The organism is Kitasatospora sp. NPDC008115 (assembly GCF_042957205.1).
GTDB lineage: Bacteria > Actinomycetota > Actinomycetes > Streptomycetales > Streptomycetaceae > Kitasatospora.
In genome coordinates this window covers 170,962-215,199 of the sequence record NZ_JBIBHU010000015.1, presented here as the reverse complement: position 1 = coordinate 215,199, position 44,238 = coordinate 170,962, and the positions used below count along the sequence as shown (strand labels likewise).

42 protein-coding genes and 4 pseudogenes (1 of these 46 only partly in view) are annotated in these 44,238 nt (G+C 71.4%); 24 read left to right on the top strand and 22 right to left on the bottom strand.

The genetic code is table 11. From position 1 onward, the window contains the following. From ACFZBX_RS20730 to ACFZBX_RS20715, 4 genes and pseudogenes are all read left to right on the top strand, one after another. Positions 1–179: pirin-like C-terminal cupin domain-containing protein (locus ACFZBX_RS20730; protein ID WP_391535222.1), on the top strand; the 179-nt coding region annotated here is incomplete at its 5' end. A 1,512-nt stretch (positions 180–1,691) separates the two neighbouring features. Next, on the top strand, positions 1,692–1,895 hold the full coding sequence (locus ACFZBX_RS20725) for a hypothetical protein (protein ID WP_391535214.1): 204 nt from the start codon (positions 1,692–1,694) through the stop codon (positions 1,893–1,895). A 548-nt stretch (positions 1,896–2,443) separates the two neighbouring features. Continuing rightward, positions 2,444–2,659, top strand: a pseudogene (locus ACFZBX_RS20720) (DUF6479 family protein); the annotation flags it as partial. A 1,468-nt stretch (positions 2,660–4,127) separates the two neighbouring features. Further along, a pseudogene (locus ACFZBX_RS20715) lies at positions 4,128–4,773 on the top strand (PHP domain-containing protein); the annotation flags it as partial. Between the two features lie 523 nt (positions 4,774–5,296). On the opposite strand, the gene ACFZBX_RS20710 reads toward ACFZBX_RS20715, so the two are convergent. Continuing rightward, a complete protein-coding gene (locus tag ACFZBX_RS20710) occupies positions 5,297–7,573 on the bottom strand; it encodes a catalase (protein WP_391535213.1) in 2,277 nt (758 codons plus the stop codon). Positions 7,574–7,930: 357 nt separating this feature from the next. Between ACFZBX_RS20710 and ACFZBX_RS20705 the strand changes: the two genes are divergently transcribed. The 3 genes and pseudogenes from ACFZBX_RS20705 to ACFZBX_RS20695 all read left to right on the top strand — a co-directional run. Further along, positions 7,931–8,350 (top strand): hypothetical protein, encoded by a 420-nt coding sequence (locus tag ACFZBX_RS20705; RefSeq protein WP_391535212.1) that lies wholly within the window; start codon positions 7,931–7,933, stop codon positions 8,348–8,350. An 81-nt stretch (positions 8,351–8,431) separates the two neighbouring features. Next, positions 8,432–9,115 (top strand): DUF6766 family protein, encoded by a 684-nt coding sequence (locus ACFZBX_RS20700; protein ID WP_391535211.1) that lies wholly within the window; start codon positions 8,432–8,434, stop codon positions 9,113–9,115. Between the two features lie 508 nt (positions 9,116–9,623). After that, positions 9,624–10,136 (top strand): annotated as a pseudogene (locus tag ACFZBX_RS20695) (flavodoxin family protein); the annotation flags it as partial. Positions 10,137–10,418: 282 nt separating this feature from the next. Here ACFZBX_RS20695 and ddaH read toward each other — a convergent pair. After that, positions 10,419–11,258, bottom strand: coding sequence for a dimethylargininase (ddaH, locus tag ACFZBX_RS20690; RefSeq protein WP_391535210.1), 840 nt, complete (start codon positions 11,256–11,258; stop codon positions 10,419–10,421). Between the two features lie 627 nt (positions 11,259–11,885). On the opposite strand from ddaH, the gene ACFZBX_RS20685 reads away from it, so the two are divergent. Continuing rightward, on the top strand, positions 11,886–12,056 hold the full coding sequence (locus ACFZBX_RS20685) for a hydrophobic protein (protein WP_391535209.1): 171 nt from the start codon (positions 11,886–11,888) through the stop codon (positions 12,054–12,056). 625 nt (positions 12,057–12,681) lie between these two features. Here the strand turns inward: ACFZBX_RS20685 and ACFZBX_RS20680 are convergent. The 11 genes from ACFZBX_RS20680 to ACFZBX_RS20630 all read right to left on the bottom strand — a co-directional run bounded on the left by ACFZBX_RS20680 (position 12,682) and on the right by ACFZBX_RS20630 (position 18,621). After that, the gene (locus tag ACFZBX_RS20680; RefSeq protein WP_391535208.1) at positions 12,682–12,867 is read right to left on the bottom strand and encodes a CsbD family protein; all 186 of its coding nucleotides are present in this window, start codon (positions 12,865–12,867) and stop codon (positions 12,682–12,684) included. A gap of 29 nt (positions 12,868–12,896) precedes the next feature. After that, complete coding sequence (locus ACFZBX_RS20675) at positions 12,897–13,232, bottom strand: gas vesicle protein K (RefSeq protein ID WP_391535207.1); 336 nt, start codon at positions 13,230–13,232, stop codon at positions 12,897–12,899. A gap of 71 nt (positions 13,233–13,303) precedes the next feature. Then, complete coding sequence (locus ACFZBX_RS20670; protein ID WP_391535206.1) at positions 13,304–13,552, bottom strand: gas vesicle protein; 249 nt, start codon at positions 13,550–13,552, stop codon at positions 13,304–13,306. Beyond that, positions 13,549–14,349, bottom strand: a complete 801-nt coding sequence (locus ACFZBX_RS20665) for a GvpL/GvpF family gas vesicle protein (protein WP_391535205.1) — start codon at positions 14,347–14,349, stop codon at positions 13,549–13,551. The genes ACFZBX_RS20670 and ACFZBX_RS20665 overlap by 4 nt, the downstream gene beginning before the upstream one ends. After that, complete coding sequence (gvpJ, locus tag ACFZBX_RS20660; protein ID WP_391535204.1) at positions 14,346–14,798, bottom strand: gas vesicle protein GvpJ; 453 nt, start codon at positions 14,796–14,798, stop codon at positions 14,346–14,348. The genes ACFZBX_RS20665 and gvpJ (ACFZBX_RS20660) overlap by 4 nt, the downstream gene beginning before the upstream one ends. 9 nt (positions 14,799–14,807) lie before the next feature. After that, positions 14,808–15,269 (bottom strand): gas vesicle protein GvpO, encoded by a 462-nt coding sequence (gene gvpO, locus ACFZBX_RS20655; protein WP_391535203.1) that lies wholly within the window; start codon positions 15,267–15,269, stop codon positions 14,808–14,810. Positions 15,270–15,273: 4 nt separating this feature from the next. Next, positions 15,274–15,525, bottom strand: coding sequence for a gas vesicle protein GvpG (locus ACFZBX_RS20650; protein ID WP_391535202.1), 252 nt, complete (start codon positions 15,523–15,525; stop codon positions 15,274–15,276). Beyond that, a complete protein-coding gene (locus ACFZBX_RS20645; RefSeq protein ID WP_391535201.1) occupies positions 15,516–16,328 on the bottom strand; it encodes a GvpL/GvpF family gas vesicle protein in 813 nt (270 codons plus the stop codon). Before ACFZBX_RS20645 ends, ACFZBX_RS20650 begins: the two co-directional genes overlap by 10 nt. Then, positions 16,325–16,753: a gas vesicle protein GvpJ gene (gene gvpJ / locus ACFZBX_RS20640; protein ID WP_391535200.1), complete on the bottom strand. Its 429-nt coding sequence runs from the start codon at positions 16,751–16,753 to the stop codon at positions 16,325–16,327. The genes ACFZBX_RS20645 and gvpJ (ACFZBX_RS20640) overlap by 4 nt, the downstream gene beginning before the upstream one ends. 6 nt (positions 16,754–16,759) lie before the next feature. Continuing rightward, positions 16,760–17,899 carry an SRPBCC family protein gene (locus tag ACFZBX_RS20635; protein ID WP_391535199.1) on the bottom strand — a complete coding sequence of 380 codons (1,140 nt, stop codon included), beginning with the start codon at positions 17,897–17,899 and terminating at the stop codon, positions 16,760–16,762. Positions 17,900–17,904: 5 nt separating this feature from the next. Continuing rightward, a complete protein-coding gene (locus ACFZBX_RS20630; RefSeq protein WP_391535198.1) occupies positions 17,905–18,621 on the bottom strand; it encodes a hypothetical protein in 717 nt (238 codons plus the stop codon). Positions 18,622–19,202: 581 nt separating this feature from the next. On the opposite strand from ACFZBX_RS20630, the gene ACFZBX_RS20625 reads away from it, so the two are divergent. Then, entirely contained in the window at positions 19,203–19,592 is a 390-nt protein-coding gene (locus tag ACFZBX_RS20625; RefSeq protein WP_391535197.1) for an STAS domain-containing protein, read from the top strand. 23 nt (positions 19,593–19,615) lie between these two features. On the opposite strand, the gene ACFZBX_RS20620 is transcribed toward ACFZBX_RS20625, so the two are convergent. After that, positions 19,616–19,846, bottom strand: coding sequence for a DUF6296 family protein (locus ACFZBX_RS20620; RefSeq protein ID WP_391535196.1), 231 nt, complete (start codon positions 19,844–19,846; stop codon positions 19,616–19,618). A 331-nt stretch (positions 19,847–20,177) separates the two neighbouring features. Here ACFZBX_RS20620 and ACFZBX_RS20615 point away from each other — a divergent pair, with 331 nt between their 5' ends. The 3 genes from ACFZBX_RS20615 (at position 20,178) to ACFZBX_RS20605 (ending at position 20,981) form a co-directional block, all read left to right on the top strand. After that, a complete protein-coding gene (locus ACFZBX_RS20615; protein WP_391535195.1) occupies positions 20,178–20,441 on the top strand; it encodes a hypothetical protein in 264 nt (87 codons plus the stop codon). After that, positions 20,438–20,677 (top strand): hypothetical protein, encoded by a 240-nt coding sequence (locus ACFZBX_RS20610; protein ID WP_391535194.1) that lies wholly within the window; start codon positions 20,438–20,440, stop codon positions 20,675–20,677. Before ACFZBX_RS20615 ends, ACFZBX_RS20610 begins: the two co-directional genes overlap by 4 nt. Before the next feature lie 94 nt (positions 20,678–20,771). Continuing rightward, the gene (locus tag ACFZBX_RS20605) at positions 20,772–20,981 is read left to right on the top strand and encodes a hypothetical protein (RefSeq protein WP_391535193.1); all 210 of its coding nucleotides are present in this window, start codon (positions 20,772–20,774) and stop codon (positions 20,979–20,981) included. Between the two features lie 134 nt (positions 20,982–21,115). On the opposite strand, the gene ACFZBX_RS20600 is transcribed toward ACFZBX_RS20605, so the two are convergent. After that, a complete protein-coding gene (locus ACFZBX_RS20600) occupies positions 21,116–21,631 on the bottom strand; it encodes a hypothetical protein (protein WP_391535223.1) in 516 nt (171 codons plus the stop codon). A gap of 186 nt (positions 21,632–21,817) precedes the next feature. Here ACFZBX_RS20600 and ACFZBX_RS20595 point away from each other — a divergent pair. Next, positions 21,818–21,975 (top strand): annotated as a pseudogene (locus ACFZBX_RS20595) (pirin family protein); the annotation flags it as partial. Between the two features lie 255 nt (positions 21,976–22,230). Here the strand turns inward: ACFZBX_RS20595 and ACFZBX_RS20590 are convergent. From ACFZBX_RS20590 to ACFZBX_RS20580, 3 genes are all read right to left on the bottom strand, one after another. Beyond that, positions 22,231–23,196, bottom strand: coding sequence for a carbohydrate kinase (locus ACFZBX_RS20590; protein WP_391535192.1), 966 nt, complete (start codon positions 23,194–23,196; stop codon positions 22,231–22,233). Between the two features lie 44 nt (positions 23,197–23,240). Continuing rightward, positions 23,241–24,473, bottom strand: coding sequence for an AGE family epimerase/isomerase (locus ACFZBX_RS20585; RefSeq protein ID WP_391535191.1), 1,233 nt, complete (start codon positions 24,471–24,473; stop codon positions 23,241–23,243). A 157-nt stretch (positions 24,474–24,630) separates the two neighbouring features. Further along, entirely contained in the window at positions 24,631–25,665 is a 1,035-nt protein-coding gene (locus ACFZBX_RS20580; RefSeq protein ID WP_391535190.1) for a LacI family DNA-binding transcriptional regulator, read from the bottom strand. Between the two features lie 443 nt (positions 25,666–26,108). Between ACFZBX_RS20580 and ACFZBX_RS20575 the strand changes: the two genes are divergently transcribed. The 5 genes from ACFZBX_RS20575 to ACFZBX_RS20555 all read left to right on the top strand — a co-directional run bounded on the left by ACFZBX_RS20575 (position 26,109) and on the right by ACFZBX_RS20555 (position 31,398). Beyond that, positions 26,109–27,356 carry an aminotransferase class V-fold PLP-dependent enzyme gene (locus ACFZBX_RS20575; RefSeq protein ID WP_391535189.1) on the top strand — a complete coding sequence of 416 codons (1,248 nt, stop codon included), beginning with the start codon at positions 26,109–26,111 and terminating at the stop codon, positions 27,354–27,356. A gap of 99 nt (positions 27,357–27,455) precedes the next feature. Continuing rightward, entirely contained in the window at positions 27,456–28,775 is a 1,320-nt protein-coding gene (locus tag ACFZBX_RS20570) for an ABC transporter substrate-binding protein (RefSeq protein WP_391535188.1), read from the top strand. A gap of 29 nt (positions 28,776–28,804) precedes the next feature. Continuing rightward, positions 28,805–29,791, top strand: a complete 987-nt coding sequence (locus ACFZBX_RS20565; RefSeq protein WP_391535187.1) for a carbohydrate ABC transporter permease — start codon at positions 28,805–28,807, stop codon at positions 29,789–29,791. Further along, positions 29,788–30,624, top strand: coding sequence for a carbohydrate ABC transporter permease (locus tag ACFZBX_RS20560; protein ID WP_391535186.1), 837 nt, complete (start codon positions 29,788–29,790; stop codon positions 30,622–30,624). Before ACFZBX_RS20565 ends, ACFZBX_RS20560 begins: the two co-directional genes overlap by 4 nt. A gap of 225 nt (positions 30,625–30,849) precedes the next feature. After that, a complete protein-coding gene (locus tag ACFZBX_RS20555) occupies positions 30,850–31,398 on the top strand; it encodes a GNAT family N-acetyltransferase (protein ID WP_391535185.1) in 549 nt (182 codons plus the stop codon). Positions 31,399–31,590: 192 nt separating this feature from the next. Here ACFZBX_RS20555 and ACFZBX_RS20550 read toward each other — a convergent pair whose 3' ends face one another. Then, positions 31,591–32,055: a DUF6326 family protein gene (locus ACFZBX_RS20550; protein ID WP_391535184.1), complete on the bottom strand. Its 465-nt coding sequence runs from the start codon at positions 32,053–32,055 to the stop codon at positions 31,591–31,593. Between the two features lie 159 nt (positions 32,056–32,214). Here ACFZBX_RS20550 and ACFZBX_RS20545 point away from each other — a divergent pair, with 159 nt between their 5' ends. From ACFZBX_RS20545 to ACFZBX_RS20535, 3 genes are all read left to right on the top strand, one after another. Continuing rightward, positions 32,215–33,354 (top strand): sensor histidine kinase, encoded by a 1,140-nt coding sequence (locus ACFZBX_RS20545; RefSeq protein WP_391535183.1) that lies wholly within the window; start codon positions 32,215–32,217, stop codon positions 33,352–33,354. After that, positions 33,351–34,007, top strand: coding sequence for a response regulator (locus ACFZBX_RS20540; RefSeq protein ID WP_391535182.1), 657 nt, complete (start codon positions 33,351–33,353; stop codon positions 34,005–34,007). The genes ACFZBX_RS20545 and ACFZBX_RS20540 overlap by 4 nt, the downstream gene beginning before the upstream one ends. A 685-nt stretch (positions 34,008–34,692) precedes the next feature. After that, positions 34,693–35,514, top strand: coding sequence for an SDR family NAD(P)-dependent oxidoreductase (locus tag ACFZBX_RS20535; RefSeq protein ID WP_391535181.1), 822 nt, complete (start codon positions 34,693–34,695; stop codon positions 35,512–35,514). 707 nt (positions 35,515–36,221) lie between these two features. Here the strand turns inward: ACFZBX_RS20535 and ACFZBX_RS20530 are convergent. Then, positions 36,222–36,803, bottom strand: coding sequence for a snapalysin family zinc-dependent metalloprotease (locus ACFZBX_RS20530; RefSeq protein WP_391535180.1), 582 nt, complete (start codon positions 36,801–36,803; stop codon positions 36,222–36,224). Positions 36,804–37,100: 297 nt separating this feature from the next. On the opposite strand from ACFZBX_RS20530, the gene ACFZBX_RS20525 reads away from it, so the two are divergent. Both ACFZBX_RS20525 and ACFZBX_RS20520 read left to right on the top strand, forming a co-directional pair. Then, positions 37,101–37,823, top strand: a complete 723-nt coding sequence (locus tag ACFZBX_RS20525) for an LURP-one-related/scramblase family protein (RefSeq protein WP_391535179.1) — start codon at positions 37,101–37,103, stop codon at positions 37,821–37,823. Positions 37,824–38,046: 223 nt separating this feature from the next. Beyond that, positions 38,047–38,676 carry a DJ-1/PfpI family protein gene (locus ACFZBX_RS20520; protein WP_391535178.1) on the top strand — a complete coding sequence of 210 codons (630 nt, stop codon included), beginning with the start codon at positions 38,047–38,049 and terminating at the stop codon, positions 38,674–38,676. A gap of 229 nt (positions 38,677–38,905) precedes the next feature. On the opposite strand, the gene ACFZBX_RS20515 is transcribed toward ACFZBX_RS20520, so the two are convergent. Next, on the bottom strand, positions 38,906–39,556 hold the full coding sequence (locus ACFZBX_RS20515) for an HD domain-containing protein (RefSeq protein ID WP_391535177.1): 651 nt from the start codon (positions 39,554–39,556) through the stop codon (positions 38,906–38,908). A 103-nt stretch (positions 39,557–39,659) separates the two neighbouring features. Between ACFZBX_RS20515 and ACFZBX_RS20510 the strand changes: the two genes are divergently transcribed. Next, entirely contained in the window at positions 39,660–40,625 is a 966-nt protein-coding gene (locus ACFZBX_RS20510) for a GlxA family transcriptional regulator (protein ID WP_391535176.1), read from the top strand. Between the two features lie 203 nt (positions 40,626–40,828). Here ACFZBX_RS20510 and dnaE read toward each other — a convergent pair whose 3' ends face one another. Continuing rightward, on the bottom strand, positions 40,829–44,238 hold the 3' portion of the coding sequence (gene dnaE, locus ACFZBX_RS20505; RefSeq protein WP_391535175.1) for a DNA polymerase III subunit alpha. Its footprint extends 157 nt past the window's final position; the window shows 3,410 of its 3,567 coding nt (coding positions 158–3,567); its start codon lies beyond the right edge, outside the window; the stop codon is at positions 40,829–40,831.

Below are 44,238 nucleotides of genomic sequence, written 5' to 3'. Positions count from 1 at the left end.
CCGAGAAACTCGTCATGTGGTGGAACTTCATCGCCCGCACCGGCGACGAGATCCTCCAGGCCCGCAACGACTGGGAAACCGGCACCCGCTTCGGCGAAGTCCACGGCTACGACGGCCCCCGCCTCCACGCCCCCACCCTCCCCGACATCCCCCTCAAGGCCCGAGGCCGAGTGCGTTGACCTGCGGATATGTATCCGCTCGGGCCTGCGGGAGGCTGGTCGTCTCCGGTGCTGCGACGACTTGCCGACGGATGCCCTGCGTCAGTGGTCGAGTGGCGTGGAGTGTGGGTCTCGGCGCCTCGGACGGAGGACTCTGAATTCTCTGGTGTGAGCGCCTGTAACAGCGTTTGGTCGGATCAATGCTGACCAATTGCTGACTTTCCTGACGCATCGTCACCTCATTGGTTTAACCATTGCACTGCTGGCCGGCTCCTCAGAGATGGTGCGTCGGAGGCCGTGGCGGCTCGGCGGGCAATCCGCACCACCGGGTGGTCCGAAGTGCTCACGTTCACGCCCGCGAGCCCGCGGGCTCCTCTTCGGGACGGGAGCATGATGCCTTCGGAGACCAGCGACACCCGGCTGCTCGACGCCCTCGCCGAGCAGTTCGGGAATCGGAGCGGCGACGCGCAGCAGATCACACTCAACGCACCGCCCGGTGTCCGGGTGCCTCCTCCCGCGCCGGGTCCGTCGAGTCACCGCGCATGCGCGGGAACGTCAGTCCGACGGACGGGAGTTCGCGCGCCCACGGCCACGGCGGGAGAGGCGAACCCGGCGATGCTGCCGACGGTGCGCGTCGGCCCTGAACCTGGGCGGGGCGACCCGCGCCAGCCCGGACGGCGACCTGCGGGACGCCGGTCGACGCGCCTCCTGCCACGTGCGCCGGTGAGGCCACGGCCGCAACTGCGCCCACCCTGACGGCCCGCTCCGGCGGTAGGCGCTCCGGCTCCACCACACCTCGAGCGGTGCCTCGAGGCCCGCCTGCTGGTCGGCGGACGGGAACCGCGCCGGAGATCCCACGGCAGTCGGCTACTCCGATGCAGAACCTGGGGCGCCTACCCGGCCGTCCGCACCATGCGCCGTCTGACCGCGCTGTGTGCCGCCGCCGAAGCCGTCGGCGGCGCAGGCAAACCCTCCGGCGCCAGGGGCGGCGACTGCGGCATCGAGACCGCTGTACGGGCCTCCGGCCGATAGTCGCCGGCCCACCCGAGGCCCTGCGCGTCCGTCTTGTACAAGCGGCACAGCAGGTCGATCGTTCCGGCTCTCGGCGTCCTGCCCTTCTCCCAAGTCCCCAATTGGTCCTCGTTCACGGCCGGTCTCGCCAGATGCAGGTGGTCACACTGCTGAACCAACTCGGTCACCGCCCGGCGCAGCGTCCACCCCCGGCCGAGACGATGTGCTCGGAGCCGGCTCACGCCACAGCAGGACATGAACTCCGCCACCGTGGCCTCGATTGTCCATGTACATGCCTCGGCCCGAGCTCTGATGCGTGCTGCGCAGGAGGGTCCGTGCGTCACAACTCACCTTCCCCACCTGGTCTACGAAATCGTGGCTGCGTGGTCACTCACTGCAATTACTGGAACCGCAGGCCGTCGGAGGCGGGGCGGTCAGGACGGTTTCGCCGTGGCTGCGCGGGTATGCGCCGGGCACGCGGTCCGGGGGCCGCCGGACCGCGCGAACGCTGGAGGAGGAATCGTGGAGGACGTTCCGCAGGGCGGAGCGGGTGGTGTTCCGCTCGACGACAGCGACCAGAAGCAACCCGTCCGCCCGCCCGGGGGTGACGGTGAACCGGACACCGGTGAGGAGGGCGATGCCACCACGGCAGAGCCGGGCAGGAGTCGGCATCTCGACCCGGACGAGACCACGGAGGAGAGCGGCGAGCAGCCGGCCGGCAGCTGAGGGCAGCCGCCGCGCACGCGGCGGCGCGGAGACAACGGAGGGTGTGGGGACATGCGTGACGAAGGCATGGGTGACGACGTCTACCAGCCGACCGGGGACATCGAGGAGTAGACGGATGCCGCGCCGCTGGACGTGGCGGACGCTGCCGACGAGCGCGATGACAACGACGTGCCTCGACGAGGGCTACTCGCCGCCGGAGCGGCCGTTGGGCATCGGGCAAGGTCGGGGTGACGGCGGCCGAGCAGCGGGCGGGCGAGACGCTGGACGAGCGCCTCGCCCAGGAGGAGCCCGACGTCCGGGCTCAGGAGACGGTGGTGCCCGACGCCCTGACGGGGCCGCGGGGCGGACGTGAACCTCGGGACGGTTGAGTCCGGCCGGAGCGGACAGCCGCGTGTCGGGAGCGCGGTAGGGCCTGCTCGGTGGTTCCCGTTCTCCCGCCAGGCTCCGGGACCCGGGATCGGCGGTGTCGTTCCCCTCCCGCCTGGTCCGTTGTCGATCGGAAGGAAAGTGCGCATGACTGACCCGGAGGTCCGAATCGCAGCGTCCCTGTCGGCGCCGCCCTCGTGATTCCGGCCGTGCTGGTCGTGGCCCTCCTCATCGGGGCGTTCATCTGGGGCAGCCGCTGCCAGGCCCGCACCCGGAGGCCTGCCTACCGTCCCGGGGGCGCCCGCGCTCCGCGTTCCGGCTCGCACAGCAGCCCCGAGGAGCGCGCCACGGGCCGTCGGGGTACCGACGGGCACGGCGGTCGCACGCCCCCCGACTGATGTCCGGTCCACGGCACCCGCCGGCTCCGCCGTGCCCTGCTCGACTGCAAGCGTCGAGAAGCCGATCGAAAACGTGCGCCACCACGCCGACGCGGCGTGTGCCGCCAGAGTTCGCGCTGCGGGCGCCAGCGCCGCAGGAGGAAACAAATGGTCTCCGGACGAAAGAGTGCGCGCCGCCAGGCGCCGGACACGTCGGCGAAGTCCCATGCCGGCCAGGACGCTGCCGCAGGGGACCGGTCCTACGGGGACCGCGCCGCCCGGAGCGGAGCAGAGGGGGAACGTCCCGATCCCGCGGCGGAGCAGGAGCCGGCGGTGCGCGAACGCTACGACGCCACCGCCGAAACCGCCCGCGCCGACGGGCCGCCGCCGACGGACGACGCTGGTTCGGGTGATCGGGAGGGGCCGACGGACCGGTCCTGAGAGGCGGCGGGCTCCGGCGTCATCGTTGGGGACGACAGGCGGAGGACGAAGCGCCGGGCCGGGATTCCGGCATGGGGGACCCTCGGTGCGTGGACGGGCTCGTGCGGGCGCTCGTGAGGCGGCAGGAGCGCCGGGACGACATCTGCGCCCCGCACATCGCCGGGTGAACAGCGCCCGGGGCAGGGGGCGCAGTCGTGACGCACCGGAACCCGTCCCCACAACCCCGGAAACGCACCCGCGCCCTCCCAGCCAACCCACAGGCGAAAGCCGAACTCCCGACAATCGCCGGGAAGGGCGACCGGCACGCGACAGTCCCGTGCAGCAGGGGGCGGAGGGGGAGAGGGCGGACGTCGAGACGTCCGTCGAGGGGTCTCCGGAGGAGCCGGGCCACACGCCGGTACGACGCTCCCCGAGCAGCGGGCCGATGGCCTGAGCGGGACCTCGACCGGGTCGCGACACAGGACCCGGCAGGTCGTCCCGAGTGAACTCCGCCCGGACTGGTAGCCGCCGGGGCGTCCACCGCCGATGACCGCACCGACCGCACCCGGCCGGCCCGAGGAGGGCACCATGGGCCAGGAGACCGCGACGGACCGTCGCGCCGACCATCCCCGCAGGCCCGGACCATGGCCGAGGACTGGCCGCTCGGTCCGGCCGCGGAGCTGCCGCTCGACCGCACACAGGCGATCCTGGAGGCGGCCAAGCGGATCGGTTCGCTGCTCAAGGCCAAGCACCACCCCGTCGCCCTCGCCGGCGGCGTGGCCGCCCAAGCTCTCCTTCACTCGACCCCACCCGTACCTGCGGCTACCCGAATCCCCCCGAGCGGAACAGGCGCGGTGAGCAGCGAGTCGTCGGAGGCGCGAGTACGGTACCCCGGCCCGGCGTTGCCGGGCCCCGGCCCGTGGCGTTTCTGCCTGAGGCCGTCGCGATGCCCCGCGACGACGCGCCACCGGTGCCGCGAGCGACCCGGGCCGGGGAGCCGAGGCAGCGCAGGTGGGCGGCCGACCCCGGGCCCTCCGAGTGCTCGGGCCCCACGGACGCACTCCGGCGGATCGCCTTCCTGCTCGAGTGGCGCGGCGCGTCCCCCTACCGCGTGCGGGCCTTCCACACCGCCGGCCGACGCCGCCCACGACCTGCCACCGGGCCCTGTGCGGGCGGACCAGGCCCGCCGCCTGCACGGGGTGGGGCCCGTCACCGCTGAGGTGATCGCGCAGGCCTCGCAAGGCCGCCCTCCGGCCTACCTCGCCACCCTGGAGGCGGAGACCGGTGAAGTGGCGCGTACCGGCTGGGCCCTGGCGCGAGCGAGCGAGGGGGACTGCCATCTGCACTCCGACTGGTCGGACGGCGGCCACCCGATCGAGGAGATGGCCGCAGCGGCCCACTCCGTGGGGCACCGCTGGGCCGTTCTGACCGACCACTCGCCGCGGCTCACCATCGCCCACGGCCTCACCCCCGACCGGCTGGACCACCAACTGGACGAGATGGCCGCCCTGAACGCCCGTACCGCCGATTTTCGCCTGCTGACCGGCATCGAGTGCGACATTTTGGAGGACTGCTGCCTGGACCAGGAGAACGAGCTCCTCCGACGTCTCGACCTCGTCGTCGCCTCGGTCCACTCCAAGCTCCGCTCTGACCCCGAACTCATGACTGCCCGCATGGTGGCGGCCGTCCGCAACCCGCACACCGACGCCCAGGGCGGACCACCCGGGCTGCGGCTGGCACCGGTCTACGATTGGAGGCTTTGTCGGGTGTCTTCCGGCGCGTGCTCCGTCTGCCCAAGACTTCCGATGCCTCGCTGGACCGCCAGGGTCCCGATGATGCCTGCCGTCCATGTCGAGCCCGGTGGGAGGGGTATCAGGGAGCGAAGGCCAGGCACCGATCCGCAAGCGCCGCGCCGGCGCAGGACCGGGCACCGGCGACACGCCGACGGGCCCGACCGAGCCTGGCGCTCCCGAACCAGGGCGCCCGGTTGGAGCACGTCCGCTGGAGGACATCCGCAAGCTGCCGGAAGCTGGAAACGGACCGGCCGCGGGAGGGGTACGCCCGTACGGCGGACATCCCGCCGGCCGTGCCAGGTCGAGGCCTTCATCGTCACTCCTTACGGGGCCGTACCAACACTCGCCTTCCTGCGTCTGTCCACCGCGGGCTGGCTGCTGGACCGGAGCCACCGCTTCGGTCCAGCAGCCAGCCCTGACCTGCGGGGCCAGGAGGGCGGGAGGTTCAGTTCGCCGTTGTCGGGAAGCGTTCCCAGACCCGGTGCGTGCCGAGCTGCTCCACCAAAGCGAAGACGGCCTGCGCAGGGTCGGTGGCGGTGAACACGCCGGGGGCCTGCGGGTCGACTCCCGCCGCCGCCCACAGGCCGCGCGCGTCCGCGAGGCCGGCGAGAGGCTTGGCGTGCCGGTAGGCCTCGTTGACGAGGAGGACAGCGCGGGAGTCGAGGGCGGGCTGGCCGCCGGCGACGGCGCCGGACTTGGCATCCCGGGAACCGTGGTCGTCGGTGCCGCGCGCGGGCGCGTCGGCCACCAGGAGGGCGTCGAATTCGACGGACCGCGCCGCGGCGTAGGTCCGCTGCACCGCGAGGCCGTCCGCCAGCGGGCCCCCAGTCGGCGCGATGAGCAACGGCAGCAGCCCGGCGTCGAGCGCGGTTTCCCTCAGCTGCCGCACCACGTCGGCGTCGCCGGTGGCGGCGGTGATGATGCCGAGCACCCGGCCGGTGGCTGGCCACCGCTGCCCGACCTGGGACAGGGCCGGGCTCGGCGCCACCTCGACCAGGCCGCCGGCGGCCGCTTCGGGAGTGGGCAGGCCGAGCCCGTGGGCGACCTCGCGGCACAGTACCTCGTCGATCCGCGCCAGGACCGTCAGCACCCGCTCCTTGATCGCCTGCTCGTACACCTTCGACAGCTCGAAGGTGTACGCGGAGATCACGTGCTCGCGCTCGACCGGGCTGAGGCTCAGCCAGAACTGGCGCGGCTGGCTGAAGTGGTCGGCGAAGGACGCGGGAGCTTCGCGGACCTTGGCCGCGGCGGCAATCGGGACGGGGTGTTCGATGTAGGCGTGTTCCCCTGAGCCGGCGAAGAACGGGCAGCCGCCGTCCAGCGAGTTCGGCTTGTAGGGGGCGACGCCGCTGTGTACGGCGTCCTGGTGGAACCCGTCGCGGAGCATGTCGTTGATCGGCGCATGCGGGCGGTTGACCGGGATCTGCGCGAAGTTCGGGCCGCCGAGCCGGGTGATCTGGGTGTCCAGGTAGGAAAACAACCGGCCCGCGAGGAGCGCGTCGTCGGTGACGTCGATGCCCGGCACCAGGTGCCCGGGGTGGAAGGCGACCTGCTCGGTCTCGGCGAAGAAGTTCGTCGGATTGGCGTTCAGGGTGAGTAGCCCGACCGGCTGCACCGGCGCGAGCTCCTCCGGAACGATCTTTGTCGGGTCGAGCAGGTCGATGCCCGCGAACGTCTGCTCCGGCGTGTCGGGGAAGGTCTGGATACCGAGTTCCCACTCGGGGAAGTTCCCCGCCTCGATCGCGTCCGCGAGGTCGCGACGGTGGAAGTCCGGATCCGTGCCACCCAGTAGCTGGGCTTCCTCCCACACGAGGGAGTGCACACCGGCCTTCGGCTTCCAGTGCCACTTCACCAGCGTGCTCGCGCCCTCGGCGTCGACCAGGCGGAAGGTGTGGACGCCGAAGCCCTCCATCATCCGGTAGGAGCGGGGGATGCCCCGGTCGGACATGTTCCACAGCGTGTGGTGGGTGGCCTCGGTGTGCAGCGAGACGAAGTCCCAGAAGGTGTCGTGCGCGGACTGCGCCTGCGGGATCTCCCGGTCCGGGTGCGGCTTCGCGGCGTGCACGACGTCGGGGAACTTGATGGCGTCCTGGATGAAGAACACCGGGATGTTGTTGCCGACCAGGTCGAACACGCCGTCGCTGGTGTAGAACTTCGTCGCGAAACCTCGGGTGTCACGCACCGTGTCGGCGGACCCGCGCGAGCCGAGTACCGTGGAGAACCGCACGAACACCGGCGTCTCGACTCCCTCGGCCAGGAACGCCGCTTTGCTGACACCGACCGCCGTGCCATACCCGCGGAAGACGCCGTGGGCGGCCGCGCCGCGGGCGTGCACCACCCGCTCGGGGATCCGCTCGTGGTCGAAGTGCATGATCTTCTCGCGCAGGTGGTGGTCCTGCAGCAGCACCGGACCGCGCGGCCCGACCTTCAGTGAGTGGTCCGAGTCCGGCAGCCGGGTGCCCTGCGCGGTCGTCAGATAGCCGCCGTTCTGCGCCGCGGCGTCCGCAGGCGCCCCGGCGTCCCGTCCGGTCGGCGACAGCGGGACGGGTGCCTGCTGGTCCGGCTTCGGGGGCAACGGCGCCCTCGGTTCGGTGGGTTCCGCCACCTGCGGCGGTTCGCTGCCGGGCGCGCCGGGAACCTCCGGCCGCTGCCCGGGAGCGATCCCTGCCGCGGCCTCCACCACCTTGTCCACGATCTTCTTCACCGGTCCCGGCTCTGCCACGACGTCCTCCTTGGGGCTCCTGCAACCCCTATCGGGTAACCCGGGGTTGTTGCGGGCAAACGAATCGCCGCGCAAACGAGTGGAAGACCGGGCCGGGCGCGGAACGACGCCACGCCGCCCCGATCGCCGGAGCACAGCGCCGCCGCTGGGCTCCTCTGCTCACCGCATCCACCGAAGACTTGTCGCACGCCCCTTGGACGGACTACCCGTGCGGGTTTGAGAGCGGCTGCCTACCGGTTCGGCTCCCGACCGAACCCTGGTGTGGCGTCACGCGGCCACGCCGGGTGACGTCCTCATTCGGCGGCCCTACCGCCATGCCTCCTTGGTCACACACGGGCGGCGTGGTGGGCTGGTCTGATGAAGTCCGAGGGCCGAAGAGTCCTGCACTGGGCGGCCGGCGCGGCGGCGGCCGTCACCCTGGTGACCGGTTGCTCGTCACTGACCGGTCGTCAGGATGCGGCGGCAGCCGCCGCGCAGCAGTTCGAGAGCGCCGTCCAGCAGCAGGACAGCGGCGCCCTGTGCCAAGCCCTCGCCCCGGGCACCCGCCAGGACCTGGAGGAGAGCGCCAAGAGCGGATGCGAACAGGCGATTTCCGACAGCGACCTGCCCCGGGCCTCGGGCGTCTCCCGCGTCGATGTCTACGGACAGCAGGCCCGCGTGGTGTTCGATCAGGACACTCTCTTCCTGTCGGCGTTCCCCGACGGGTGGAAGATCACCGCTGCGGGCTGCCGGCCCGAGCCGCGCAAGCCCTACCGCTGCGAACTCAAGGGAAGCTGACGTGCGTACTCTCTTCACGCTCCTCGTCACCGGCGTCGTCGGAGGGCTCGTCTACTTCACCGCGATCGGGGCGTTGCACCGGTGAGCCGGGCGGCCCGGTTCCTGCGGGACAACAGTCTGACCCTGGCCTTCGGCGCCGCGTTCCTGCTGACCCTCGTCGGGCAGGCCGCCTCCGGGATCGCCGAGGTCAACAACCAGCTGGTCGCCGCCGACCTCCAGCCCGTCAGTGTCGCCGACTACCTGACCGGCTCCGACTTCGCCGTCGACGTCACCGAGAACTGGCAATCCGAGTACCTGCAGTTCTTCCTGTACATCTTCGGCACCGTGTGGCTGCTGCAGCGCGGATCCCCGGAATCCAAGAGCCTGGACCGCGCCGGCACCGAGTCCGACCGCGAACAGAAAATCGGCGTGCACGCCAACCCCGACTCTCCTGCCTGGGCCCGCGCGAGCGGGATGCGCACCATACTGTATTCGCGGTCGCTCGGCATCGTGATGGCACTGTTCTTCATCGGCTCGTGGCTCGCCCAGTCGATCAGTGGTGTCTCCGCGTTCAACGCGGAGCGGCTGCGCGACCGGCAGGCGCCGTTCACCTGGTCCGACTATGTTCTGTCCGCGGACTTCTGGAACCGAACCCTTCAGAACTGGCAGTCCGAACTCCTGGCCGTCGCGTCGATGGCGATCCTCTCGGTCTACCTGCGCCAGCGGGGATCTCCGGAGTCCAAGCCGGTCGGCGCCGCCCACTCCTCGACCGGCGTCGAAGGCTGACCATCGGACCGCACCACGGCTTTCGGACGCGGGCACGGAGCCCTCGGCCAATCGCCCGCATCCCTGACACAGCTTCGAAATCGGGGCCTGCGGATTCTGAGTCGGTCCCCCGCCTTGTCGTGCGGCGATCGGGCCCGCTCTGGAAGGGCCTCTCAGACTGGTTCGATGGCGAAGCCGCTACGCGGGCGGGCGATCACCCGGCCGAGTGGGATGGTGAGGTCCTGATCGGGGACCGCGTAGTCGAGGCGGGCCAGCTCAGGCGCCAGGGATTCCAGCAGGGCGATTACGACGCCTTCGCCCGGGCAGCGGTGGCCGGTGGCGGCGTCGCCGCCACCCTGGGGGATCAGTTTCTGCGGGTCGGCAGCTGTGTGGAGGAAGCGCTGGGGGCGGAAGCTGTACGGGTCGTCCCAGAGCGCGGGGTCGTGCTGGCGGCAGGGGCCCGGGCGCGCCCGGCGCTGCCGTGGTGTGCGCGTCCGGGCCGGCGACGCGGCGAGAGGGTGAGTACGCCCACGGGGTGGAAGTCGATGGGGGGCGGGCGGTCGACCTGGATCTGTTTCCCGGGGTGAAAACCGACATGGGCGCAGGCGACCAGTGGCCCGATGTGCACCGCAAGGCCGTTGCCGCCGACATCCTCGTCGTCGCGTCGCCGACCTGGGTCGGCCGTCCTTCCTCCGTCGCGCAGCGGGTGCTGGAGCGGATGGATGCCATGATCTCCCGAGACGAACGAGGAAGGCCGGCCGGTCGGCTACGGGAAGGTTGCCGGCGTCGTGGTGACCGGCAACGAGGACGGCGCCCACCACGTGATCAGTGAGATCAGCGGCGCCTTGGTCGACATCGGCTACACCATCCCCGCCCAGGCGTGGACGTACTGGCACCTGGGCCCCGGCCCCGGGCCGGACTACCTGGACGAGGAGAAGGGCCACGAGTGGGCCCCCACACCACCGGCCGCACGATGGCAGCCAACCTGCACCACGTCGCCACCGCGCTGGCCGGCCCTTCCTGGCCCGCCCCCGCCCAGTAGCCGAACACCGTCGCGCTGCCGTCGAAGCCGCCCGGCCGCGACGGCGGCCCGGTGACCGTCGGCCCGCGAGGAGCGAAGCCGCGCGGTTGCAGGCGTAGAGGGCGAGTTGCGCGTCATCGCCCCAGGCATCGTGGACCGGCCCGTGGGTGATCGCGGTGGTGGGGTCGGGGGCGGTGCGAAGAGCGGTGATGAGTGCGGCGCTGACCGGTCCGCGCGGGCTCGGCAACGCGGGCGGCGCGCCGGCGGCGGAGTGCCGGGCGAGACCGATCGCGGGGGTGGGGGTCACGCTCCCTCCTTCGGTGCCGGGTGCAGTTCCAGGACGCAGCATTTCGGCCCTCCTCCGCCCTTGAGCAGTTCGGGCAGGTGCACGGGGACGGGGACGAAGCCATCGGCGTGCAGTTGGGCGGCGAGGCCGTGGGCGGCCTCGGTGAGCAGGACGTGGCGGCCGTCGCTGATCGCGTTGAGGCCGAGCACGGCGGCGTCCTGGTCGGTGGCAAGGACCGCGCGGGGGAAGAGCGTGCGCAGGGTGCGGTTGCTCTTGGGGGTGAAGGCCTGCGGGTAGTACATGATCTGGTCCTCGCTCAGGACCGCCAGCGCGGTGTCCAGGTGGTAGAAGCGCGGATCGACGAGCTGCAGGCTGACGATGCGTCGGCCAAGCGCCAGCTCGGCCTCGCGGTGGGCGGCGGGGCTCGTGCGCAGGCCCGAGCCGGCCAGGACCAGGTCACCGACGGGCAGGAAGTCGCCTTGGCCTTCGTTCGGCAGCTCGGCGATGGTGGGCCGGTATCCGGCCCGGCGGAACCAGGCCTGGTGGGCGGCTGCTTCCGGCGCCCGCTGAGGGTGCCGGAACCGGGCGACCAGCACCCGGCCGTCCACCACCGAGGCCCCGTTCGCCGCGAACACCATGTCGGGCAGCCGCGGCCGGGGAGGAAGCTCCTCCACCCCGTGCCCGAGCCGGAGCAGGGTGTCGCGGAGCATCTGCCACTGCCGTAGCGCGGCTCCGGTGTCCACCGGGCGGCTCGGGTCCATCCACGGGTTGATCGCGTACTCGACCGCGAAGTAGGTCGGCGGGCAGGCCAGGAAGCGCCGACGGGTCGCGATCCGGGACGGCACGGTGGTGGTCATCAGCTGTTCCTGAGGTCGGAGGTTCGCTAAAGGGTAGGAACCCGCAGAAGTTGAGCCAGCCCAGGCCGCGCTCCTCCGGTATGCGCCGGATTTCGGCGGTGGCCCGTTCCATTGCGCACCCCAGCCGGCCGTCGCGGTGGGCCGGCGAGGTGGTGAGCCGGTCCGCGGAGTGGGTGGTCTGCCGTGCGAACAGGCCCTTCGGATCCGGCCGGCCCGGTTCACCCGGTCCTCGGCACAGCCGCGGACGCCGCCGGTCCGGCTGGCCGCGACCGCGATGTCCATCGCGTCGCCGATGAAGCGAGACACGGACGCGGTTCGCCCTCACCGCTCCGCGTCCGGCGCCGTGCCGGACGCGGGGGTAGAGCCGACCTGGGCGGGCCAGGGACCGCTCCTGCCGTTTGGGGTGCAGGCACCCCAGGGGTTCGCGGTGCAGTCGCTCCTGATCTCCATGCTCACCTCGATGGATTACGGCCGCAACCGCGCCTACCCGGCGCCCCGGCCGCCACACGCGGGCCACCGCGCTGCGGGGGCGTGCCGCGCGAGATCCGCCCGCAGCCCGTGTGAACAGACATACGAACGCCCGGACCGGGCAGGCGAGCCGTGAACTCGACTCCAAGGAGGCATACCGTGGTACCGCTTCTTCTGGTCCTGCTGCTCGCCCTGCTGCTTTTCGGGCTGGGCTTCGCAGTGAAGGTCCTCTGGTGGGTGGCGATCTTCGTGCTGGTGGTGTGGCTGATCGGCTTCGTTGCCCGGAGCACGAGCTCAGCGGGTAGCCGTGGCCGTTGGTACCGCTGGTAGCCGTGCCCAGCGCGGGGCTCCACCGACACCCGGTGGAGCCCCGCCCGATGCCAGCCCAGCGAGGCGTGGCCGTACGCGCCGGCTGACGAGCACAGCCGACGATCCTGCCGACCACGCTCCGCCGCCGGAGCCCGCGGCATGCGTCCGCCAGCGGCCGCCCTGCCGCCGTCGCGAAGCCGGTCAGTGACGGCACCGAGGCGCGCACCCGAGACGACGAAGCCCCGGGCGGCTGGACGCGTACTCCAGCGCCAGTGCCTCCGCCGGGCGCCCCGGCACGGGGGTCGGCTTCCGCAGCATCGCCACCTCCAGGCCAGTCACCGTCACCGGTGCCGCAGTCGGCCGCTTCGGCGGGGTGGTCGGCGGCTGTGCCGGCGCGTCCGTGGCCCAGATCCTCGCTGTGGGGACCGGACCGGCCAGGGCGGGTTGTTCGGCCGAGGCCGCCGTTCTGCTGCGCCGGCCAGACCGGCTCGAGGCCGCCGCCGTGTGGCGCCGAGCTGCTCGGCGTCGAGGGCGCCGCAGCAGGCTCCGGCCCGAGCACCTGCGATGCTCCGTCCGCCCCGGCGCAACGACATCCGCCCGCCGGTGTGAATCAGCGACGGGCGGACGGCTCTTCAAGGGTGGGTTGTCAGTGGCCGGTGAGGTCCTTCACCGCGTCCTTGGTCTTTCGGCCGGCCTGAGCGGTGGCGCCCTTGACCTGCTCTGCCTTGCCCTTGGCGATGAGTCGCTCGTTGCCGACCGACTTGCCGGTGGCTTCCTTGATCTTGCCCTTCGCCGCGGTTGCGGTGTGCTTGGCCTTCTTGCCTGCGCTCATGGGTTTTCGCTCCTTCGTGGAGGCGGGGTTCAATGGGGCGTGTGCCCCGGGCCGGCGGGTCCACGCGTGTAGCGGGTGGTTCCTGCGGGGTTGGCGGCGGGCTGGTCAGGGGCCAGGAGGGGACCGAGCGGGCCGAGGTCGATGTTGAGGTCGTCCGGGGTGAGGTCGAAGTGTTCGCGCAACTCGTCGATGCGTTGTTCCAGGGCCATCAGGGTGAGGCCGAGCGATTCGATACGTTCATCGTCGAGGTCTCCCTGGTCGATGCGGCGCAGGGCCTGGCGTTCCATGAGCTGGTGGACGAGTTCGACCAGGGCCAGGACCAGGCAGGTGAGGTCCCGGGCGACGGTTTCGGGCTCCAGTGGCACGCGGCGGGCGCCGGCCTGCCGCCGCGTGTGAGCAGGGGGGCGGTCGGCGGGTGACGTGTTCGGTCGTCGGCTCACCCCGGCCCCCCGTTCTCCTGGGCATCCTTGACGGCGGGGTCGAGGGCGGCGCGCACGGAGGCGATCATGGCGCGCAGGCTGATGCGGACCAGGTCGACGTCGGCGATGGACAGGGTGATCTCGCCGGCGATCACGACGCCGCCGGCCAGCAGGCGGTCGAGCAGGTCGACCAGGGCCACGTGCCTCTCGGGCACGGCGGGCGCGAGTGCGGGGCCGGCTGGGACGAGCGGGGGGTCGGTGGTCATGGCGGGCCGCTCCCGAAGTCGGAGACCGCGGTGAAGGAGTAGGGCGGCCAGGGCCCGGTCGTTTCCAGACGCAGGCCGGGGAAGCGGGTGGCCAGCGCGCTGACGGCCTCGTGGAACGCGGCGGTGAGGGCCTGTTCGACGAGGTAGGCGCCGTTGAGGAGCATCGGCTCGGCGGGGCCCGTCGCCCCGGCTTGCTGCAGGGGGTGGCACACGGCCGAGGCGGCCGATCGGGCGAGCGCGGTGTGGACCCTGAGGGCGTCGTCCGCGGCCTGCTGGTGGGCCTGTTCCTGCCGGTGGTGATGGGCTTGGCGGCGCAGGAGGTAGGCCGTGCCGGGACGGGCGGACGGATCCTGCCGCGGATCGCCGCCTTGGACGTCGTGCGGCGGGTCGGTGGGTGAGAGGTAGACCTTGACGCCCCATTCGATGCGGCCGGCGATGCGTCGCAGCGCGGTGGTCAGCTCGTCGCGGTGCTCCGTGAGCATGGCGGCGGCCCGTTGGTCGTCGCGGTAGAGGACGGCGAACCGCAGGGGCAGCACCGGGGCGGTGCGGGCGAGGTGGGAGACCACGTGGTGGTGCGCGCGTACGGCGTGCTCCAGCCAGAGGGCGTCCTCCAGGTGTGCGCGGACGGGTTCCTCGTCGAAGTCCGACCGGGGCACCGCGCCCGCCAGTGCGGTCAGGCCCGGTCCGGCGATGGCGTGCAGTGGCTCGCCGGCCACACCGGTCAGACCGGGCGGTGCGCTACGGCCGGCGCCGGTGATCGCGTAGAGCCAGGTGTTGGTGGGCGGGTGAGCGCTCATGGGAGACCGGTCCGGGGAGAACGCCGGGTGCGCGGCGTCGTGCGGGCGGGCGGGGTGTCGTGGTCCGGCGGCTCCGCCGGGTCGTCGTACCCCTCGGACGCCTCCGGGGCGGCGGGCGCGCTGCGGGCGGCTTCGAGGCGGCCGATCCGTTCCCGCAGACGCCGGTTCTCCAGGGCGAGGTCGCGCCGGCCCGAGGAGAGGCTCGGGTCGTGTTCCCACCAGTCGATGCCCATGTCACGAGCCCGGTCGACGGAGGCGATGAGCAACCGGATCCTGATCGTGAGCAGCTCGATGTCCAGGAGGTTGATCCGGATGTCGCCGGCGATGACGATCCCCTTGTCGAGCACGCGCTCGAGCAGGTCGGCCAGATTGGCGGGCTGCGGCGCCGCGGACGTCCTCGGCAGGTGCGAGACAGGACCGGAGCCGCCGTAGCCGCTCAGCTCACTCATGGCGAGTCCTCATGACAACTCCTCGTTCGCCCGCCCCCGGTGGTAGCGGCGCTCCCTGCGGTAGGAGACGAGTTCGCCCTCCGGGTCCAGCACCACCTGGTAGACGGCCAGGATGTCGGTCGAATCGGGGATCCGGCGGGTCTCCAGCACCTCCACTCCCACCCGCCAGCCGTCCGCTTCGCGGGTGAGTGAGGTGATCCCCTCCGCGCTGCGGCCTGTCATCTCCTGGACGCAGACGGCCGCCTTCGCCGCGGCGGTCTGCGCGTCGGGCCGGTCGGGCTCGGCACGGTGCGTGGCGGAGGGCCGGCGGTCGGCGGCGGTGTGCGACTGCGGGTCGGACGATCGGCGCCGTGCGGCCGGAGCCTTGCTCTCGGGACCGGACGGCGTCCGTGGACGCCGCCGGGCCGGCTCGGGGTCCTCCGTACGGCGGGCCGGTGCGGCACGGCGCGGGCGCGGCTCGTTCTCGGGCACGGATCTACACCTCCAGACCGCCGTCGGCGTCCTCGGTCCGCCACAGGAGCCGTACGAGTTCATCCTCCTGCGCGGTGGCTTCCTCCTCGCTGATCGCGCCACTCGCGCGTGCCGCCTCCACTTCCGCCAGCCGGGCGCGGATGGCCGTGGCATCGGTCAGTTCCCGGCGGGCCTGCGCGTAGAGCTGCTCGGCCACCCAGACGACCCCGCGCGCGGGGGCCAGGGGAAGGGTCAGCAGGCCGGTGATCAGCCCCATGGCCGGTCCGCCCCCTCGTCGGTGCGCCGGGCTTCCACGGCGTCCCCGGCGAAGTCGTACGGGGCGATCGGGCCGAGCAGCCGCAGTGCGACGCGACCGGACCATTGGCGGGCGAGGCCTTCCGCCGCCTTCTCGAACGCGTCCCAGTCGTCCTTCCTGACGAGGAACGACGCGCTCACCGCCCGGTCGCCCGGTGCGTCGGCGCTGGGAGACGCCTTGACGGCCACCGCGAGCGGCGCCAGGCGTTCCAGCGTCTCCAGGGTGTCGGCCTCCCGGAGGGAGGCGATCTCTCGCGCGATCATCTCGCCGAGCCGCACCCGCTCGTAGTAGGTCGCCTCCTGCGGGAGGGCGGCGACATCCATGTGCAGCCGCGCGATGTCCTCCCGGTCGGCAAGCACCTCCCGCAGGACGTGTTCCTCCTGGTAGGTGCCCAGCAGCGTGAACTGCGCGGTGCCGCGCAGGTCTTCCAGCGCGCGCAGGAACGCGTCCTCGTGGGGGGCGAGCAGTTCGTCGATCACGGCTCCGAGGTCGCGGACCACCCCGCCGAACCGCATCGGCAGCACCGGGCCGTGGGCGGCCAGGGTGTCCAGGACACGGGCGTGGGCCTTCAGGTCGGCCGCGGTGCCCAGCGGGCCGTCGACCACCACGGCGCTGACCAGTGCGGCGAGGCCCCGGTGCGGCACCAGCCCCACCCGGGCGGGCGGGTCGCCTATCCCTTCCAGCCCCGAGGAGTCGACACCTTTCGGTACGATCCCGTACACGTAGCAGGCCCGTTCCTCGGCCGGGGTGCCACGGCCGTTCATGACTCACGCTCCTTGTGCTGGGTGCGTGAGCGGGACCGGGGCCGCTCCTGGCGCTCGGGCTCCTCCTCCTTGTCGCCCTTGACCCGGTCGATCACTTCGCCGACCGACTCCTTGACGCCTTCGAGCGCCCCTCTGGTCTTGCTCCGGGCTCCGCCCCGGCCCATGTCCTCCACCAGTTCGGGCAGCCCCTTGGTGTTGTCCTCCCGCAGGTCCAGGCGGTTCACCGCCTCGGCGAACCGCAGGTACGTGTCGACACTGGCGACCACGATCCGCGCGTCGACGGTCAGCAGCTCGATACCGACCAGCGAGACCCGGATGTAGATGTCGATGACCAGACCCTTGTCGAGGATCAGGTCGATGACGTCGACCAGACCGCTCGAGGAGGGCCGGTCAAGGTAGTGACTGGGGCGCTGGGCGACGGTCATGGCGGCTCACCTCGCCCGCGCCGGCGCGCGCCTGCGGGATCGTGAGGCGGCACGTCCGCCGGAGTCCGACTCCTCGTCCTCCTCGTCCCCCTCATCGTTCTCGTCGTCTCCGTAGTCGTCCTCCTCGTCGTAGTCCTCGGGCTCCGCCTCGTCGTCGTAGTGCTCCGGCTCGTCTTCCGAGCCTTCCTCGGGCTCCTCCTCGTCGTCCCCTGCCTCCGGAGACTCGTCCTCCCAGTCCTCGCCCGCGGCGTCCTCGCCCTCGCCCTCGCCCTCGTCGTAGTCGTCCTCGGCGCCTTCCTCCTCCATGGCGTCCTCATGGGAACGCACGACGTCACCGTCGCGGATCTCACCGCGCCAGCCCTCGACCGAATCCGGGTCGAGGATCGTGCGGGTCATCACATGGCGGCGGAAGTGCTTGAGCTCCAGACGCGTCCGCCGGCCCGGCGCCCGCCACAGGTTGCCCATACGCTCGACCAGGCCCTGCGGGTGGTACTCCAGCACCAGCAGGATCTTGGTCAGATTCGGTGTCAGCTCATGGAAGGTGACCGTGCCGTCGACATAGCCCTTGTCCCCCTTGGACCGCCAGACGATCAACTCGTCCGGGACCTGCTCGATGATCGACGACTCCCAACTGCGGTGGGAGAGGAAGATCCCGGCCTTCCAGGCGATCTTCTCGTCGGACTGCTGCTCCACGCTCTCGAGCCGCTTGGTGAAGCGGGGGAAGTCCTGGAACTGCGTCCACTGGTTGTAGGCCACCCGCACGGGGACCCCGACCTCGGTCTCCTCGACGATGTTCGTCACCTTGAGCTTGCCGCCCTTGCCGCCTCCTCCGCCACCGCCTCCGGTGAGTTTGTTGCCGACCAGCTGCTTCACGCCGGCGGCACCGGCCGCCAGCATCAACCGCATCGACGACGTCCCGCCGCCCTCTCCGTCGCCGTGGCCGCCCAATCGGCCGCCGCCGCGTTCCGCGTAGTCGGCGAGCCGGCTGGTGGTGCCGGCGATCTTGTCGCTCGCCGCCGCCACGGCCCGTTCCCCTGCAGCTGCTGCCAGATTGCGCGCCTGCTGCATCAACGCGTCGGTCGGCAGGGCCTCCATCACTTGACCCAGCCCCAGCGGGCCCTGGTCCTTCTTGGTCTGCTCGGCCATTGTCGTCACCCCTGCTTGCGCGCCGACGAGGCACGCGTGCTCGTGGTCCTGCGCGCCGCACCGGCGTTCTTCGCCGAGGTCGCGGCACTCTTGCGAGCGGAGCCCGCGGATGCCGCGGCCTTGCGGGGCGCGGTCGAAGCCGTCTTCTTCGCGGATGCCGTCCTACTCGGGGAGGCCTTCTTCGCCGGGGCCTTCGACCCACCCGACCTGTCCGCCGACCGCCCGGAGGAGGCCGTCGAGCGGGAGCCGCTCTGCCGGGAGCGGGCCGGACGCTTCCCGTCACCGTCGCCGCCATCCTCCTGTTCCTGGTCCTGTCCCTCGGGGCGCTCCTCTTCGGGGTGCTCCTCCTCGGGCGTTTCCTCCTCGGTCTCCTCTACGGCGTCCGTGTCCTGCGCTTTCTCCGGGTCCTCGTCACGACGGGGGATTCCCGCGCGCAGGCCTTCGGCCCGCCGCTGCAGCTGGTCGGTCAGCGCGCTGACCCGGTTGCTCGCCGCCGCGGTGGCCGCCTTCGTCCCCGCCTTGGCGAGTTCCCCGCGCACGTTCCCGGCCAGCTGGCGGAGCTGGGGCGATGATTCCAGCGCCTGCCCAAGGAGCACCCCGGGGTTGGCACTCAGACGTTTGCCCGCCGCCATGCCTGCGAGAGCCAACGCCCAACGGGCCTTGTGCATACGCCCGAGGAGGTAGCCCGTACCCACAGCGACGGCAAGCTTGGCATTGTTCATGATCGATGTCCCTGGAAGAGTGCCTGGACGGCCCCCGCCTCTCCACTCGGGAAAGCCACTCCACGGCCCGGCTGTCTACCCTCGCCCACCCTGGGCAAACAACGGAGTGTCACGAACTTTGTGTTCGGTCCCGCCAACGCCTGGGAATCACTTGAGGTCAGGTAGTGTCCGCAGTCGCATTTGATGGGCGTAGCAGGCCATTCTGTAGCAGAAAGTCATCACCTTGTCGCCCTTCGGTGAAGCCCTTCGCACTGCGGCGAAGGGACCGACATGGTCGAGGGCGGTGCAGAGAAGCGACCGGCCATGGTCGGCGACCCGGAGGGCGCTGTCGACCGCTCGGCCCCGCTCCCGCGGTGTGGCCGCGCACGCGCTGCCATCCGGCGAGAGTGTTGGCCTCGGCCGCGAAGACGTCCGGCGTCGGCGTGCCGGTCGGCGGGGCGCGCGGGCGGGTCGGACGCGAAGATGTCGTCGGGCCCGGGCTGAGCGGCCGGTCCCGGTGGCGCCGCACCCGCTGGCGCGGGAACGCCGCGCGGCGGCAGGCTCGAGAGCGGACAGCTTCCCGCGCCGAAGGAGGCCCGCTCATGTCCCCCCGGCACCCCTTGCGCGCCGCCGCCGCCGTGCCCGGCCCGCTGCTGCGGATCACCACCGCCCACTTCCCTGATGGGGCCGAGGTCGTGCGTCTGGACGGCACCGTGGACTACGACCAGCGCGCCCGCCTGCACGACGCCCTCGACCGGGCCCTGGACGGGCGGCCGCACCTACTGGTCGTCGACCTGTCCCACCTGCTGTTCTGCGACTCCACCTGCCTCAACGAACTGCTGCGCCTTCGCCTTGCGGCCCAGGCTGGCGGAACCGGGCTGGTCCTGGCCGCCGTCCCGGCGCAGGCCCGTCGGCTGCTGGATGCGACCGGCACCAATGAGGTGTTCACGGTTCGGCCCAGCGTCCGCGCGGCCCTCGCGAGCACCAGCTGACGGCACAGGCGGCCAGAGCGCGGTCAGGGCATCGGCACGGCCTCCAGGCACGGGAGCCGGCCGTCGTAGTCCGCAGGCGCGGACAGCACCGTCGCCACCTCGCCCTCGATCCGCAGCCGCCACTGGCCGGTGCCATCCGCCTGTCCGCCACCCGGCGCGATGCCGTCACTCAGGTGCACCGGGAGCACCGTCGGCCGCTCGTGCGCGCCCGGACGCCCGGGCAGGGTCACCGCATACCGCTGGTGTACAGGCACGTCCACCGCCTCCTCACCGGCACGGCCACCGGGACACTGGTCGGCGCCCCGGGAGCGGTCGGCCGGTCCAGGCCCGGGCCGCGCGCCCGTTCACCACGCTCACCTCACCGAGCGGCCCACCCAACCCCGCCCGCACACCTCACGCGGGCGGCGGGACCTCGGGTGCACGACGCGGCGCGCGGCTGCCCCTACCCCCCACCGAACGCCGCACGCCCTGCGCGGGAACGCGCTCACCGGCCACCGACGAGCCCCGGGGCGGTGCCGGCGGCCGACGTGGGCCGACCGGCCGACCCCGGGTGTCACCACCGCCCCGGTGCCCGATCCTCGGACCATGGCCTCGATCGTCGTCCTCTTCGAACTGCACCCCGGCCAGGTGCTGGACCCCGACCGGGCCGAGCCCGCGGTCATCGCCGTGCACGCCGCCGGGGCGGACCCCGACGTGCCGGAGGACCCGCAGGCGAGCACCCTGTGTGGGCGCGACACCGCGGCCATGGAAAACGCCCACTACCAGGGCGGCTACGGCGAACCGTGGTATCCGCCCGCGCTGGCCGACTTCCGGTGCCGGGAATGCGATCGCGCGCTGCGGGCCTCGTGAGCGCGGCCCGCGACCGCTCGAAGCCGGAGAAGTCGGCGCCGCAGGGCAGCGACGAGACCGGCGACGAGCTGTTCGTCCTGGCACCCGACGCGTTCACCAAGGCGAGGGACGAGGGCTCGGCCCGCGCCCGCGCGGCCGGCGACCGCGCGGGCACCACCCGCATCAAGGCCCTGCACCGCCCTACCGCGGCGGCTTCGCCGTCAACCGCCTCGCCCGCACCCACCCCGACGAGGTAGCGCCGCTGCTGGACCTCGGCCAGCGCTGCGCCAGGCCCAGGAGCAACTGGCTGGCGCGGAGCTCCGGGAGCTGCCCGCCCAATGGCACCGGCTGGTGGCCGCGCTCACCGCCCGGGCCCGCGCCACGGCGGCCGAGGCCGGGGTTCGGCTCAGCGAGGCGCAGCAGCGCGAGGTCGAGCAGACGCTGCGCGCCGCGCTGGCCTCGGCGGAGGCGGCGGCCGAGGTTGCGGGCGGGCGGTTGTCGGCCGCGATCGAGGGCGCGGCCGCCGTCAGCGGCGTGGTGTGGTGGCTGAGCCATCGATGAAGGCCGTAGCGGGCCCCTGGCGGCCATCTCTCGGGCCTTCCCGCCACTCGTCTGCTCGAGCGGTGGGAAGGGTCTCGGAGAGGGGTCAGGACGTTTCCGGGCCGCTCAACGGAGGGCGCAGAGGGGCCGCACAGCTACCGGGCTTGCTGAAGGCCTTGAGTGAAGGCACCGTCCACCGCCTCCAGATCCGTGCCTCGGGCGATGACCTCGACGGGGCCTCGCAGTCTGAGGCGCAGCTCCACCGACAGGTCGGCTGCCTGGTCGGTGAACAGATCCCGTTCGAACTCCCAGGCCTGGGAAGTGGTGAGCGGCAGTTGGTACAGAACGGCGCCGGTCTGTCGATGGAGTGCGGCGACGAGGAGGTGAATGGTCCGATGCCGGGGGAGGCGCTCCCACAGCCGTCCCTCACCGTTCCACGGCACTGGCTCGGCCGGCACTTCCACGGGCGGTAGGTCGGCGGTTGGGACGTCGTGCCGCAGCTCGGTCTTCCACTCCGCGACGAGGGCGACTGCCGTCTCCCTCGTGGCCGTGGCGACCGGCAAGCCGCCCAGGTGCAGCACGAAGGCGTGCACGGTGGCGGTACGCCGGTTCGTGATCGGCACCAGGGCTGTGGCCTTCTCCGCGTTCTCGCGGTCGAGGGACGGCAGCACCGAGGTGTAGGTGTCGGCGGTCAGGGCGATCGTGGAGTGGCCCAGGACCTCCTGGACGACCTTGAAGTCGGCGCCCGCGCCGAGCAGCAGGGTGGCCGTCAGGTGCCGCAGGGTCGTGCAGTCGTACGGGTGGCAGGCCGAGCCGAAGGCACAGCAGCTCGAATCGGTCGGTGATGAAGTCGGGGGTGGAACCTCATCGCCCGCACCGGCGACGAGATCCTCCAGCCCGCAACGACTGGGAAACCGGCACCCGCTTCGGCCAGGTCCACGGCTACGACGGCCCCCGCCTCCACGCCCCCACCTTCCCCGACACCCCCCTCAAGGCGCGAGGGCGCCAGCGCTGACCTGCGAGGACGATGCCGAAGCGGCCTGCCCGGCCAAAGCCGTCGGAGGGGGGTGGGTGTTCGCGGGCCTCGGCGGGAGCGGCCACTCCCCGGTCCGGTCGACCCGGGGATGCGGTGTGTCGGTCATGGTGGCCGACACCGCCGGCGCCGTCGTTTCCGGGTGACGCTACCGGGCGAACTGTCGGGCGGTCGGGAACGCCGAAGGTCCGGCAGTTCCGGCGCAGGGAGGGCCGCGGGTCACTCGGGGTGGTGTGGTCAGATCCCGGAGTGGCTTCCTCCGGAAGTGCTGCTTCGGACGCTCGCCCGGTAGGCGGCCAGTTCCTCGGCGGTTGGCGGGTTGGCGCCCGGCCGGGTGCAGGTGAAGGCGGATACCAGGGACGCCGTGTCCAGCAGTTCGGCGAGGGTGGCGGTGTCGATCCCGTGCAGGCGGCCCGCGTTGTCCGGGCCGAGCAGGTCATGGCGGTGCAGCGCGTCGAGCAGGCCGGCCATGAACGCGTCGCCCGCGCCCACGGTGTCGGCGACCGTGACCCTCCGGGCCCGCTGCTCCACCGTTCCCGCGCGGCAGACCCCGACGGCGCCGGCCGCACCTCGGGTGACCACGACCAGCGACGGGCCCAGCGCCAGCCACTGCCGGGCGACGTCGACGACGTCCTGCCCGGGCCGTAGCCACGCGAGGTCCTCGTCGCTGGCCTTGACCACGTCGGCCGAGGCGACCAGCGACTCGATCCGGGCGCGCGCCTGCTCGGGGTCGCCCATCAGCGACGGGCGGCAGTTGGGGTCGTACGAGACGGTCCGGCGGCCGCGGGCCCGCTCGACCAGGCGGCGGACGGTGCTCGCGCCGGGCTCCAGCGTGGCCGCGATCGAACCGGTGTGCAGGCAGGCGCTCCCCGCGAGCAGCTCGTCCGGCTCCAGGTCCGGGAGCTGCCAGGTGATGGCGAACTCGTAGGTCGCGGAGCCCGACTCGTCGGTGCGGGCGATCGCGGTGCTGGTGGGGTGCTCGTCCACGGCCCCCGCCGCGAGGGCGACGCCGCTGCCGACCAGGTGGCGGGCGAGTCGGGTGCCGTGGGCGTCGGGACCGAGACGGGTGAGCAGCGCGACGTCGTTGCCCAGGCGGCCGAGGCCGACCGCGACGTTGGCCGGGCTGCCGCCCGGGTGCGCGGTGGTCCGGCCCTGGTCGGACCGCACCAGGTCCATGACGGCTTCGCCGACGACTGTGATCACGTTCGGTCCTTCCCGGGTCGGGGCAATCTGGGTCTGACGGGACTTCAGGCGAGCTTGCGGCGCAGCGCCTCGGCCAGCGCGGGTGCGGCGGGAAGCCGCGGGATCAGGGTGGCCTGCACGGCGTGGTAGGCGTCCGGCTTGCCGGGCCAGACGGTCGCGGCGGGGGAGTTCTGCGGGTTCAGCTCGTGGTGCCAGCTGCCACGGGCGCGGTCGAGGAACACCTCCTCGGTGTACTGCCACCAGGTGCGGTACCAGCGTTCGTACGCGGCCTTGCCGGTGACCCGGTGCAGGACGGCGGCGGCGGCGATCGCCTCGGCGGCGACCCAGTGCATGCGGGCGCGGACGGCCGGAGCGCCGTCCCAGCCCACCGTGTAGACGAAGCCCGGCGAGCCGTCCGCGTGCCAGCCGTCCCGGATGCCGGCGGCGAACAGCGCCTCGGCGTCGTCGAGCAGCCAGCCGGGCGGGTCGGGCAGGCTCGCGCGCAGCCCGAGCATCAGCCGCGCCCACTCGAACCAGTGGCCGACGGTGGCGCCGTACGGGCGGAACGGGTCGTCGGGCCGCTCCTGGTTGTAGTCGTACTGCGGGGTCCACTCGGTGTCGAAGTGCTCGATCACGCGCCAGTCGGCAGCGCGGGCGTGGACGTGCACGATGCGCCGGGCGATCCACAGCGCCCGCCGGTGCCAGATCGGGTCGCCGGTGACGTCGCCGGCCGCGAGGAACGCCTCGACGGCGTGCATGTTGCTGTTGGCGCCGCGGTAGGGCTCGCAGGCCTCCCAGGGCAGGTCCCAGGACTCGACCAGCAGGCCCTGCTCCTCGTCCAGGAAGCGGCGTTCGATCACGTCGAGCGCCTCGGTCAGCAACTCGCGGGCGCCGGGGCGTCCGGCGGCGGTGGCGCCGGAGGCGGCCAGCACCACGAAGGCATGGGCGTAGGCGGACTTCTCGGCGGTGAGCGGGGTGCCGTCGCGGTCCACGCCGGTGTACCAGCCGCCGTGCTCGCGGTCGCGCAGCAGCCCGGTCAGGGCGGCGAGGCCGTGGTCGACGAGGGCCGCCGCGTCCGGGTCCCCGAGCAGGTGCGCGAGGGCGAAGACATGGGTCATCCGGCAGGTGATCCAGGTGTGGACGGCTCCGTCCTGCTGCACGGCTCCGTGTTCGTCGAGCCACCCGAAGCCACCTTCGGGCAGCCGGGCACCGCGGGCGAAGCCCAGCAGCCGGTCCTGCTCGGCCACCAGCCATGCCTCGTCGCCCGGTTGGGGGAGGCTCTCGGCCTGGGGGGACATCGTTCTCCTCGGTGGGCTGGGACTTGCTTTAGACAACGTTGTCAGAACGCTGCGTGGGTAGCATCACCCGCCGTTCCGCGACCTGTCAACAACGCGATGAGGCCGCTTGAGCCGGCCATCGAGAGGCCGGGACGCGGCTCGGGCCGGGACCCGGGGGTCAACGTGGCAGTTCGCCCGAGCCGCGCGGGACCAAGCGGGTGGGGATCTCCAGGCGCTGGACCTGGGCCTGCTCGCCGCGCAGGCGCCGGAAGAGGAGTTCGGCGGCCATCCGGCCCATCAGTGCGGGGTCCTGGGCGACCACGGTGACCGGCACGGGCAGCATGTCGGCGAGTTCGAAGTCGTCGAAGCCGACCAGGGCAGGCCTCTCTGGGCGAGTGGCCAGATTGCGGAGCACGGCGACCGTGGTCCGGTTGTTGCCGCACATCAGCGCGGTCACCGGATCCGGTCCGGACAGCATGCGGTCAAGGGCGAGGTGGATTCCCACCGGCTCGGGCTTGCCCATGGCGACCCAGGACATGGCGACCTCGTAGCCTTCGTGTGCCATCGCCTGCCGGTAGCCGGCGAGGCGTTCGGCCGCGGTGAAGATCGCGGGGTTGTCGCCGAGGTAGCCGATTCGCTGGTGGCCCTGCCGGATCAGGTGGCCGACCCCCTCCGCGACACCTCGGCGGTTGGCGGTCAGGACGGTGTCCACGGTGAGGCCGGTCACCGGGCGGTCGACGCTGACCACGGCGGTGCCCGCAGCCAGTTCGGGGGCGAGGAAGCCGTGGTCGAGCGCGGTCGGAACCACGATCAGGCCGTCCACCCGGCGGGCGCAGAAGTCGAGGGCCAGTTCCCGTTCGCGGGCCGGGTCCTCGGCGGAGGAGCCGGTGAGCAGCAGTGACCCGTGGGAGCGGGCCACGTCCTCGACCGCCCGGCTGAGCTGCGAGTAGAACGGGTCGGCGAGATCCTCCAGGATCAGCCCCACGCTGCTGGTGCGGCTGCCCTGGCGGAGCAGTCGGGCACCGTCGTTGCGGCGGAAGCCCAGTTCCTCGATCGCGCCGCGAACCCGGGCGGCGGTGGCCTCGCTCACGCCGGACTCACCGTTGACAACGCGCGACACCGTCTTGAGTCCTACACCCGCGGCAGCGGCCACGTCCTTCATGGTCGGCCGTGCGGGGACCTCGAGGCCTCGCTGCTCCGCGTTGTCCGGCATCACTTCAACCGCCCCTTCTGGCGCTTCGCCTGTCCTGTGATTCTACGGACTGCGTTGACATGTAGATAACGTTGTCAAAACGGTGCCGCATCATCCTGGGGCATGGCAAGCGGGGGTCTCGGGCACGGCTCCGGCATGACTCCCAGTCCTTCGCCGGCGTCAAGGTGCCCGATGAACTGCTGCTTTGCCGTTTCGGGACGCGGATTCCCTGGCATGAGGGGCACGGTCGGATGGCGCCGTTGCACGGGGGGAATGACTAGCCACCCCTTGACATGAGGTTCCGTGAGTGAGTTCAATCCCCCAACGCCGACAACGTTATCTAGCCGAAGTGGTCGGCCGGCCCGGGTCGGTCGCAGGCGCGGTGATGTGTCCGGCACCGAACCGGGAGGCCGGCCGCTCGGGGCTCGCGGTGCCATCGGTCCCGCGAAGTGGGCCGGCCTCCGATGATTGATGATTTCGAACTGGAGACCCTCGTGAACCGCGCGCCGCGCCCTCTGCTTCTCCCCGACGGCCGTCCCGCCGCGCAGGCATGGACGCTGGACCCGGCGATGAAGCACCTCAACCACGGATCCTTCGGGGCCGTCCCGCTGGCGGCTCAGCAGGAACAGCAGCGGCTCCGTGCCGAGATGGACCGGGCGCCGGTGGTGTGGTTCCCGGCGCTGCCGGGCCGGGTGGCCGGGGCGCGGGCGGCCATCGCCGAATTCCTCCGGGTCGACGTGCGCAACCTGGCGCTGGTCCCCAACGCCAGCGGCGGGGCCAGCGTCGTCTACGGCAGCCTCCCGGCACGGCGCGGCGGCGAAGTCGTGGTGACCGACCACGGTTACGGCGCGGTGACCATGGGCGCCGAACGGCTGGCGCGCCGCTGGGGCGGCAGCGTCCGCACCGCCCGGGTGCCGCTGGACGCCACCGCCGAGCAGGCCGCCGAGGCGGTGCTCGCGGAACTCACCGATCGGACCGGGCTGATAGTCCTGGACCACATCACCTCCTCCACCGCGCGCTGGATGCCGGTGAAGGAGATCGGCGCGGCCGCCAGGGAGCGCGGCATCCCGCTGCTGATCGACGGGGCGCATGTGCCCGGACTCGCCGAAGACCCCCTGGCCGGGCTGGAGTTCGACGTCTGGATCGGAAACCTGCACAAGTTCGGATGCGCCCCGCGAGGCGCCGCCGCGCTGGTGGCCGGCAGCGGGCTGCGCGACGAGCTCTACCCGCTGATCGATTCCTGGGCCGCCCGGGAGCCGTTCCCGCAGCGCTTCGACAACCAGGGCACCGTCGACGTCACCGGCTACCTGGCGGCGCCCACCGCGCTGGACTTCATCCGGCGGACCTGGGGCTGGGAGGCCGCTCGCGGCTATCTGCGCGAGCTGGCCGACTACGCCGAGGAGACCATCGGAGCGGCGATGGCGCAGCTCACCGGCGAGCGCGCCGCCGTCGACGTCGGGATGCCGGTGAACGCCCTGCGGCTGGTGCGGCTCCCCGCCGGGCTGGCGGCCACCCGTGAGGATGCCGACGTCCTGCGCGACAGGGTCGCGGCCGAGTTGGGCGTCGAGGCGGCGTTCACCAGCTTCGACGGCATCGGCTACTTCCGCCTGTCGACCCACGTGTACAACACGCCCGCAGATTTCGAGTACTTCGCCGAGCGCTGCGTCCCGGTGCTCGGCGATTGGGCTCTCAAGGCCCGATCAGCACGCTAGCGCGTCCCGATGAAATCCCCACGAAATCCCCACGGGAGTCCCTCCCGGAAGTCCCCCCGGATGCGCCCGGCGCATCGACCCCCACGAAAGAGGACAGCGATGAGAACCAGGAAGGCAGTCATCCTTGCCATCGCCTCGGCACTGGCGCTGAGCGCCTGCGTCAGCGGCGGCTCGACGAGCGGCAAGGACGGCAAGGACGGCAAGGTGCGCATCTCGATGGTCGAGAGCCTGACCAACCCGAGCCGCACCGCCGTGCTCAAGAAGCTGATCGGCGAGTTCGAGGCGCAGAACCCGACGATCAAGGTCGACCTGATCTCGCCGCCGACCGATCAGGCGGACCAGAAGATCCAGCAGATGCTGCAGTCCGGCACCGGCATCGACGCCCTCGAAGTCCGCGACACCACCGTCGGCGCGTTCGCCACCAACGGCTGGCTGCACGACATGGGGCCGGCACTCAAGGACTGGAGCGGCTGGGCCGGCCTGACGGACAACGCCACGAGGTACTCCAAGGACGCCAAGGGCCGTACCTTCTACATCCCGTACGGCTTCTACGGCCTGACCCTCTACTACCGCACCGACCTGACGGCCAAGGCCGGCTTCAGCACGCCGCCCGTGAGCTGGGACGACCTGCTCGCCCAGGCCACGGCCGTCCAGAAGCCCGACCAGCACCAGTACGGCTACGCGTTCCGGGGCGGCAAGGGCGGCAGCAACCTCGCCGTGCTGCAGATCGAGGCGTACGTGGCCGACAGGATCGACCGGGGCGACGCCTACAAGCTGACCGACGGGCGCACCATCTTCGCGGCGCCCGAGGCGCTGGACGCCCTGAACGCCTATCTCAAGCTGTTCCAGCAGGCCGCGCCGCCTTCCTCGGTCTCCTGGGGCTTCCCGGAAATGGTGCAGGGCTTCTCCAACGGCTCCACCGCCTTCCTGCTCCAGGACCCGGAGGTGATCGCCACCGTGGCCCAGTCGAAGGCGATCAACACGGGCCAGTGGAACACGGCTCCCCTGCTGACCGGCCCGGGCGGGAAGGCCTGTCAGCCGGTCGGGAGCGCGGGCTGGGGAACGGCGGCGAGCAGCAAGCACAAGGACGAGACCGCCAAGCTCGTCAAGTTCCTCGCCGAGGGCGAGGCGTCCGCCACGTTCACCAAGGAGAACGGCCTGGTGCCGGTCGTCAAGAGCGCCGCCGACGACCCCTTCTACAAGACCGGGCCCTGGGCGAGCTACCTGGCGATGAACCAGAGCCCGGACAAGTACCTCACCGTCGTCCAGCCGCGCTCGGTGGCCTGGTGGTCGGAGTGGAGCCAGAAGGCCGACGCCGACGTCCAGCGGATGCTGCTCGGCAAGGTCGGCACCAAGGACCTGCTCGCCGACTGGGACGCGTACTGGACCGCGAAGTGGAAGAACCAGCCGAGCCAGTAGCAGCCCGAATCACATCAGGAAGGCGGGAAATGACACTGTCAACTCCCGAGCAGACGGAGCGCCCCGCCACGACGGGGGGCGCTCCGCGCGCCACACGCACCGCCCCCGGCGGCCCCACCTCGCGCAAGCGGGTGTTCAACGTCCGCCGTGGACTCACCATCGCAGGCTTCCTCGCGCCGGCCGTACTGGCCGTCTCGGTCTTCGTCTACTACCCGATGATCACCGGCAGCCAGATGGCCTTCCGGAACTGGAACCTCAACGACCTGACCGACACCGCGTGGATCGGCCTGGGCAACTTCCGGGACATCTTCGCCGACCCGGCCTGGGGCACCGTACTGAACAACACGGTCTTCTGGGTCGTCGCCTCGATCGTGCCGCAGTTCCTGATCGGCTTCGCGATCGCGCTGTGGCTCAGGCGCCGGTTCCGCCTGCGCGGGCTGTACCAGGCGCTGGTCTTCTTCCCGTGGGCGATCTCCGGCTTCCTGATCGGCGTCCTGTTCCGCTGGATGTTCAACGGCGAGTTCGGTGTCGTCAACGACCTGCTGCAGAAGGCGGGCCTGATCAGCCGGCCGATCCCGTGGTTGGCCGACCCGGAGACGGCGATGACCGCCGTGGTCGTCGCCAACGTCTGGTACGGCGTCACGTTCTTCGCGATCATGATCCTGGCCGCCCTGCAGTCCATCCCGGACGAACTCTACGAGGCGGCGGCCCTCGACGGGGCCGGCCGGGTCCGCACGCTGTTCAGCGTCACCATCCCGTCGATCCGCGGGACGCTCAGCCTCACCGTGCTGCTCCGCGTCATCTGGATCTTCAACTTCCCGGACCTGATCTTCGGCATGACCGGCGGCGGGCCCGCGGACCAGACCCACATCGTCACGACGTGGATGATCTCCATCGCCCAGCAGGGCAACTACGGCAAGGCCTCCGCGCTCGGCCTCATCGTGATGGCGACGCTGTTCGTCTTCTCGCTCTTCTACCTCATGGCCACGCGCGAGCGGAAAGGATCCACCTCATGATCAACAAGCCCTCCGCCGCCGGCCGCGCCGCCCGCGTCGCCTTCCTGGGGACCTGGCTGGTGATCACGTTGTTCCCGCTCTACTGGATCATCGTGACCTCGCTGAAGAGCCCCGGGGCGATCTTCAGCTTCCCGATCTCCTACTGGCCGGACCAGATCTCCTTCGAGAACTACACCGGCCTGTTCTCCCACGCCCGGTTCGGCACGTACCTGGTCAACAGCCTGATCTGCGCCGCCGCCGCCGGTGTGACGGCTACCGGCATCGCGATGCTCTCGGCCTACGTGCTGGCACGCTTCGAGTTCCGCGGCAAGGGGGCGACGGTCATGGCGGCCCTGGTCACGCAGATGATCCCGTCCTTCATCGCGCTCGGCCCGCTCTACCTGCTGATGACCGACCTCGGCCTGGTCGACAACCGTCTCGGGCTCACCCTGGTCTACACGGCGATCTGCATCCCCTTCTGCACGGTGATGCTCCGAGGCTTCTTCGAGAACATCCCGGACACCCTGGAGGAGGCGGCCATGATCGACGGCTGCTCGCGGTTCGGGGCGCTGTTCCGGGTCCTGCTCCCGGTGATGCGGCCAGGCATCATCGCCGCGTTCATCTTCAACTTCGTGAACTGCTGGAACGAGCTGTTCCTGTCCGTCACCTTGATGAACAGCGATGCCAGGAAGACCGTCCCCACCGGGCTGAACGACTTCATCTCCAGCTTCAACATCGACTGGGGTTCGATGTCCGCCGCCGCCGTGCTGACGATCGCGCCGACCATGGTGCTGTTCGCGTTCGCGAGCCGGTACATCGTGCAGGGACTCACGTCAGGAGCGGTCAAGGGTTGACGGGCCCGCCTTGTGGATGTGAACGCGAGTACCGGCTGATGGCCGTCGCCCTGACGGCGACGGCCATCGGTGGCGCACCGGCGTGCGCGAGGTCGTCCTCGCCGAACATCCGGTGGCTGCCGATGTCCTGGTGCGGCAGGTGCCAAGAGTTGTGGATCGGGAGCGTCCACGATCGGCAGGACCGGGCCGCGCACCCTGTGCCACGACAGGGCGTTCGCCCGTGAGATGGTTGCTGTCATGACAGGTGGCGCGACTCCGGGCAGCGAGGTTGTACTCGAGACGACTCGTCTGCTCCTCAGACCTTGGCGGGTAGCCGAGGCTGTCGTCCAGCGTGAGCTGTGGACCGAACGTGATCCACGAGTGCCGAAGCACCGCCGCATCGACGCGGACGGACACCCCACGGTCGCGGAGATCGAGGATTCGATCCGCACCAACCAGCTTTGGTCGAGCGGGTTGCTGGCGGTCGAGCGGAAGGCCTCTCGTGACGTCATCGGCTACTGCGGGTTGGTCGACAGCGGGCGAGCGGCGCCAGGGGAACCGGAGCTGGCGTTCGAGCTGCTACGCCGAACTTGGCGTCAGGGGTACGCGACCGAGGCATCGTTGGCGGTTCTGGAATGGGCGAGGTCAGCGGGGTACGAACGCCTGTGGGCCACGGTCTGGGACTGGAACACCGCTTCTCGCCGTGTGCTGGCCAAGGTCGGGTTCACCGAGACCGAGCGGAAGGAAGTGGACGCGGAGTACGGGACCACCCTGTTCACCACGAGACGGCTCTGACACACCCGATGGTTGGCTTCGCGGACCGCTCCGAGCGGCCCGGCCCTGGCCCGTGCTGCCCTGGTAGAGGACCTCGGCGACGGCGAAGCCGTGACCGACGAAGAACCGGGTGGTTGGTGTCCCACCTCCAGGAGGCCCGCACCGCGGTACCGAGGCAGGTGGCTCGGAGCAGGGCGGGGACTGTTGTCGGGCTCACGCTTGTGGCCGGGCGTGAACGGTCGTCGACGGTGCGGTGCGGGGCCAGGTCCACGCGAACCGCATGACGAGGGCGAGAAGGAGCAGCTCCAGTACGACGCCGAGGCCGTAGAAGTACAGCCAGGACGCGCCCACCACGTTGAACGCCGTGACGGGGACGTAGAGCGAGGCCACGATGAGGTTCGCGATGCGGTTCACCCTGGCGGGCAGCGTCATCGACAGCACGACCATGAGGATCGGGACGGCCACGAGTATCAGCGCCGTGGTCGAGAAGGTCTGGGAGAGGTCGAACTTGAAGACCTTGCCGTTGAGGATGTCTTCGACGACGCCGGGCGTGAAGAAGTTGAGAATGTCCACGTAGGCGTACAGGAACATGAAGCTCGTCCATGTTGCGGCGAGCTTGGCTCGTACCGGCATCCGCTGGTCTTCCAGGGTGGCGGTGGTGGGTTGACGCATTCTCATCATGGGCTCCGTTGCGGTGGGAATCGGTAGGTCCACGATCGCTGAGCCCGCCGGCGGGCGCCTCGGCCCGGAGGCCGGGGTTCGCCTGGCCGATGGAATGGTCCGTCTCTCGTTCTTTCGGCGGGTACACCGAGGCGCGCCGGTCCCTAGGCTGGAGCCGTGTTCACTTTCCGGCGCTCCATCTGGCACGAGCCGCGGCCTGCTGACGCCCCACCCATCGGTCGGCCCGACCGGCTGCTGGTGGGCGTGCTCGCGGCCGCCGTCTTGGTCGAGGGCATCGCTCGGCCGGGCCTGGCCTGGCGACCCCTTGTGACGGTGCTCGCCCTGGCGCTGATGCCTGCCCTGCTCTGGCGGCGGGGCCACCCCCTGATGGCCGCCCTGGCCGGGTGGGGCTTCGCCGGGCTGCTCTCGGTCCTGCAGCTGACTGCGCACACCGGGGACCTCGACCTCTACTCCATGATGGCCGTCCTGATCCTGCTCTACTCCCTGGTGCGATGGGGCTCGGGACGGGAGATCGTCGTGGGGACGGCGTTCGTGACAGCCGTCGTCGCGCTGGGGATGTACGCCTCCTCCGCGGGCTGGGCCGACGTTTTCGGCGGGAGCGTCCTCCTGCTGTTGTTCGTCGCCCTCGCGGCAGTGTTCCGCTACCGCGCGGACCTCTGGCATCGCCAACAGCGCGAGATCCGCAATCAGGAGCGGGTGGCGCTGGCGCGAGAGCTGCACGACACCGTGGCCCACCACGTCTCGGCCATCGCGGTGCAGGCGCAGGCCGGTGGCGTGGTCGCCGGAATCCAGCCCGAGAAGGCTGTCGAGGTCCTGGCCGCGATCGAGTGTGAAGCGTCGCGAACCCTGGCGGAGATGAGATCCCTGGTGCGGGTCCTGCGTGAGGAGGACGCCGTCGCCTACTCACCGCAGCCGGGTGTCGCGGACCTGCCTGCTCTGGCGCGAGCCGACGCGACGCCCACAGTCGAGGTCTCGCTGAACGGTTCGTTGGCCCGGCTGGCACGATCCGTGGACGCCGCGCTCTACCGGCTCGCGCAGGAGTCGCTGACCAACGTCGTACGACACGCCCGGAGCGCGACCCGCGTCGCGATCGACGTGCGCCGGGAGGGCGACGCCGTCAGGCTGCGTGTCAGCGACGATGGACGGACCGAGCCGGGGCCGGCCCCGGAGCCCGGGTTCGGCCTGCTGGGCATGGCCGAACGCGCCCGGCTCCTCGGCGGATCGCTCTCCGCAGGGCCGGGGCCCGAGGGTGGCTGGGTGGTCGAGGCCGTGCTGCCGGTGGAGGCGCTGGCATGAGCATCCGTGTTGTCGTCGCCGACGACCAGGACTTGGTCCGGACCGGGCTGGTGATGATCCTCGGCGTGCAATCCGACATCGAGGTCGTGGGGGAGGCGGCAGACGGGCTCGCAGCGCTCGACCTGGCGACCCGGCTGCGTCCCGATGTCCTCCTCGTCGACATCCGGATGCCCGGGCTCGACGGCGTCGAGGTGACGCGGCGCCTGGCCGGGCCGGACGTGAGGGACCCGATGGCGGTCGTCGTGATCACCACCTTCGACCTCGATGAGTACGTCCTCGGCGCCCTGCGCGCCGGCGCCCGCGGCTTCCTGCTCAAGGACGCCGGGCCGGAGCTCCTCGTGCAGGCCATCCACGCGGCGGCCAACGGGGACGCGCTGATCGCCCCGAACGTCACCCGCCGGCTGCTGGCGACCTTCGCCGACCAGGTGCCGGTGGCACCGGTCCAGCCGATCGACCCGCTCACCGAGCGCGAGGAGGAGGTGCTCGCGCTGGTGGCACGGGGCCGGACCAACGCCGAGATCGCCACCGAGCTCTTCATCGGTCTGAGCACGGTCAAGACCCACGTCGCATCGTTGATGACCAAGCTCGACGCACGCAACCGCGTCGAGATCGCGATGTGGGCACACGACACCAGACGTGTGAGAGCCGGTTAGCGGGTACAGATCGCGGCGTAGGCACGTGGGGTTCGGTAGCGGACCAGAACAGGTGGGTGTCGAGGCGTTCGTCGTGCAGGCGACCGTTGAAGGACTCGATGGAAGGGCACTCGTCCCGGACCTGGGCGGGGGAGGGGATGGCGGCGCGCCTGGGGTCGTGCGCGGGGGCTTGACGCCGTCGAGCGGGTTGCGTCGTAGAGGCCGAGCCGGTGGGCGTCCAGCAGGATCGACTTGAGGTTGTCGGAGGCGCCCATTCGGCGACACCGCGTGCGTCGGCGGCGGCCTCCTGGTGCTCGTACTGGGCCGATCCGGCGAGCTGTTACTTCGGCTGGTCACGGATGTCAAAGGCCCGTCAGGGAGTCGTCAGGGGACCGTCAGAGCGGCGGGGCCGGGCTTGCCCGGGCGGCCGTCGAGGACGTTGGATGAGGGCATGAACCGCTCGACACGCCATCACGACCGCCCGCCGCATCCGCGGCCGCGGGTTGTCGCGGTCGCGGTCGCCATCGTCCGGTAGGTTCCGGCCTCCGGCGTGTGCCGCTCAAGGACGTCCGCCTCCCGGCCGTTGTATGCGGGGAGGCGGACGCTTCTCCCCCCGTTCCACCCTCTTCGCATCGCCGGCCCCCGGGGGCGTGATCCGTCACGCCCGCCGGCACCCCGGCGGTGCCCGTTCACCCTTGGATGGGTCATGTCCGACGCTGTTCTGTCCGCCCGCACCGCCCTCGTCACCGGAGCCTCCTCCGGGATCGGCTGGGAGAGCGCCCGCCTGTTGGCCGGGCTCGGGGCCACCGTGCTGGTCCACGCCCGTACCACCGCCGAGGCCGAGGACGCCGTCGACCGCCTGGTGGCCGCCGGTGCCCGCCGGGACCAACTCGTCGAACTGGCAGCCGACTTCACACGGCTGTCGGAGGTTGCCGTGCTGGCCGGAACGGTGGTGAAGCACTACCCGGCGCTGGACCTGCTGGTCAACAACGCCGCCGCGATGGCGCCCGAGCGCTGCACCCTCACCGACGACGGCAACGAGGTCTCGCTCCAGGTCAACTTCCTCGCCGCGCACCTGCTCGCCAAGCTCCTGCGGGCCCCGCTGTCCGCGGCCGGGGACGCCCGGATCGTCAACGTGTCCTCCTCGCTGCACCGCACGGCCTCGATGAACTGGACCGACCCGCACCGGGTGAAGAAGTACTCCCGGGTCGCCGCGTACGCGCAGTCGCAGCTCGCCCTGACCATGGCGACCGCCGACATGGCCCCGGCCGGCTCCGGCATCACCGCCGTCAGCCTCAACCCGGGGCTGTGCGACACCGCGCTGCTCCCGCTGTACGGGCGGGTCGGCGCACCGGCGGCCGAGGGCGCGGCGGCCGTGGTCCGGCTCTGCCTGCCCTCCACCGGGCTGATCAACGGCGAGTACTACGACGGGGGCGAGCTCGCCCCGACGGCCGCGGCCGTGCAGGAGGAGCGCTCGCAGAAGCGCCTCGCCAAGCTGGCCGACCAGCTGGTCCACCGGGCCGCCTGAACCACCCGTCCCGCGAGGAGGGAACGGCATGTCCAAGCGCGCCCGCAAGAAGAAGGCCCGGCGGAAGAAGAAGGCCAACCACGGCCGCAAGGCGGGAGGGCGGTAGCCCGACAGCCCGATGACTCACCCGGTGCCGCGTGCCACCGGCACCGGGTGACACCCCGACGGCCCCCCGAGGCCCTCGTTCGTGACCGTGCGGACGGCCGGCCCCGGGGGCCGCGGCATGCGCGGCGCCGCCCAGGTGCCGTCAAGCAGACGGATGCCGGTCCGGACGCAGCACAGCGCGGTGGCCGGCAGCAGGAGCCCCGGCTGTCGTCGGTCATCGTCGGAGATTCCGCCCCGGCCCGATGTCAACGACCCGGCCATCTATGACCGGTGCCGGCTCATGCGGGACGAGCGCCCGGCCCTTTGGGGTCCGGTCGCCGGTCGGTGAGCCGTCCACCGCTACGCCGACGCGTGGCACGTCCTGACCCGTCCGGAGGTGTTCTCCTCGGAGACGCACCGGATGGGCCGCCCGGAGTCGAGGGCGGGACGCGGGGCGGTCGGTGGGTGGTTCGCGGCGGGCCGGGAGTCCGTCGTCGCGTGAGGCGGCCGACACCGGTTTCGTCCGGTGCCGGCCGCTGTCACGTCCGAGGCAGGTGTCCCGCGGCTTCAGGCGGTCGGCCGGTCGTGCGGGATGTCGTGGTTCGCCGTTGGCTGCCCCGGGGTCAGGGCGCGTCGACGAGGAGGCGGCCGTCCGCCGGGGCCGGGGTGGCGGTGAGGCCGGCGTAGGCGGAGTCGACCCGGGCCCGCTCGGTGGCGTTGGGGACGGCGTTCTTGCAGCTGATGCCGGCGCTGGAGCCGGACATCAGCTGGGAGCAGGGCCCGGGCTTGGTGTCCGGCAGGCCGAGGGTGTGGCCGATCTCGTGGGCCGCGATGCGGGTCTTGTCGTGGCCTTCGGTGACGGCCTGGCTTCCGAGTTCGACCCTGGCCAGGCCGCCCGGGCGGACCGGGCCCAGCGTCGCCTGCGGCCAGCCGCTGGTGGCGATGATCTGGATCTCGGCCCGGGTGCCGGGCTGAGCCGGTATCAGCCTGACGTTGCGGACGTTCGAGTTCCAGGAGGCGACCCCGGCCGAGACGGCGGCCTCCCAGCCGGGGGCCCGGGTGGCGTCGTAGCGGAGGGTGGTCACGGCGGCGACGCCTGTCTGCGTGACGGCTTCCTGTGCGGGCACGGCCTGCGCCGTGGGTGCCATGAGCAGGGCGACGGCCGCGGCGGTCCCGGCTGCTGCGAACCACTTCGAGTGGAGCATGGCTGTCCTTTCGTGGGGGTCGTGTTTCCCGAGGGGGGAGGGGAGGGGCGGTGGCGCGGACTGGGCATCGCCGTCTGCGCGGCGAGGGCGAGGCCCTGGAATGACGGTGAACCGTCAAGTCAATCGAGGGGAGCCGCACCGGCGTTACGTCCGTTTCCGTCAACGGCGCCGGGTCGCGATGACCGCAGACGGACCCGGCGCTCCGGCCAGGGCGGATCGTCCCGGGCCCGAGGGCCCGTCACCGGCCGGCAAGGGTGAAGTGGCCGTGAGGCGGGGTCAGGGCCTAACCTGCCCGCCATGTCTCAGAACACGAACACCCCCGGCATCCCCGGGCAGCCGGCCGATCCGGCCGGCAACTCCGCCAAGGTGCAGCGTCAGGTGCAGCGGCAGGCAGGCGTCGGACCGGTCTCCGGTGGCGGCGGTACCCTCTTCTCCGAGCCGGTCCTGGTGGTAAACCAGAAGGCGAAGCTGGTCGAACTGACCAACGAGTACGCGGTCTTCGACCAGCAGGGCGCCACGCTGGGCTCGGTGGTCCAGGTCGGCCAGAGCGGCCTGCGCAAGGCGATACGGCTGCTCACCTCCCTCGACCAGTACCTGACCCACAAACTGGAGATCCGGGACCCGCGGGGCGTCCCGGTGCTGCTGCTGACCCGCCCGGCGAAGTTCGTCAAGTCGCGGGTGATCGTGCAGCGTCCGACCGGCGAGGAGGTCGGCCAGATCGTTCAGCAGAACGCCATCGGGAGGATCAACTTCGCGCTGGAGGTCGGCGGGCAGAAGGTCGGCGCCGTCAAGGCGGAGAACTGGCGGGCCTGGAACTTCTCCATCGTCGACGGGACGGACACCGAGGTCGCCCGGATCACCAAGACCTGGGAAGGCCTGGCGAAGACGATGTTCACCACGGCCGACAACTACGTGCTCCAGATCCACCGCCCGCTCGCCGACCCGATGCTCAGCCTCGTCGTGGCGACCGCGCTGACCGTGGACACCGCGCTGAAGCAGGACGCCCGCGGCTTCGGCTAGCCACCACGCGTGCCCCGCCTGGAGGCTCTCTGCGTCCGTCCGTCCGCCCGCGCGGCGAGTTCCCGGCCCCCGCGATGCCGAGCGGGGTCGGCAGGTCCCGCTGGTCCTGGCCGACCCGGGCCCGGGCGGCCCGGCATCCGTTCTCGTGAACCTGCCGCGCGTGCCCGGGCGTGTCCGCAGATGCGTCCTCGGGCAACGCGGACGCCTGCATAGGCTCCCCGGCATGGACATTGTGATTCCGCTCTTCAAGCACTTCGAGCCGCTCGACGCCATCGGCCCGTACGAACTCCTGGCGAACGTGCCCGACGCCCGGGTGCGCTTCGTCGCGCCCGAACCGGGGCGGATCGTCGATGTGCTGGGCGCTCTGCGGGTCGACGTGCCCACCCGCTTCTCGGAGGTCGACTCCTGCGACGTGCTGCTCGTCCCGGGCGGTGCGGGGGCGCGGCAGATGCTGGACAACACGGAGTTCGTCGACTGGGTGCGCCGGATGCACGAGACGACCCGCTTCACCGCCTCGGTCTGCACCGGGGCGCTCATCCTCGGGAAGGCGGGACTGCTCAAGGGGCTGACCGTGACAACCCACTGGCTGGCGATGGACGATCTGGAGACGTTCGGCGCCACCTACACCGCGGAACGCGTCGTCCGGAACGGCAAGGTCTTCACCTCGGCCGGGGTCTCCGCCGGTATCGACCTGGCCCTGGGGCTGTGCGCGTTGCTGAGCGACGAACTCACCGCCCGGGCCATCCAGCTCTACACCGAGTACGACCCCCACCCGCCATACGACAGCGGCTCCCTGGCCACGGCGACGCCCGAGGTCGTGGCCAGGGCCCGGGAGCTCGCCGGCCGCGGCTGAGCCCGCTCGGCCGATCGGGCCGCTGATGAGCAGGGCGGGGGTCGCCCCTCGGGCCGGGTTCCGGATGGTGGCGCCGAGGAAGGACCGCTTGTCCGGTCTCCGTGGCGCCGGCGGCGTAGACGCGCTCGCCGGTCAGCCGGCCGTCCTCGGCGTACGGCCGTGCCGTCGTGTGGCGGCACCGGGTCGGGTAGGAGGCGTCGGGATCGTCGCTCAGGGCCGGATCGGTGCCTCACTCGGCCCAGTCGGACCCGAGGATCGTCTCCACGAAGTCGCCACGCCGGAAGCCCGGCACGAAGTGGGCGAGCACGTCCGCCTTGACGTTGCCGAAGGTGGTGTCCGGGCGGTTCCTGATGCCGTCGGTGAAGGCGGCCAGGATGCGGTTCTTGAAGTCGGGGCGCGGGTGGGCGGCGACCACGGCGGCGCGCTGCTCCTCGGTGACGGCGTGGTAGCCGATGCCCAGCACGTCCAGCTCCACCCCCCGGGTGACCAGGGCGATCTCGGGAGCCATGTGCAGCGGGATCTCCGGGGTGGTGTGCAGGGCGATCGCCGTCCAGACCCGCTGCGCCGGTTCGCCGGAGATGCCGTGGGCGTGCAGGAAGCGGCGGGCCTCGTCGGCGCCGTCGATCTCGAACCTCTGGTCGGTGCGGCCGAAGCGGTCGGTGAGGCCGAGGTCGTGGAACATCGCGCCCACGTACAGCAGCTCCGGATCGAACTCCAGCCCCTGCTCGGCGCCGCGCAGCGCCCCGAACAGGAACACCCGGCGCGAGTGGTCGAACAACAGCGGCGAGGCCGTGTCCCGCACCAGCTCCGTCGCCTCGCGGGCCAGGGCGCTGTCCGGGATGCGCACCCCCGCGATCGTTTCCGCCTTCACGTTCGTCATGGCTTCCTCCGCTTTCGCAGCTGTTGAACCGGCTCCTCCACCTTCACCCACGACGGTAGGCTGTCACCATGTCCGAACAGACATGCATACCTCGGATTCAGACATGAGGCGCCGGCTCGCCTTCCTCGTCTTCGACGGAGTGACGCTGCTCGACGCCAGTGGTCCGCTGGAGGTCTTCCACCAGGCCGGGCGGCTCGGCCACCCGTACGAGTCCGTCCTGGTCTCCCCGGATGGCGGCACCGTCACCGCCTCCAACGGCGTCTCCCTGGCGGGCACCACCGCACCGCAGGACATCGGGGGACCCCTGGACACCGTGATCGTCGCCGGAGCCGACCTGCTGGTCTCCGAAGGCCCCGCCGAGTCGCTGCTCGCCGCCGCGGACGGCCTCGCCGTGCGATCGCGGCGGGTCGCCTCGGTGTGCAGCGGCGCCTTCGTGCTCGCCGCGCTCGGACTGCTCGACGGCCGCCGGGCCACCACCCACTGGCGCCACGCCCCCGCCCTCGCACTGCGCCACCCCCGGGTGCGGGTCGAACCCGACGCCCTGCACATCCAGGACGGCCGCTACCACACCAGTGCCGGCATCAGCGCGGGCATCGACCTCGCCCTCGCCCTGGTCGAGCACGACCACGGCGCCGACGCCGCCCGCGCCGTCGCCCGAGAGCTGGTCGTCTTCATGCAGCGCCCCGGCGGCCAGTCGCAGTTCTCCACCGCCCTGGCCACCCCGCCCGCCCGCAGCGAACTGCTGCGCACCCTCACCGACGCCGTCCTCGCCGACCCCGCCGCCGACCACAGCCTGCCCGTGATGGCCGCCGGCGCCGCCGTCAGCACCCGCCACCTCACCCGGCTCTTCCAGGCCGAGCTGCACACCACCCCGGCCCGCTGGGTGGAGAGCGTCCGCCTCGACCTGGCCAGGCAACTGCTCCTGGACGGCCACAGCGTCACCGCCGCCGCCCGGCACAGCGGCCTGGGCAGCGACGAGACCCTGCGCCGCGTCTTCGCCCGCCACCTGGGCACCACACCGACCGAGTACCGCAGCCGCTTCACCACCACCCACGGCGCCACCGCCTGACGCCCGACGGTCACCGCCGCCGACGGGCAACGCCTGCCCCGCCACCGAATCCGGACTCCAGGTACCGGCGCAGGGCCTCCCGCCCTCCCGTAACGAAGACCCGTTCACTCGCGGAGGCACGATCCCAGCTCCCACTGACAGCCCTGCCCGCGGCGAACGGGTTCACCCGGCCGGCCGGCGGGGCGGTGCCCGCCGGCCGGGGTTCAGGAGCGCACGGCGGTGCCCATCCAGGCGCGGTTGCCGAGCAGGGTCTTGATGTCCGAGGCGAGTCCGTTGTCGGGGTTCACCTGGAAGCCGAGTTCGTAGAGGGTGTCCTTGTCCCAGCCGGTGGTCAGCAGGCGGATCGGGACGTCACCGGGGTGGGCGTGGAGGGCGAGTTTGAGCTCGGCCACGATCTCGGGGGTGACCCGGGCGGCCGGCACGGTGATCTGGACCGGCGGCTTGGTGCCCAGTTCGGCGGAGGAGACGTCGAGGGTGGTGATCTCCTGGCCGAAGATGCTCAGTGAGCCGTCGCGCTCGTTGAGCCGGCCGCGCGCCGAGATGACGTTGTCCTCCACCATCTGCTCGGCCATCAGGTTGTAGGTGGCGGGGAAGAACAGCACCTCGACCGAGCCGTCGCGGTCGGCCAGGGTGATGATCGCCCAGGCGTTTCCGGCCTTGTTGATCCGGCGGTCCACCGCGGTGATGAGTCCGGAGAGGCGGACCTCGCCCTCGGTGCGGCCGGAGCCGAGGAGGTCGGCGATCGAGGTGTCGCGGTTCTGGGAGAGGATGTGCTCGGCGCCGTCGAGCGGGTGGCTGGAGACGTAGAGGCCGAGCATCTCCCGTTCCAGGGAGAGGAGTTGGCGGCGCGGCCACTCGCGGTCGGTGAGCTCGAAGTCCAGTCCGATGCCGGGGCCGCCGCCCTCGTCGGCCTCCAGGGCGCCGAAGAGGTCGTCCTGGCCGATCGCCTGCTGCTTCTTCAGCCCGGTGACGGCGTCGATCGCGCTCTCGTGCACGGTGCTGAGCGAGAGCCGGGTGTGTCCGAGGGAGTCGAAGGCGCCGGCCTTGACCAGGGAGTCGACGGTGCGCTTGTTGCACACCACCAGCTCCACCTTGTCCAGGAAGTCGGGGAAGGAGGTGTACTTGCCCTTCTCCTCCCGGGTGCGCACCAGCGACTCGATGACCGGGACGCCGACGTTGCGCACCGCCTTGAGGCCGAAGCGGACGTCGCTGCCGACGGCGGTGAAGTCGACCACGGACTCGTTGACGTCGGGGGAGAGGATCCGGATGCCCATCTGGCGGCACTCCGCCAGGTAGACCGCCATCTTGTCCTTGTCGTCGGCGACCGAGGTGAGCAGGGCGGCCATGTACTCGGCGGGGTAGTTCGCCTTGAGGTACGCGGTCTGGTACGAGACCAGGCCGTAGGCGGCGGAGTGCGACTTGTTGAACGCGTAGCCGGCGAACGGGACCAGGACGTCCCAGACCGCCTGGATGGCCTCGTCGGAGTAGCCGCGCTCCTTGCAGCCGGCGTGGAAGGGGACGAACTCCTTCTCCAGGACCTCCTTCTTCTTCTTGCCCATCGCCCGGCGCAGCAGGTCGGCCTGGCCGAGCGAGTACCCGGCGAGCACCTGGGCGGCGCGCTGGACCTGCTCCTGGTAGACGATCAGGCCGTAGGTGGGGCCGAGGACGTCCTTGAGCGGCTCCTCCAGCTCGGGGTGGATCGGGACGATCTCCTGCTGCGCGTTCTTGCGCAGGGCGTAGTTGGTGTGCGAGTTCATGCCCATCGGCCCGGGCCGGTACAGCGCGGAGACGGCGGAGATGTCGGCGAACTCGGTCGGCTTCATCAGCTTGAGCAGGGCGCGCATCGGCCCGCCGTCGAGCTGGAAGACGCCGAGGGTGTCACCGCGGGCGAGCAGCTGGTAGGTGGTGGGGTCGTCGATCGGGATCTTCTCGATGTCGACGTCGATGCCCCGGTTGGCCTTCACGATCTTGATGCAGTGGTCGATGATGCCCAGGTTCCGCAGACCCAGGAAGTCCATCTTGATCAGGCCCATGGCTTCGCACGACGGGTAGTCGAAGCCGGTGATGATGGTGCCGTCCTTGTCCCGCATGTGCAGCGGGATCAGCTCCAGCAGCGGGGTGGAGGAGAGGATGACGGCGGCGGCGTGCACACCGGTGCCGCGGATCAGGCCCTCGATGCCCCGGCCGGTGTCGATGATCTTCTTGACGTCGGGCTCGTTGTCGTACAGCGCCCGGATCTCGGTGCCCTCGTTGTACCGGGGGTGCTTGTCGTTGAAGAGGTCGGCGAGCGGCACGCCCTTGCCCATGACGTCCGGCGGCATCGCCTTGGTGATCCGGTCGCCCATCGCGAAGGGGTAGCCGAGGATGCGGTTGGCGTCCTTGACGGCGGCCTTGGCCTTGATGGTGCCGAAGGTGTTGACCTGGGCGGTGTAGGCGGAGCCGTACTTCTCGGTGACGTAGCGCACCATCTGGTCGCGCTGGCGGTCGTCGAAGTCGATGTCGACGTCCGGGGGGTTGATGCGCTCGGGGTTGAGGAACCGCTCGAACAGCAGGTCGTGCTCCAGCGGGTCGAGCTGGGTGATGCCGGTGAGGTAGGCGACCATCGAGCCGGCCGCGGAACCACGGCCCGGGCCGACCGGGATGCCGTTGTCCCGCCCGTACTGGCAGATGTCGGCGACCACGAGGAAGTAGGCGTCGAACCCCATCGGGGTGATCACGCCCATCTCCAGCTCGACCCGCTCCAGCACCTCCTGGCTCGGGTTGTCGCCGTAGCGGTGCTGGAGGCCGGCGGCGATCTTCTGGCGCAGGTACGAGGCCTGGGTCTCGCCCTCGGGCACGTCGAACTGGGGCATCCGGTCGACGTAGGTGAAGACCTCCTCGTACGACTCGACCCGCTCGGCGATCGCCAGGGTGTTGTCGCAGGCCTCCGGCAGCTCCCGGAAGAGCTCGCGCATCTCCTCGGCGGTCTTGACGTAGTAGCCGGTGCCCTGGAACTTGAAGCGGTTCGGGTCGTCCTTGTTCTTGCCCACGCCGACGCAGAGCAGGCTGTCGTGGGCGTCCGCCTGGTCGGCGGTGACGTAGTGCGAGTCGTTGGTGGCGAGCAGCGGGATGTTCAGCTGCTTGGCCAGGCGCAGCAGGTCCGCGCGGACGTCCTGCTCGATGGACAGGCCGTGGTCCATCAGCTCCAGGAAGTAGTTCTCCTTGCCGAAGATGTCCTGGTACGCCCCGGCGGCCTTGACCGCCTCCTCGTACTGGCCGAGCCGCAGCCGGGTCTGCACCTCGCCGGAGGGGCAGCCGGTGGTGGCGATGATGCCGGTGGCGTTGGCGGCGATCAGCTCGCGGTCCATCCGGGGCTTCATGTAGTAGCCCTCCATCGACGCGAGCGAGGAGAGCTTGAAGAGGTTCCGCAGGCCGGTGGCGTTCTGCGCCCACATGGTCATGTGGGTGTAGCGGCCGCCGCCGGAGACGTCCTTGCCGCCCTCGCCGTCCGCGCCGCTCGGGCGCTGGCCGCCGGGGGACCAGAACACCTGCTTCTTCAGGAAGCGCGAGGCCGGGGCGACGTACGCCTCGATGCCGATGATCGGCTTGACGCCGGTCTTGGCGGCGGCGTGGA

Coding starts and splice junctions, on each gene's coding strand:
- ACFZBX_RS20705 (WP_391535212.1), top strand. CDS start 7,931: ATGAAGTCCGAGGGCCGAAGAGTCCTGCACTGGGCGGCCGGCGCGGCG.
- ACFZBX_RS20635 (WP_391535199.1), bottom strand. CDS start 17,899: ATGGCCGAGCAGACCAAGAAGGACCAGGGCCCGCTGGGGCTGGGTCAA.
- gvpJ (WP_391535204.1), bottom strand. CDS start 14,798: ATGAGTGAGCTGAGCGGCTACGGCGGCTCCGGTCCTGTCTCGCACCTG.
- ACFZBX_RS20645 (WP_391535201.1), bottom strand. CDS start 16,328: ATGAACGGCCGTGGCACCCCGGCCGAGGAACGGGCCTGCTACGTGTAC.
- ACFZBX_RS20565 (WP_391535187.1), top strand. CDS start 28,805: ATGACACTGTCAACTCCCGAGCAGACGGAGCGCCCCGCCACGACGGGG.
- ACFZBX_RS20550 (WP_391535184.1), bottom strand. CDS start 32,055: ATGAGAATGCGTCAACCCACCACCGCCACCCTGGAAGACCAGCGGATG.
- ACFZBX_RS20525 (WP_391535179.1), top strand. CDS start 37,101: ATGTCTCAGAACACGAACACCCCCGGCATCCCCGGGCAGCCGGCCGAT.
- ACFZBX_RS20575 (WP_391535189.1), top strand. CDS start 26,109: ATGATTGATGATTTCGAACTGGAGACCCTCGTGAACCGCGCGCCGCGC.
- ACFZBX_RS20650 (WP_391535202.1), bottom strand. CDS start 15,525: ATGGGGCTGATCACCGGCCTGCTGACCCTTCCCCTGGCCCCCGCGCGC.
- ACFZBX_RS20520 (WP_391535178.1), top strand. CDS start 38,047: ATGGACATTGTGATTCCGCTCTTCAAGCACTTCGAGCCGCTCGACGCC.
- ACFZBX_RS20515 (WP_391535177.1), bottom strand. CDS start 39,556: ATGACGAACGTGAAGGCGGAAACGATCGCGGGGGTGCGCATCCCGGAC.
- ACFZBX_RS20555 (WP_391535185.1), top strand. CDS start 30,850: ATGGTTGCTGTCATGACAGGTGGCGCGACTCCGGGCAGCGAGGTTGTA.
- ACFZBX_RS20665 (WP_391535205.1), bottom strand. CDS start 14,349: ATGAGCGCTCACCCGCCCACCAACACCTGGCTCTACGCGATCACCGGC.
- ACFZBX_RS20670 (WP_391535206.1), bottom strand. CDS start 13,552: ATGACCACCGACCCCCCGCTCGTCCCAGCCGGCCCCGCACTCGCGCCC.
- ACFZBX_RS20570 (WP_391535188.1), top strand. CDS start 27,456: ATGAGAACCAGGAAGGCAGTCATCCTTGCCATCGCCTCGGCACTGGCG.
- ACFZBX_RS20510 (WP_391535176.1), top strand. CDS start 39,660: ATGAGGCGCCGGCTCGCCTTCCTCGTCTTCGACGGAGTGACGCTGCTC.
- ACFZBX_RS20560 (WP_391535186.1), top strand. CDS start 29,788: ATGATCAACAAGCCCTCCGCCGCCGGCCGCGCCGCCCGCGTCGCCTTC.
- ACFZBX_RS20530 (WP_391535180.1), bottom strand. CDS start 36,803: ATGCTCCACTCGAAGTGGTTCGCAGCAGCCGGGACCGCCGCGGCCGTC.
- ACFZBX_RS20625 (WP_391535197.1), top strand. CDS start 19,203: ATGTCCCCCCGGCACCCCTTGCGCGCCGCCGCCGCCGTGCCCGGCCCG.
- ddaH (WP_391535210.1), bottom strand. CDS start 11,258: ATGACCACCACCGTGCCGTCCCGGATCGCGACCCGTCGGCGCTTCCTG.
- ACFZBX_RS20615 (WP_391535195.1), top strand. CDS start 20,178: ATGGCCTCGATCGTCGTCCTCTTCGAACTGCACCCCGGCCAGGTGCTG.
- ACFZBX_RS20580 (WP_391535190.1), bottom strand. CDS start 25,665: ATGCCGGACAACGCGGAGCAGCGAGGCCTCGAGGTCCCCGCACGGCCG.
- ACFZBX_RS20680 (WP_391535208.1), bottom strand. CDS start 12,867: ATGAGCGCAGGCAAGAAGGCCAAGCACACCGCAACCGCGGCGAAGGGC.
- ACFZBX_RS20535 (WP_391535181.1), top strand. CDS start 34,693: ATGTCCGACGCTGTTCTGTCCGCCCGCACCGCCCTCGTCACCGGAGCC.
- ACFZBX_RS20540 (WP_391535182.1), top strand. CDS start 33,351: ATGAGCATCCGTGTTGTCGTCGCCGACGACCAGGACTTGGTCCGGACC.
- gvpJ (WP_391535200.1), bottom strand. CDS start 16,753: ATGACCGTCGCCCAGCGCCCCAGTCACTACCTTGACCGGCCCTCCTCG.
- ACFZBX_RS20630 (WP_391535198.1), bottom strand. CDS start 18,621: ATGAACAATGCCAAGCTTGCCGTCGCTGTGGGTACGGGCTACCTCCTC.
- ACFZBX_RS20585 (WP_391535191.1), bottom strand. CDS start 24,473: ATGTCCCCCCAGGCCGAGAGCCTCCCCCAACCGGGCGACGAGGCATGG.